The 57671-nt window shown below is 59.4% G+C and carries 50 protein-coding genes and 1 tRNA gene (1 of these 51 running past the window's edge); 32 read left to right on the top strand and 19 right to left on the bottom strand.

Going from position 1 to position 57671, the window contains the following annotated elements; translation table 11 throughout:
• The 5 genes in view from RIB87_RS09015 to RIB87_RS08995 are tightly spaced (at most 45 nt apart) and all read left to right on the top strand, a layout consistent with a single transcriptional unit that may run on beyond the window.
• Positions 1-507, top strand: the end of a protein-coding gene (locus RIB87_RS09015; RefSeq protein ID WP_350145738.1) for an acyl-CoA dehydrogenase family protein. The gene continues 642 nt to the left of window position 1, outside the view; the window shows 507 of its 1149 coding nt (coding positions 643-1149); the start codon falls outside the window, past its left edge; it ends in the stop codon at positions 505-507.
• Positions 508-512: 5 nt separating this feature from the next.
• The gene (locus RIB87_RS09010; RefSeq protein ID WP_350145736.1) at positions 513-1103 is read left to right on the top strand and encodes a uracil-DNA glycosylase family protein; all 591 of its coding nucleotides are present in this window, start codon (positions 513-515) and stop codon (positions 1101-1103) included.
• Positions 1104-1106: 3 nt separating this feature from the next.
• Complete coding sequence (locus RIB87_RS09005) at positions 1107-2072, top strand: alpha/beta hydrolase (protein WP_350145734.1); 966 nt, start codon at positions 1107-1109, stop codon at positions 2070-2072.
• 45 nt (positions 2073-2117) lie between these two features.
• The gene (locus RIB87_RS09000) at positions 2118-3800 is read left to right on the top strand and encodes an ArnT family glycosyltransferase (protein WP_350145732.1); all 1683 of its coding nucleotides are present in this window, start codon (positions 2118-2120) and stop codon (positions 3798-3800) included.
• Between the two features lie 24 nt (positions 3801-3824).
• Positions 3825-4448, top strand: a complete 624-nt coding sequence (locus RIB87_RS08995; RefSeq protein WP_350145730.1) for a DUF937 domain-containing protein — start codon at positions 3825-3827, stop codon at positions 4446-4448.
• Between the two features lie 83 nt (positions 4449-4531).
• Here the strand turns inward: RIB87_RS08995 and RIB87_RS08990 are convergent.
• The 3 genes from RIB87_RS08990 to RIB87_RS08980 form a co-directional block, all read right to left on the bottom strand.
• Positions 4532-4606: transfer RNA gene (locus tag RIB87_RS08990), tRNA-Val, on the bottom strand.
• Between the two features lie 69 nt (positions 4607-4675).
• Positions 4676-5353 (bottom strand): phosphoglycolate phosphatase, encoded by a 678-nt coding sequence (gph, locus tag RIB87_RS08985; protein WP_350145728.1) that lies wholly within the window; start codon positions 5351-5353, stop codon positions 4676-4678.
• A 73-nt stretch (positions 5354-5426) separates the two neighbouring features.
• Entirely contained in the window at positions 5427-6554 is a 1128-nt protein-coding gene (locus tag RIB87_RS08980) for a M14 family metallopeptidase (RefSeq protein ID WP_350145726.1), read from the bottom strand.
• Between the two features lie 213 nt (positions 6555-6767).
• Between RIB87_RS08980 and RIB87_RS08975 the strand changes: the two genes are divergently transcribed.
• The 5 genes from RIB87_RS08975 to RIB87_RS15515 all read left to right on the top strand — a co-directional run bounded on the left by RIB87_RS08975 (position 6768) and on the right by RIB87_RS15515 (position 14043).
• Positions 6768-8249 carry an NAD-dependent succinate-semialdehyde dehydrogenase gene (locus RIB87_RS08975; RefSeq protein WP_350145724.1) on the top strand — a complete coding sequence of 494 codons (1482 nt, stop codon included), beginning with the start codon at positions 6768-6770 and terminating at the stop codon, positions 8247-8249.
• 14 nt (positions 8250-8263) lie between these two features.
• Complete coding sequence (rpiA, locus tag RIB87_RS08970; RefSeq protein WP_350146557.1) at positions 8264-8965, top strand: ribose-5-phosphate isomerase RpiA; 702 nt, start codon at positions 8264-8266, stop codon at positions 8963-8965.
• 79 nt (positions 8966-9044) lie between these two features.
• Positions 9045-10427 (top strand): glutathione-disulfide reductase, encoded by a 1383-nt coding sequence (gene gor, locus RIB87_RS08965; protein WP_350145722.1) that lies wholly within the window; start codon positions 9045-9047, stop codon positions 10425-10427.
• A 173-nt stretch (positions 10428-10600) separates the two neighbouring features.
• Positions 10601-11980, top strand: coding sequence for a class II 3-deoxy-7-phosphoheptulonate synthase (locus RIB87_RS08960; protein WP_350145720.1), 1380 nt, complete (start codon positions 10601-10603; stop codon positions 11978-11980).
• A gap of 68 nt (positions 11981-12048) precedes the next feature.
• A complete protein-coding gene (locus tag RIB87_RS15515; protein ID WP_502943232.1) occupies positions 12049-14043 on the top strand; it encodes an alpha/beta fold hydrolase in 1995 nt (664 codons plus the stop codon).
• Between the two features lie 62 nt (positions 14044-14105).
• On the opposite strand, the gene RIB87_RS08945 is transcribed toward RIB87_RS15515, so the two are convergent.
• Both RIB87_RS08945 and RIB87_RS08940 read right to left on the bottom strand, forming a co-directional pair.
• Positions 14106-15131, bottom strand: a complete 1026-nt coding sequence (locus tag RIB87_RS08945) for an NADP-dependent oxidoreductase (protein WP_350145718.1) — start codon at positions 15129-15131, stop codon at positions 14106-14108.
• An 82-nt stretch (positions 15132-15213) separates the two neighbouring features.
• Positions 15214-16230, bottom strand: coding sequence for an NADP-dependent oxidoreductase (locus RIB87_RS08940; RefSeq protein WP_350145716.1), 1017 nt, complete (start codon positions 16228-16230; stop codon positions 15214-15216).
• Positions 16231-16411: 181 nt separating this feature from the next.
• Here RIB87_RS08940 and RIB87_RS08935 point away from each other — a divergent pair, with 181 nt between their 5' ends.
• From RIB87_RS08935 to cimA, 5 genes are all read left to right on the top strand, one after another.
• Entirely contained in the window at positions 16412-17422 is a 1011-nt protein-coding gene (locus tag RIB87_RS08935) for a Gfo/Idh/MocA family protein (protein ID WP_350145714.1), read from the top strand.
• Between the two features lie 52 nt (positions 17423-17474).
• Complete coding sequence (locus tag RIB87_RS08930) at positions 17475-19136, top strand: NAD+ synthase (protein WP_350145712.1); 1662 nt, start codon at positions 17475-17477, stop codon at positions 19134-19136.
• Positions 19126-20457 (top strand): glutamate--tRNA ligase, encoded by a 1332-nt coding sequence (gene gltX / locus RIB87_RS08925; protein WP_350145710.1) that lies wholly within the window; start codon positions 19126-19128, stop codon positions 20455-20457. The genes RIB87_RS08930 and gltX overlap by 11 nt, the downstream gene beginning before the upstream one ends.
• 309 nt (positions 20458-20766) lie before the next feature.
• A complete protein-coding gene (gene cysS / locus RIB87_RS08920) occupies positions 20767-22143 on the top strand; it encodes a cysteine--tRNA ligase (RefSeq protein WP_350145708.1) in 1377 nt (458 codons plus the stop codon).
• A gap of 12 nt (positions 22144-22155) precedes the next feature.
• Positions 22156-23769, top strand: coding sequence for a citramalate synthase (gene cimA, locus RIB87_RS08915; RefSeq protein WP_350145706.1), 1614 nt, complete (start codon positions 22156-22158; stop codon positions 23767-23769).
• Positions 23770-23783: 14 nt separating this feature from the next.
• Here the strand turns inward: cimA and RIB87_RS08910 are convergent, their stop codons facing one another.
• Positions 23784-24182: a hypothetical protein gene (locus RIB87_RS08910; protein WP_350145704.1), complete on the bottom strand. Its 399-nt coding sequence runs from the start codon at positions 24180-24182 to the stop codon at positions 23784-23786.
• Positions 24183-24691: 509 nt separating this feature from the next.
• On the opposite strand from RIB87_RS08910, the gene rarD reads away from it, so the two are divergent.
• Complete coding sequence (gene rarD / locus RIB87_RS08905) at positions 24692-25567, top strand: EamA family transporter RarD (RefSeq protein ID WP_350145702.1); 876 nt, start codon at positions 24692-24694, stop codon at positions 25565-25567.
• On the opposite strand, the gene RIB87_RS08900 is transcribed toward rarD, so the two are convergent.
• A complete protein-coding gene (locus RIB87_RS08900) occupies positions 25564-26124 on the bottom strand; it encodes an LOG family protein (protein ID WP_350145700.1) in 561 nt (186 codons plus the stop codon). The two genes, rarD and RIB87_RS08900, sit on opposite strands and share 4 nt — an antisense overlap.
• 143 nt (positions 26125-26267) lie before the next feature.
• On the opposite strand from RIB87_RS08900, the gene RIB87_RS08895 reads away from it, so the two are divergent.
• The 5 genes from RIB87_RS08895 to RIB87_RS08875 all read left to right on the top strand — a co-directional run bounded on the left by RIB87_RS08895 (position 26268) and on the right by RIB87_RS08875 (position 31287).
• The gene (locus RIB87_RS08895) at positions 26268-27248 is read left to right on the top strand and encodes a LysM peptidoglycan-binding domain-containing protein (RefSeq protein ID WP_350145698.1); all 981 of its coding nucleotides are present in this window, start codon (positions 26268-26270) and stop codon (positions 27246-27248) included.
• Between the two features lie 125 nt (positions 27249-27373).
• Positions 27374-29272: an ABCB family ABC transporter ATP-binding protein/permease gene (locus RIB87_RS08890; protein ID WP_350145696.1), complete on the top strand. Its 1899-nt coding sequence runs from the start codon at positions 27374-27376 to the stop codon at positions 29270-29272.
• Between the two features lie 44 nt (positions 29273-29316).
• On the top strand, positions 29317-29718 hold the full coding sequence (locus RIB87_RS08885; RefSeq protein ID WP_350145694.1) for a GFA family protein: 402 nt from the start codon (positions 29317-29319) through the stop codon (positions 29716-29718).
• 37 nt (positions 29719-29755) lie between these two features.
• Positions 29756-30448 carry a phosphatidylserine decarboxylase gene (locus tag RIB87_RS08880; RefSeq protein ID WP_350145692.1) on the top strand — a complete coding sequence of 231 codons (693 nt, stop codon included), beginning with the start codon at positions 29756-29758 and terminating at the stop codon, positions 30446-30448.
• A 41-nt stretch (positions 30449-30489) separates the two neighbouring features.
• Positions 30490-31287 carry a CDP-alcohol phosphatidyltransferase family protein gene (locus RIB87_RS08875; RefSeq protein WP_350145690.1) on the top strand — a complete coding sequence of 266 codons (798 nt, stop codon included), beginning with the start codon at positions 30490-30492 and terminating at the stop codon, positions 31285-31287.
• A 23-nt stretch (positions 31288-31310) separates the two neighbouring features.
• Here the strand turns inward: RIB87_RS08875 and RIB87_RS08870 are convergent, their stop codons facing one another.
• The 5 genes from RIB87_RS08870 to RIB87_RS08850 form a co-directional block, all read right to left on the bottom strand.
• Positions 31311-34511 (bottom strand): efflux RND transporter permease subunit, encoded by a 3201-nt coding sequence (locus tag RIB87_RS08870; RefSeq protein WP_350145688.1) that lies wholly within the window; start codon positions 34509-34511, stop codon positions 31311-31313.
• Positions 34508-35617 carry an efflux RND transporter periplasmic adaptor subunit gene (locus tag RIB87_RS08865; protein WP_350145686.1) on the bottom strand — a complete coding sequence of 370 codons (1110 nt, stop codon included), beginning with the start codon at positions 35615-35617 and terminating at the stop codon, positions 34508-34510. The genes RIB87_RS08870 and RIB87_RS08865 overlap by 4 nt, the downstream gene beginning before the upstream one ends.
• A gap of 103 nt (positions 35618-35720) precedes the next feature.
• Positions 35721-36317: a PadR family transcriptional regulator gene (locus RIB87_RS08860; protein ID WP_350145684.1), complete on the bottom strand. Its 597-nt coding sequence runs from the start codon at positions 36315-36317 to the stop codon at positions 35721-35723.
• 190 nt (positions 36318-36507) lie between these two features.
• Positions 36508-37758, bottom strand: coding sequence for a hypothetical protein (locus RIB87_RS08855; protein WP_350145682.1), 1251 nt, complete (start codon positions 37756-37758; stop codon positions 36508-36510).
• A 100-nt stretch (positions 37759-37858) separates the two neighbouring features.
• Positions 37859-40210, bottom strand: coding sequence for an efflux RND transporter permease subunit (locus tag RIB87_RS08850; RefSeq protein ID WP_350145680.1), 2352 nt, complete (start codon positions 40208-40210; stop codon positions 37859-37861).
• Between the two features lie 223 nt (positions 40211-40433).
• On the opposite strand from RIB87_RS08850, the gene RIB87_RS08845 reads away from it, so the two are divergent.
• The 4 genes from RIB87_RS08845 to RIB87_RS08830 all read left to right on the top strand — a co-directional run bounded on the left by RIB87_RS08845 (position 40434) and on the right by RIB87_RS08830 (position 44555).
• On the top strand, positions 40434-40973 hold the full coding sequence (locus RIB87_RS08845) for a tellurite resistance TerB family protein (protein ID WP_350145678.1): 540 nt from the start codon (positions 40434-40436) through the stop codon (positions 40971-40973).
• A gap of 90 nt (positions 40974-41063) precedes the next feature.
• Entirely contained in the window at positions 41064-42242 is a 1179-nt protein-coding gene (locus RIB87_RS08840) for a saccharopine dehydrogenase family protein (RefSeq protein ID WP_350145676.1), read from the top strand.
• A 149-nt stretch (positions 42243-42391) separates the two neighbouring features.
• On the top strand, positions 42392-43633 hold the full coding sequence (locus RIB87_RS08835) for an acetyl-CoA C-acetyltransferase (RefSeq protein WP_350145674.1): 1242 nt from the start codon (positions 42392-42394) through the stop codon (positions 43631-43633).
• A gap of 67 nt (positions 43634-43700) precedes the next feature.
• Positions 43701-44555 (top strand): crotonase/enoyl-CoA hydratase family protein, encoded by an 855-nt coding sequence (locus RIB87_RS08830; RefSeq protein WP_350145672.1) that lies wholly within the window; start codon positions 43701-43703, stop codon positions 44553-44555.
• Positions 44556-44558: 3 nt separating this feature from the next.
• On the opposite strand, the gene RIB87_RS08825 is transcribed toward RIB87_RS08830, so the two are convergent.
• On the bottom strand, positions 44559-45299 hold the full coding sequence (locus tag RIB87_RS08825) for an enoyl-CoA hydratase/isomerase family protein (RefSeq protein ID WP_350145670.1): 741 nt from the start codon (positions 45297-45299) through the stop codon (positions 44559-44561).
• Positions 45300-45399: 100 nt separating this feature from the next.
• On the opposite strand from RIB87_RS08825, the gene RIB87_RS08820 reads away from it, so the two are divergent.
• Together RIB87_RS08820 and RIB87_RS15510 are read left to right on the top strand one after the other, a co-directional pair.
• Positions 45400-46293, top strand: coding sequence for a glycosyltransferase (locus RIB87_RS08820; RefSeq protein WP_350145668.1), 894 nt, complete (start codon positions 45400-45402; stop codon positions 46291-46293).
• Complete coding sequence (locus tag RIB87_RS15510; protein ID WP_502943231.1) at positions 46290-46892, top strand: CatB-related O-acetyltransferase; 603 nt, start codon at positions 46290-46292, stop codon at positions 46890-46892. Before RIB87_RS08820 ends, RIB87_RS15510 begins: the two co-directional genes overlap by 4 nt.
• Here RIB87_RS15510 and RIB87_RS08810 read toward each other — a convergent pair.
• The 3 genes from RIB87_RS08810 to RIB87_RS08800 are packed head-to-tail and all read right to left on the bottom strand — an operon-like array spanning position 46889 to position 50348.
• Positions 46889-47899 carry a glutathione S-transferase family protein gene (locus tag RIB87_RS08810; protein WP_350145666.1) on the bottom strand — a complete coding sequence of 337 codons (1011 nt, stop codon included), beginning with the start codon at positions 47897-47899 and terminating at the stop codon, positions 46889-46891. The genes RIB87_RS15510 and RIB87_RS08810 overlap by 4 nt on opposite strands.
• Before the next feature lie 32 nt (positions 47900-47931).
• Positions 47932-49656: a sulfatase family protein gene (locus tag RIB87_RS08805; RefSeq protein ID WP_350145664.1), complete on the bottom strand. Its 1725-nt coding sequence runs from the start codon at positions 49654-49656 to the stop codon at positions 47932-47934.
• Between the two features lie 50 nt (positions 49657-49706).
• The gene (locus tag RIB87_RS08800; RefSeq protein WP_350145662.1) at positions 49707-50348 is read right to left on the bottom strand and encodes a TetR/AcrR family transcriptional regulator; all 642 of its coding nucleotides are present in this window, start codon (positions 50346-50348) and stop codon (positions 49707-49709) included.
• Positions 50349-50433: 85 nt separating this feature from the next.
• Here RIB87_RS08800 and RIB87_RS08795 point away from each other — a divergent pair, with 85 nt between their 5' ends.
• From RIB87_RS08795 to RIB87_RS08780, 4 genes are all read left to right on the top strand, one after another.
• On the top strand, positions 50434-51360 hold the full coding sequence (locus RIB87_RS08795) for a 2,4,5-trihydroxytoluene oxygenase (RefSeq protein WP_350145660.1): 927 nt from the start codon (positions 50434-50436) through the stop codon (positions 51358-51360).
• 45 nt (positions 51361-51405) lie between these two features.
• Positions 51406-52272, top strand: coding sequence for a fumarylacetoacetate hydrolase family protein (locus tag RIB87_RS08790; RefSeq protein ID WP_350145658.1), 867 nt, complete (start codon positions 51406-51408; stop codon positions 52270-52272).
• 6 nt (positions 52273-52278) lie between these two features.
• Positions 52279-53796 carry a bifunctional 3-(3-hydroxy-phenyl)propionate/3-hydroxycinnamic acid hydroxylase gene (locus RIB87_RS08785; RefSeq protein WP_350145656.1) on the top strand — a complete coding sequence of 506 codons (1518 nt, stop codon included), beginning with the start codon at positions 52279-52281 and terminating at the stop codon, positions 53794-53796.
• A gap of 68 nt (positions 53797-53864) precedes the next feature.
• A complete protein-coding gene (locus RIB87_RS08780) occupies positions 53865-54281 on the top strand; it encodes a globin (protein ID WP_350145654.1) in 417 nt (138 codons plus the stop codon).
• Positions 54282-54285: 4 nt separating this feature from the next.
• Here the strand turns inward: RIB87_RS08780 and RIB87_RS08775 are convergent, their stop codons facing one another.
• From RIB87_RS08775 to RIB87_RS08765, 3 genes are read right to left on the bottom strand one after another with little or no spacing between them, the layout of a single operon-like run.
• Positions 54286-54687, bottom strand: coding sequence for a hypothetical protein (locus RIB87_RS08775; RefSeq protein WP_350145652.1), 402 nt, complete (start codon positions 54685-54687; stop codon positions 54286-54288).
• 37 nt (positions 54688-54724) lie between these two features.
• A complete protein-coding gene (locus RIB87_RS08770) occupies positions 54725-55351 on the bottom strand; it encodes a TIGR02466 family protein (protein WP_350145650.1) in 627 nt (208 codons plus the stop codon).
• Positions 55348-56208, bottom strand: coding sequence for an alpha/beta fold hydrolase (locus tag RIB87_RS08765; RefSeq protein ID WP_350145648.1), 861 nt, complete (start codon positions 56206-56208; stop codon positions 55348-55350). Before RIB87_RS08765 ends, RIB87_RS08770 begins: the two co-directional genes overlap by 4 nt.
• 122 nt (positions 56209-56330) lie before the next feature.
• Between RIB87_RS08765 and RIB87_RS08760 the strand changes: the two genes are divergently transcribed.
• Positions 56331-57446 carry a TIGR03032 family protein gene (locus RIB87_RS08760; protein ID WP_350145646.1) on the top strand — a complete coding sequence of 372 codons (1116 nt, stop codon included), beginning with the start codon at positions 56331-56333 and terminating at the stop codon, positions 57444-57446.
• Positions 57447-57671: the final 225 nt, after the last annotated feature.

The raw sequence follows: 57671 nt of genomic DNA, 5'->3' as shown, positions 1-57671 counted from the left end.
GACAATGTGCGCGTGCCCGCCCGCTTGCGTCTGGGCGAGGAAGGCATGGGTTTCATCAACGCCATGAAGATTCTTGAGCGCGGCCGCCTGCATATTTCAGCGGTCTGCGTGGGTGTATCCGAACGGCTGATTGCCGACAGCGTGGCTTATGCGGCAGAGCGCAAGCAGTTTGGACAGCCCATTGGCGAATTCCAGCTTGTTCAGGGCATGTTGGCCGACTGCAAGACCGAAAGCTACGCTGGGCGCTGCATGGTACTGGATGCGGCCCGCAGGCGTGACGCGGGAGAAGACATCGGGACGGAAGCCTCCTGCAGCAAATATTTCTGCTCCGAGATGGTGGGTCGCGTGGCCGACAAGGCAGTGCAGATATTTGGTGGTGCCGGATACATCACCGACTACGGCATTGAGCGGCTCTACCGGGACGTGCGCATTTTCCGGCTCTACGAAGGCACCAGCCAGATCCAGCAGATCGTCATCGCCCGTGCCATGTTGCGCGACGTTGCCTGAGGCTGATGCGCCAGCCATACGCCCTGCCGGCCTTGCTGGGCGATATCCGCGCCTGCACCGCCTGCGCGGATGATCTGCCCCATGCACCGCGTCCTGTTGTACGGGCCAGTGCGAGGGCACGCATTTGTGTGGTGGGGCAGGCACCGGGCAATCGCGTGCATAAGACAGGCATCCCGTTCAACGACCCGTCAGGTGATCGGTTGCGTGACTGGATGGGTGTGGATCGCGATACGTTTTACGACGAAAGCCGTATTGCCATTATTCCGATGGGCTTTTGCTTTCCCGGCCTTGATGCCAAGGGAAGTGACAAACCGCCGCTCAAGCGGTGTGCACACCTGTGGCGCGCCCGGCTGTTTTCCATGCTCGAGCAGGTTGAGTTTACACTTGTGATCGGCACCTATGCTCAGGCCTGGCATCTGGGTGACCAACGCAAAAAGACGGTGACAGACACGGTGGCCGCGTGGCGGGAGTATCTGCCCCGTACAATTCCCCTGCCGCATCCTTCGTGGCGCAACACGGGGTGGCTTCGGAAAAACCCCTGGTTTGAAGCCGACGTGCTGCCGGTGGTGCGCAGCGAAATTGCGGCCAGGCTATAGCAAATGTCGAAATACATTTTTTTTGTCTGTCTTTTGTTTGTGAGCGCCTGTGCGCCGCGCTTTGAAATGCCCGGTGCTGCCATTGCTCCGCCCGCGCTTTACACAGACCACCTGCGGGCAAGTGATGGCACGAAGATCGCGGTACGTGCTTTTGAAGCCGAAGACCCGCAGGCGATCATCGTCGCCGCTCACGGCTTCAATGACTACAGCAATGCTTTTTCACTGGCAGGCCCATGGTTTGCGCAGCGCGGCATCAGCCTTGTGGCACTGGATCAACGCGGCTTTGGTGAAACCCCGACCCGGGGCCGATGGGCGGGCACACCAGCTATGGCGGATGATGTGGCAGCACTCGTGCGTGCCGTCCATGCCCGCGCACCCGACACGCCGGTCTATCTGCTGGGCGTGAGCATGGGTGGTGCCGTGGCAACAGTGTCGGCGGCAGATAACCCCCTGCCGATTGCGGGTCTCATTCTGTCTGGCCCTGCATTTTGGGGCTGGTCGCAGATGAACCCGCTGTATCGCGGCACCCTGTGGGTCGCCGCCCATACAGTGCCCTGGTACACGCTGAGGGGTGAGGGGCTGGGCCTTTGGCCCTCCGACAATGTCGAGATGTTGCGCGCCCTGAGCCGCGACCCGCTGATGATCCGCCAGACACGTATCGACGTCCTGTATGGGCTGGTTACGCTGATGGATGACGCGTTTGCCGCAGCACCACGCATCACCACACCAACGTTGGTGTTGTTCGGTGACCGCGATGAGATTGTGCCCATCGCACCCGTGGAAGCGGTAGTGGAAAAACTTGGCGGCACTGCGCGTCTCGTGCGCTACGAAGACGGCTGGCATATGCTGCTGCGCGATCTGGCGCGGGAGCAGGTGTATGCTGATATTGCCGCGTGGATAACAGACCCTGAGGGCGAGCTTCCCTCAGCAGCAAAGGTCGGGCAAGAGGTAGCGCCGACGCCCGAATAAGGGCATTAAGACCCCTGCTGTCCACCCCAGATGAGCCGCGCGCCCATGCCCTTTTTTGCCATCGCTGAAAAACGCCCTGTCACAGTGCTGTTGCTGCTGTGTCTGGCACTCTATCTGCCCGGCTTGTTCACTCTGCCGGTGCTTGATCGTGATGAAGCCCGTTTTGCCCAGGCCACCGTGCAGATGCACGAAACCGGCGACTATATGGTGCCGCATTTTCAGGAAGACCTGCGCGCCAAAAAACCCGTCGCCATATACTGGATGCAGGCTCTCACCACCGGCACGGCCAGCGCGCTTGGCGCGGACACAGCAAGTGGACATCCCGGCATATGGGCCTTCCGCATTCCGTCCGTGATCGCTGCCATAGTGGTGGTGCTGCTGACATGGCGGCTCGCGTCAGCGTTCTATGGCCACCGTGCCGGGTTGATTGCAGGCGCGCTGATCGCCACAGCCGTCGTGCTGGTCGCCGAAGCCAACATTGCCAAAACCGATGCCGCTCTTGCCGCCAGTATCATGGCCGCACAACTGGCGCTGGCGCGGGTGTGGCTGGCACGTGATCCCCGGCGGCTGGTTCCCGGTATCGGCAATGCGCTGTTGTTCTGGGCCGCCATGGCCATCGGCATTTTGCTCAAAGGCCCGATTGCCCCCATGGTGAGCGGGCTGACCGCGCTGATGCTCATCGTTTTCAGCCGAGACATCAAATGGCTGTTTGCATTGCGGCCTGTGCGCGGCTTTGCACTGCTGCTGGTGCTCACCCTGCCCTGGGCAATCAGCGTATGGATCACCACCGGCGGTGCTTTCTTTGGCGAGGCAGTGGGGGGAGACTTCCTGCCCAAGCTCGCAGGCGGACAGGAAAGCCACGGCGCGCCCTTTGGGTATTACCTGGCACTGCTCACCCTGACATTCTTTCCGGTCAACATGCTGCTGTTGCCCGCCATCGCCAAAGCGTGGGGCGACAGGCACAGCAATGCCGTGATGTTTCTGGCTGCGTGGATCATTCCCAACTGGCTGGTGTTTGAAATCGTCCCAACCAAGCTGCCGCATTACGTGCTGCCGGTATATCCCGCCCTTGCCATTCTGGTTGCGGCTTTCATTGCGGCTGCATTCGTTGATCCTGCACGCCTCAGGTCGCGATTGGCACGGGTCAACATCGCAGTCTGGGCGGTGCTGGCAACGCTGCTGGCAGCCGCCATCGTTGCGCTGCCGGTGCTGTTGCCCGAAGGCATGGGGCAGGAGCCCGGGCCATGGCCGGTGGTGGGTGCCGGCATTTTTGCAGCGCTCGCTGTGCAGGCCATATTTCTGGCCTGGCGCGCACGGCCTGCCGGCATGGTGGTGGCGCTGGCGGTCACCGGCATTGCGTTTTCCGTTGCCCTGCTTGAGTTTGCCCGCCCCCGCGTCGAACCGTTGTGGGTGGCTGAGCGCGTTGCCGCCACTCTGGATGCACAAAGCCTGCTGGGTGAGCGGGTTGTCTCCGCCGGGTTCTCTGAACCAAGCCTCGTATTTGCGCTTGGCACGGAAACGCTCCTGACAAACGGCCCGACGGCTGCAGCGGAACTTGCAGCGGGCAATGCAACACTGGCCCTCGTTGAGGACCGTGAAGCGGCAGCCTTTGCCGCAACCGCTCGGTCCCTTGGCCTTGAAACTATGCCTGTCGGCGAAGTCACCGGGCTTAACTATTCGCGCGGCGATGTAGTTGCGATTATCATTCACCGGCGCGTAAGCCCGTAAACACACACCTGACGGAGACACCCCATGGACCTGGTAAACATGCTGATGGACGCACAGGGCGGCAAGTCCGTTGATGCACTGGCGCAGCAGTTCGGCCTCGACAAGGGTCAGGCGCTGGGTGCGCTGGGCGCGCTCGTACCCGCTGTTACCGGCGGAATGCAGCGCAACGCCAAACAGGGTGGTCTTAATTCGCTTCTGTCCGCGTTGGCGCAGGGCGATCACGATAAATATCTGGACGACCCCGCCCAGGTTGCAACTCCACAGGCCGCGCAGGTCGGCAACAAGATATTGGGTCACGCCCTTGGATCGAAGGATGTAAGCCGCGCTGTTGCCCAACGCGCGTCAGCTCAAACAGGCCTCGATAATGATGTGCTGAAAAAGATGCTGCCTGTGGTGGCCACCATGGTGATGGGCGCGCTGAGCAAAAAAGCCGGCGGCGGCACCGCCTATACGGGCAGCGGCGCATCATCAGGCGGTGGTGGTCTCGGCGATGTCGTCAGCGGCGTGCTCGGCAGCGTGCTTGGCGGCAACAACAAAGGCGCCCGCTCCGCAGGCAACTCAGCCGCCGACCTGCTCACCTCCGCCCTCGACCAGGACGGCGACGGCTCCATGATCGACGACGTGCTGGGCAGCCTGTTCAAGCGTTAGCACGCCTATCATGTTGGGAATCCCAAAGCTGAGGCCGCAGCCCGTGGAGGCATCGACAAAGCGAATTACCGTGAGTGGAAAAATGGTGGGCGCGGCTGGGATTGAACCAGCGACCCCTGCGGTGTGAACACAGTGCTCTCCCACTGAGCTACGCGCCCGCCGGTGCTGCATCTGCAACAGGGCAATGCAGCCGGGGAGCCGCGTTCTAGGTTTGCCGCGCGGCAAAGTCAAGCAGACGGCACAATGCCGTCAAGCGCTTCCAGAAACTCGTTGTAATGATCTATCACGACGTCTGCGCCCATCTCGCGCGGCGGAACGTGTGTGTAGCCAAACGACACCGCGATGGCGGGCATGGCGGCATTTCTGGCAGCGTCAATATCGAAAGGGCTGTCGCCAACCATCACGGTGCGGGCAGGGTCGCCTCCCAGGCGCCGCACCGCTTCAAACAGTGGTTCCGGGTCCGGCTTCTTCACGGGCAGCGTGTCGCCCCCGATCAGCACCGTGAAGAACCGTGACAGGTCCAGAAGCTCAAGTACCTTGAGCGACAAGTCTTCCACCTTGTTGGTAACAACGCCCAGCTTTACGCCGCGCGCCTGAAGTGTTTCGAGCACCGGCACCAGGCCGTCGAATATCTTCGTATGGTCGGCCAGATGATTGCCGTAATAATCCAGAAACTCGCGGAACACCTGCTCAAGCAACGCCTCGCTGGCAGGTGCGCCGGTTGCTTCAAAACCGCGCTCCATGATTTTACGCGCACCGCCGCCCACCATCTCGCGCACGCGCTCATGGGGCACACGGGCACGGCCATGGCGGGCCAAAACCACATTCATGGTTTCCGTCAGGTCCAGCGCTGTGTCAGCAAGCGTGCCGTCCAGATCAAACAGGACAGTGAGGGGTGTAGTCATGCCGCGAGTGCCTTGTGAGTGGGTGCGCATTGCGCGTGTGCCATGGGGCAGCCCTGCGTGCAAGTAAGAGCCATCAGCTTTCGTGCGCCCATGCGGCGGCTCCGGCCAGCGTTTTGTCCAGAACATCAATCGCGCCCGCGGCCACCCGACGTTCCCAGTCGGCGCGACGCGGCGCATAGGTGTCACGGATTTCCATCAGGTAGCCCGGCGCTTCGGGCGCATCCAGCCCGCCGACAAACCGCAGCCAGCGTTCGAGCATGGGAATGCGCATGATATAGCGGGCTTCCGAACGCGCCCGCGCGGAGCAAAACTCAACCACCGCCCCGGCCACATCAGCCTGGCCTTCCAGCATTTTTTCAAGACCCCAGAAAACAATGCCGCTGCGGGTCGGGCGTTGCGAGCCCCATTGTTTTTCAACGGTTTGCGCGGCCAGCGCATCTTCTCCCCACCACTGGGCTGCACGTGTGCGCGACACACTTTCCTCGTCACTGAAACACAGGAAAATGGTTTCGCCGTTGCCCACCGGACCTGAGTGAAAATCCACATAGGCCACGCGGCGGGCGGTTGCCAGTCGCTCTCTCACCACCTTTTGAAGCTCGCGCGTGGACCACGCCAGTGATGTGCCACCAAAGTGGTAGCCATCCGGGTGAGTGTATTGCCCGCGGCTGATGGCATCTTCCAGTGCCCATTGCCCGTGTCTCTCCACAAACCGTCCGCCTGCCATGAGCATTTTTTCCACGGATGCACGCGACATGTCCGGGGGACACAGGTGCGGATGGATTTCCGCATAGAGCGGGTTTTGCGGGTGCGGTTGTGTGTGGTCCAGCCAGTTGCGGTTGATGTCGATATTGTCTTCCGTGCCCCGCAATCCGTGCGCGAAGCCCCACGGGTTGACCCCATGCACAAACAGCATCGACACCCCGTCAGGCAGCGATCCACCCGCGTGATGCTGCAGCCATGCCACCTGCGCGCCCGACCCGGCAAAGCCCTCAGCGCCGTGAACACCGCTGAGACACACAACGACCGTATGCGCATCGTCAGGCCCCAGAAGTGCCAGATCAATAGCGAGTGATTCGCCCGTTGGGCCGGGCAGGGGATGCGAAATTGCCGTGAGGTGCCCGCCCGCAGCCTGCGCTGTGCGCGAAAACAGCTCACGCGCCTGCGCATAGGTGCTGGCAAAAGGGGAGGGTGGCGAGGGCAAGGGAGCGGCCTTATTAAGCAGCGCATATGAAATGCAGATGCCGATCAGTATCAACTACCCGGCACTTTAGCGCCATGCTGCTGCAAAATGCTGCTGCGACATGCAGGCAAATACCGCCGCTCACCCTTTGCACCGGCCCCGGCAGCCGCTAGAACGCATGACTACGTAAGCGGCACTCCTTTGACAGGACGTGTGGGCGGGGAGAACCAGGGCATGAGCGCAGCACCGGCAGGACTGAACGACGACACTTTGTTTCGTGAGGATGCGTACATTGATGGCCAGTGGGTGCGCCATGAAGCCGGCGCAACGACCGAGGTCACCAACCCCGCCACAGGCGAGGTAATCGCGAAGGTCGCATCACTTGGCCGCGCCGAGGCCACCCGCTCGGTGGAAGCTGCCGAGGCGGCTTTTAAGACCTGGTCCAAACGCCCTGCCAAACAACGCGCGCAAATCATCCGCCGATGGTTTGACCTGATGACGCAGCACGAAGATGACCTGGCCCGACTGCTGACGCTGGAGCAGGGCAAACCACTGCCCGAAGCACTGGCAGAAATCCGCTATGGTGCCGCCTTCACCGAGTTTTATGGCGAAGAAGCCAAGCGCGTGTATGGCGACACGGTGCCCGCACATTTCACTGATCGGCGCATTGTTGTCAGCAAACAGCCCATTGGCGTGGTCGCTGCCATCACCCCGTGGAACTTTCCCAACGCAATGATTTTGCGCAAGGTCGCCCCGGCACTGGCCGCAGGCTGCACCGTGGTGTGCAAGCCCGCCCCGCAAACCCCTTTGTCCGCGCTTGCCCTGTGCGAACTGGCAGAGCGCGCAGGCCTTCCCGCCGGGTGCTTCAACGTTGTGACCGGCAATGAGGTTGAGATTGGCGGCGTTTATACGTCGCATGATGCGGTAAGGGTGGTGACATTCACCGGGTCAACCGCTGTGGGAAAGCTGCTGATGGAGCAAAGCGCACGCACCGTCAAAAAAACCAGCATGGAGCTTGGCGGCAACGCCCCGTTCATTGTGTTTGACGACGCTGACATTGACCGCGCGGTGCAGGGGGCCATTGCCTCCAAGTATCGCAACACCGGACAGACCTGCGTATGTACCAACCGCATTCTTGTGCAAAACTCCGTGTACGCCGTATTTACACAGAAGCTCTCGGCAGCCGTTTCAAAGCTCAAGGTGGGCAACGGCCTTGAGGATGGCATGGAACAAGGCCCGCTGATCGACAAGGCAGCGCTGGAAAAAGTCGAAGCTCATGTGGCGGATGCACTGGCGAAGGGCGCAAAACTTGGCACCGGCGGCAACCGCCATGCGCTGGGCGGCACGTTTTATGAGCCGACGGTGCTGATAGATGCCGAACCCACCATGCGCATAGCGCAGGAGGAAACGTTTGGCCCCGTCGCGCCGGTGTTCCGCTTCCGCACCGAAGAAGAAGCCATCGCCATGGCGAACGACACAAAATACGGGCTGGCAGCTTATGTTTACACGCGCGATGTGGGGCGCTGCTGGCGGGTCGGGGAAGCGCTGGATTTTGGCATTGTCGGCCTCAACGAGGCGCTGCTGTCAGTTGAAGTGGCACCGTTTGGCGGTGTGAAGGAAAGCGGCGTCGGTCGCGAAGGCGGCAAATGGGGCATCGAGGAGTTTCTGGAGCCCAAATACATGACCTTTGGCGGTCTTGATGGGGGTACAGCCTGATGAGCGACACCAACCTGACAGCAGACGAACAAAAGCGCGTGGCCGCGGAGGCTGCCCTTGAGCATGTAAAGCCTGGCATGAAGCTGGGACTGGGCACCGGCTCGACGGCGGCGCATTTTGTCAAGGCGCTGGGCGCAAAGGCGCGGCGCGAGGCGCTGGACTTTTTGTGTGTGCCAACATCACAAGCAACGGGCGCACTCGCCAAAGAGGTGGGGCTGACCGTGACCAGTCTCGACGAAGTGCCGCATCTCGACCTTACCATTGACGGAGCCGACGAGATCGGCCCGCATCTCAATCTCATAAAAGGCGGCGGAGGCGCGCTGTTGCGTGAAAAAATCGTCGCGTTTGCATCAAGGCAAATGATCGTTATTGCTGACGAAAGCAAGGTCGTGCCGCATCTGGGCAATTTTCCGCTTCCCGTCGAGGTGGTGCCGTTTGGTGCGCGGGCAACCGGCGACCGCATTCTTGAAGCAGGCAAGCTATACGGCTGCGAGGGAGCGTTGTCGCTGCGTACGGACGAATATGACGAGCCGTTCCTCACCGACAGCAACAATCTGATTTTCGACTGGGCACTGGGCGAAATCCCCGACCCGGACGGGTTGGGCACCTATGTGTCTCGGCTGCCCGGCGTTGTGGAGCACGGTCTTTTTTTGGGCCTTGCCCATGCAGCAATTATCGGCAGGGCCGATGGCACAATCGAAACGCTGAAACGCTAGCAATCAAGCGCTTGTGAGTTGCGGTAGGGTGGGCACGTCCCATCTGTTCTGCGTCACGGGAAAAAGAAGGGCCTGACAGATGGCTGACTATGATTATGACCTTTTCACCATCGGTGCCGGGTCGGGCGGTGTACGCGCCTCACGCATGGCGGCCTCTCACGGGGCCAAAGTGGCGGTGGCGGAAGAATACCGCGTTGGCGGTACCTGCGTCATTCGCGGCTGCGTCCCCAAGAAGCTGTTTGTTTATGCCAGCCATGTGCATGAAGAAATCGAAGATGCTGCAGGCTTTGGCTGGACGGTGGAAGGCGCAAGGTTCGACTGGAAAACGCTGATTGCCAACAAGGACCAGGAAATTGATCGCCTCAACGGCATCTATATCCGCAACCTTGCAGGCTCCGGCGTGGAGATCATCGAAGACCGCGCCATCATCAAGGACAAACACACGATCCATCTGGTGAACCAAAACCGCGACGTGACCGCGAAATACATCCTCATCGCCACCGGCGCGACGCCCAATGTGCACGAAGTGCCCGGCCACGAACACGCGATCACCTCCAACGAAGCGTTCCACCTGGAAGAACTGCCAAAACGCATCGTGGTGGCGGGGGGTGGCTACATCTCCGTCGAGTTCGCCGGTATTTTCAACGGACTGGGTGTGGAAACCACGCTGCTCTATCGCGGTGAGGAGATCCTGCGCGGCTTTGACGACGATTTGCGGACCACGCTGCACACTGAAATGGAAAAGAAGGGTGTACGGATCATCACCGGAAAGGTGTTTGACCGTATCGACAAGTCCGGCGATGAATTGCACGCCACGCTCAGCGACGGGTCCGTGCTGGAAACAGATGCCATCATGTTCGCCATTGGCCGCAATCCCAACTCGCAGGGGCTGGGGCTGGAGACTGTGGGCGTCGAGGTTCTGCCCAACGGCGCGATCGCGGTGGATGCCTATTCCAAAACCAGTATCGACAACATCTACGCGGTGGGTGATGTCACCAACCGTGCCAACCTGACGCCGGTTGCCATCCGCGAGGGGGCCGCGTTCGCTGAAACCGTTTTCAACAACAATCCTGTTGCCGTCGATCACTCAATCATTCCAACGGCGGTGTTCTCATCTCCTGAGATCGGCACCGTGGGTATTTCCGAGGCCGAAGCACGCAAGGCGTTTGGCCGGGTGGATATTTATAAATCCACCTTCCGCGCCATGAAGCACACGCTGTCAGGGCGCGATGAAAAGACCATGATGAAAATCATCGTGCACCCGCAGACAGACCGCGTACTGGGCGTTCATATGATCGGCCCCGCGTCCGGCGAAATCATCCAGGCCGTGGGCATTGCCGTGCAGATGGGAGCCACAAAAGCGCAGTTTGACGCCACTGTGGCGGTGCATCCCACAGCCGCGGAAGAGCTGGTGACCATGAAAACGCCCGAACCGCAGCCCGACGCAATCGCGGCGGATTAACCACTTCGTGTCCTGCCGCCCAACGTCCGCAGCGGCAGGGGGTGGAATCAACAGCGCTGCGCGCGTATATATCGCCCGTCTCCGGGTCATTTCGAGCGGTTTGCAGCCTTCCGGCATTTTGGCTGGCGGCTGCTGCAAACAGCATCCCGGCAGCACCAAATGCGAGTGATGACATGAGTGATACCTGGAAGCCCAATTCCTGGCGGTTAAAACCCGCCAAACACATTCCCGAATACCCGGATGCTGAAAAGCTCGCGGACGTTGAAAAGACTCTTGCCGGCTACCCGCCGCTGGTCTTTGCAGGCGAAGCGCGCGCGCTGAAAGCCGACCTTGCAGACGTTGCCGAGGGCCGTGCTTTTTTGCTGCAGGGCGGCGACTGTGCTGAGAGCTTCGCCGAGTTTCACCCGGATAATATCCGAGATACGTTCCGTGTCCTGTTGCAGATGGCGGTCGTGCTTACCTTCGCGGCAGGTTCGCCGGTTGTGAAAGTGGGCCGCATTGCCGGCCAGTTCGCCAAGCCGCGTTCCGCTGCCACTGAAACCCAGGGCGATGTCACGTTGCCCAGTTACTTTGGCGACAACATCAACGGGATCGAGTTTGATGCAGCCGTGCGCAATCCTGATCCGGCGCGCCAGGTGCAGGCCTATTCGCAGGCAGCTTCAACGCTCAACCTGCTGCGCGCGTTCGCGCAGGGCGGCTATGCTGACCTCAACTTCGTGCATCGCTGGAACATGGGATTCGTCGCTGACAGCCCCCAGGGCCACCGCTACGAGGAACTGGCCACGCGCATCTCCGAGACGCTGGACTTCATGAAGGCCTGCGGTATTGACGCTGATTCAACCCCGCAGTTGCAGCAGACGGATTTTTACACCAGCCATGAAGCACTGCTGCTTGGTTACGAGCAGGCGATGACCCGTGTCGATTCAACGACCGGCGACTGGTACGACACATCCGCCCACATGCTGTGGATCGGCGACCGCACCCGCCACCCTGACGAGGCCCACGTGGAGTTCATGCGCGGCATCAAGAACCCCATCGCCATGAAGTGCGGCCCCTCGCTGGAGCCGGACGAACTGGTGCGCCTGTGTGATGCGCTGAACCCGGACAATGAGCCTGGCCGCCTGACACTTATCGCGCGTTTTGGCTCTGAAAAAGTCGGCGACGGCCTGCCGCCGCTCATTCGTGCCATCGAGCGTGAGGGCAAAAAAGTTGTGTGGTCGTGCGACCCGATGCATGGCAACACCATCAAGGCTGCCAACGGCTACAAGACCCGCCCTGTGGATCGTATCCTCAAGGAAGTGCAGGACTTTATGGCCGTGCACCGCGCCGAAGGCACCCACGCAGGCGGTGTCCATTTTGAAATGACCGGCTCCGACGTGACCGAATGTCTGGGCGGTGCCATCGAAGTAACCGAGGAAAGCCTGTCGGACCGCTACCATACCCATTGCGATCCGCGTCTCAACGCCAACCAGGCGCTTGAACTGGCCTTCCTCATTGCCGAGGGTCTGAAAGCCGAACGTCAGGAGCGCGAACGCGCTATTGCCGCGGGCTGACAACCGCACATAAAGTCATAGCCCGCTCCCTTTACCGCCGTTACCATGGCGGCAACAGGGGAGCGCGCGTGTCCGTATTTTCGCACATAACAAAAACAGCATCCTGTCTGACTGTCGCTGTCGGCATGTTCTTGTCAGCTTCTGCGTACGCGCAGGAGCCGGGAAGCGCCGCACCGTCGTCGGCCTTCCGCGTAGCGCCCTGCGTGGATGTCATCGGTTACGGATTTGACCGCGCGTCATGCGGCTTTCTGGATGTGCAGGAAACCCCACAGGGCCGTGGTTTGTCACTGCCGGTGTCCATCATTGCGCCGCTCTCACCGGCATCTGAGCTAAAAGCCCCGGTGATCTTTGCTCATGGCGGGCCGGGCGGGCAGATTGTCAAATCAACCCGCCAGTTAGCCCAACACCCCATGGGCCGCGATCGCGCCATTATCCTGTTCGACCAGCGCGCGTCGGGCCGTGCCCTCCCCGATGATTGCCCGGACGCAGGGCGAGAGTATCTCGCGATGCTGGCTGAGGATCTGTCGCCTGAGCAGGCCACCTTGGCGCAGGCCGCCATCGAAGGCGCATGTCGTGACGACATCATTGCGCAGGGCGCTGACCTCAATGGCTATGGCACCCGCCGCACGGTGGCCGACATGGAAACCCTGCGCGAAGCGCTGGGCATTGATCAGTGGAACGTAATGGGTGTGTCCTATGGAACCACCGTGGCGCTGGACTATGTTCGCCAACACCCTGACCGCACCCGCGCCCTCGTGCTGGACAGTCTCTACCCGCCGTCATTCCCGCCCGGCGGTGACACAGCCACCCGCTCCTACGCGCGCGCACTTGAGCAGCTTTATACAGATTGCCGCCGCGATGTTGCCTGCCGTCGCGCATTTCCCGGCCTTGAGACCTCTCATCTGGCAACACTCATCGCGCTGGGGCGCGAGCCGCTGGTGCTGCCGGCAGACACAGGCCTTATTGCGTCCGGCGAATTCGTGATGAACCCGCAGGACTTCACAAACGTCATCCACCAGATGCTGTATGCCGATGAAACCATTTCGCTGGTGCCCGTGGTGATTGACCTGGCCGCCCGCAAAAACGCCAATGCCCTTGCAAACCTGATTGATGTGATGGGACCACGTGCGCTGGACCTGGATTTCACCGCCCGGCTGTCCGTCGAATGCCGCGAACGCTGGCTGACGCCGGGCCGGACCCTGCGCGATACGAACCGGCTGGAGCGCTTTTTACGCCGAACCATGACGGTGTTTGATACCGAAGACCTGCTGTGCCCGGACTGGGCCCCGCAGTTTGAAGACGCCGGTTTCAACGACCCGGTGTCATCGCCGGTGCCCGCGCTGTTTTATTCAGGCGCCAACGACCCCATCACGCCGCCTGAAAATACTGTTTCGAGTTTTCGACTGTTTCCCAACGCGCAATACGTTCATGCATTGCATACGGGCCACGGCGTGGATCGCGCCCATGGCTGCATTCAAGACATAACAGCGGCATTTCTGGACAATCCGCGTGAATTGGTGCGCGACGGCTGCGTGGCTTCCATTGCACCTATCGCTTTTGTTACTGATGTGGCGCTGTCGCGTGGTGTGCTGCCTTACGCAACGAATGTGCTGCAAACCCGAAGTCTGCTCACGATTGCAACGCTGGGTCTGGGCGTGCTTGCGATGTTCGTGGGCCTGGTCTGGACGCTTACCAGCCTTGCCCGCCGTCGCCACAGCCGCCTGCCGTCTGCGGCTGCTTTTGGCAGTGCCGCACTGCTGGGCGCGGGCGCTGTAACGCTTATGGTATTCGTCGCGGTTCTGACACTGGCAATTGCTGATGTCGCAGCCGGGATGACACCTGCCATTCTGGCGTTGGGCCTTCCACAGGCGCATGGCTGGCTGCTGATGCTGCCGCTGACAGCTGTTGCGCTGTGCGGTGCGGGCCTGTTGGCACTGGTGCTTGCAGTGGCGCGCGGCGGACCAAACACCCGCGCCAACATACCGCTTTTCACGTTGGCATCAGGCTGTGCACTGGCGCTGGGCACTGTGTGGATGCTCGGCTTCTTCGCGCCAGTCGCATAAAAACGCCACCCCGCGGGATACGCACGGGGTGGCGCTTGTAACGTCATGAAAAGCTGGCGACCCTAGACGGCGCTGTCCGGCCCGACCTTCACCAGCATCTTGCCCATGTTGCCGCCGGTAAACAGATTGAGAAATGCGTTGGGCGCACGCTCAATACCGTCTTCCACCGTTTCTTCCCATTTGATCTTGCCCTCACCAATCCACTTCGACATGTCGCGGATAAAGTCCGGCAGCAGATCAAAATGGTTGGACACTATGAAGCCCTGCATCTTCAGGCTCTTGCCTACCATGTAAATGAGGTTGCTTGGCCCCGGTGCAGGCTCGGTGTCGTTGTACTGGGAAATCATGCCGCACATGGCCAGCCGACCCATGGGACGCATGTTTTCAAGGGCGGCCGTCAGGTGCTCGCCACCGACATTTTCAAAATACACGTCAACCCCCTTGGGTGCTGCCTTGCGCACAGCTTCCGTCAGGTCGCCACAGGTTTTGTAGTTGATGGCCTTGTCGATGCCAGCGGTCTCTTCCAGCCATTTGCACTTGTCGTCAGAGCCAGCCGTGCCCACCACGAAGCAGCCTTTGGCCTTGGCTATCTGACAAACGATGGACCCCACCGCACCCGATGCGGCAGAGACGAAAACCGTCTCGCCATCCTTGAGTTCACCAACCCGCAGCAGCCCCGCATAAGCGGTCATGCCCGGCATCCCCAGCGTGCCCAGATACGCCTGAATGGGCGCAGCTTTTGCGTCCACCTTCTGCACGGTGTCGCCGCCTGCTACAAAATACTCCCGCCAGCCCAGCATTGACTGTACATAGTCGCCCACGGCTACCTTGTCGGAGTTGGAAGCAATCACCTGACCGATGGCACCGCCTTCAAGCGGCTTGCCGATCTGGAACGGCGGCACGTAGCTTTCGCGGTCATACATCCGGCCGCGCATATAAGGATCCACGGACATCCATATGTTGCGCACCAGCACTTCGCCGTCGCCGGGCGCTGCAATCTGTGCTTCGCCGACTTCAAAATCCTCGAGTTTCGGCATCCCCACCGGGCGCCTCGCCAGGCGGATTTCCTTCGATACGACATTAGACATATTCGTCTCCCTTGGTTGCTTTTGAGTTGTTTTAGCTGTTCATCCGTTTACGGAATTGCTTTGGCGGCGTCAGCCCCGTAGCTCAGTTTGTGCGGTCAGCAACGTGCACCATGCGCTTGCCCACATTGTCGCCGTTCAAAAGGCCCACGAGTGCTGCGGGCGCGCTTTCGATACCTTCGGTAATGTCCTCAGCCACCTTGATTTTGCCTTGCGCGACCATACCGGCCAGTTCGGCCTCGGCCTGCGGCGACTGGTCGAAAAAGTCCATCACAATAAAGCCTTCAACTTTCAGGCGTTTGGTGACAATCAGCCCCGGCACGCCGCGCGGCCCGTGGCTGGGCGTATCCGTGTCATACTGCGAAACAGCGCCGCAACACACGATGCGACCGTGTGTGTTCATGCGAAACAGCACGCCTTCAAAAACGTCACCGCCGACATTGTCGAAAAACACATCCACTCCGTCAGGCGCCTCGCGCTTGACGGCTTTCATCACATTTTCGTCGCGGTAGTTGATGGCGGCATCAAAGCCAAGGTCATTGACCAGCCATGCGCATTTGTCGGCCGAGCCTGCAATGCCCACCACCCGCGCCCCTGCCGCCTTGGCCAATTGCCCGACAACAGACCCCACAGCGCCCGCCGCCGCCGACACCACCACGGTTTCACCCGCCTTGGGCTTGCCGATGTGCAGCAGGCCGAAATACGCTGTCTTGCCGGTGATGCCGAGGATCGACAGCAGATGCGTCAGCGGCCCGCGCGGCGTGCGTTTCTCAAGCAGCTTTCCGGGCAGTGCCGCGTACTCACACCAGCCAGTGTCCGCTTCCACAATGTCGCCGACGGCGAAAGCTGGATCGTTGGACGCAACGACTTCACCAATCGCTCCACCGGCCATCCTGGTGCCCGGCAGCACCTGCTCACGATAGGTGCGGCCCTGCATCCAGGCGCGGTTGGCCGCATCAATCGAAATATACAGCACGCGTATCAGCACCTCGCCGTCGCCCGGTGTCGGCACCGGCACCGTGCGCGGCGCAAAGTCTGCGACATCGAGTTTGCCCTCAGGCGTTTTGGCAAGAGTGATTTCGCGCATCTGGTCTGCGGGCATTGTCGGTCTCCGGATCGGGAATGCGTGTGAGCGGGCAAGCTAGCACGGGCAGGGCGGGAGATGGCAACCGCCTGCGATACCCAAGGCAGTGCTTGGCCTTTGCGCCCATATCGCCTAGCTTCGCGCGCATTCTGGCACGTCTGCTGCCTTCCGTTTTGATCCGGAGCTTTGATCCCGCTTTATGGCTTATACCCGCCCCAAACTGTCCCGCGTGCGCACTGGTGTTATCGGTGCGGGCTATTTTGGCCGTCTGCATGTAAGCAAATACGCAACCGTGCCCGGCTCTGATCTGGCGGGTGTTTACGACCTGAACCCTGAGCGCGCCAAACACGTAGCGGATGAGTTCTCCTGCGCGGTGATGAGTGCGCCGGAAGATTTTTTCGGGCAGGTGGACGCGGTGTCCATCGTTGCCCCCGCAACCCGGCACTTTGAACTCGCAAAACTGTTTTTGGAGCAGGGCATTCATGTGCTCATTGAAAAGCCGATTGCGACCACGCTTGAAGATGCCGACACGCTGATAAAGCTGGCGCGCGACAAGCGTGCGGTCATTCAGGTGGGCCATCAGGAGCGCTATGTGTTTTCGCGGTTTGACCTGCCCACGCTCGTGTCAGACCCATGCGAAATTATCTGCCGCAGGGCAGGGCCGTTTACCGGCCGCAATGTGGATGTGAGCGCGATCCTCGATCTGATGATCCACGACATTGATATTTCACACCAGATTTTGCGCTATCAGCCACAAACGGTTGAGGCCACAGGCCGTGCCGTGCATGGCGACCTTGCGGACGAAGTAGACGCCGTCGTCACCACAAAGGATGGCCGCACCGTGCGCGTGTTTGCCAGTCGCGTTGGTGACAAGCTGGAACGCTCCGTGCGCATCATTTGTGATGACCGCGAGATCATGATTGATTTTGCCAACCGGCAATTCGAGCTGACCGAGAAGAACGCCGACGGTGTTCGCCGTGTCATGGACCCTGAAGAGGTTGACGGCCTGCCGGTGATCGACGAACTGGTGGCGCAGGATCCGCTGGCCGAAGAAATCGGTGGCTTCGTCAATGCGGTTGCCACCGGCGCGCGGCCACGCGTATCCGGCGAGGACGCCCGCCGTGCACTGGCCACGGCGTTGGCCATTGAGGCCGCCGTCGGCCCGCTGACCCGCGAAGATCGCCCGCTGACCCGCGAAGATCGGGTGTGAGGCAGCGGGGTAATGCTTGGCAAATCAACGGCACAGCGCTAGGTCTCTTGCCATGACGGATCGTCTCAAAATCAGCCTCGCGCAGCTCAACCCGATTGTCGGCCATGTGGAAGGCAATATTGCCCGCGCCCGTGACGCCCGCGCAGCCGCAGCACGCGATGGCGCAGACCTGATCGTGTTCACGGAACTCTATGTGTCCGGCTACCCGCCCGAAGACCTGGTGCTTAAACCTGCCTTCCAGAAGGCCGCGCGCGAGGTACTGGACGCATTTGCCGCCGACACCAGCGACGGCGGCCCCGCTGTGCTTATCGGCGTGCCATTGAGTGAAGGCGGCTTGCTCTACAACTCGGTGGCGCTGCTGGACGGCGGCAAGGTCGCGGAAATCCGCCACAAGCAGATGTTGCCGAATTATGGCGTGTTCGACGAAATGCGCGTGTTCGCCTCCGGTCCCGACCCCAAACCGATCATGTTCAGGGGCGTGTCGCTGGGCGTGCCGGTATGTGAGGACATCTGGCACGAACACGTGGTGGCAGGCCTTGCAGCGCAGGGCGCTGAACTGCTGATCGTCCCCAACGGCTCTCCCTTCGAAGCGACCAAGCACGGTGCGCGCATGAGCCATGTGCGTGCGCGCGTCGGTGAAACGGGCCTGCCTCTGATCTACGTCAATCAGGTGGGCGGTCAGGACGAACTTGTGTTCGACGGTGCATCCTTCGTGGTCAACGCCGACGTGACGGTGCCGCTCAACATGCCAGCCTTTGCCGACGCACAGGTGACCACCCACTGGACCCGCAACGACGGCGGTTGGACATGCGCCGTCGGCGATCGCTCGCCGGACCCCGACGGGCTGGAAGCCATCTACATGGCCTGCGTGCTGGGCCTGCGCGATTACGTAACCAAAAACCGTTTCCCCGGCGTGGTGCTGGGCCTGTCCGGCGGCATTGACAGCGCCATCTGCGCGGCCATGGCGGCCGATGCTCTGGGTCCGGACAAAGTGCGCTGCGTGATGCTGCCGTCAAAGTACACCAGCCAGGAAAGCCTTGATGATGCGCAAGAGTGCGCAAAACTCATTGGCACCCGCCTTGATACTGTTTCCATTGGTGACAGTGTGGAAGCGATTGAAACAGCGCTTGCCCCGCTGTTTGAGGGTCAAAAGCCCGACATCACCGAAGAAAACATCCAAAGCCGCGCCCGTGGTCTGTTGCTCATGGCGCTGTCAAACAAGTTCGGCGACATGGTGGTCACCACCGGCAACAAGTCTGAAATGTCGGTCGGCTACGCGACCCTGTATGGCGACATGAACGGCGGCTTCAACCCCATCAAGGACTTGTACAAGATGCAGGTATTTGCGCTGTGCGAGTGGCGCAACCAGCATTTTCCCGCAGGCGCGCGTGGCCCTGAGGGCCGCGTCATCCCGCAGCGGATCATTTCCAAACCGCCGTCCGCCGAATTGCGCGAGGACCAGAAGGACGAAGATTCGCTGCCGCCCTATCCGGTACTTGACGATATTCTGGAGGGCCTCATTGAACATGAGCGCAGCGCCGACGAACTGGTCGCGCGCGGCCATGACCCTGCCGTCGTAAAGCGCATCGAGCATCTGCTCTACATCGCCGAATACAAGCGTCGCCAGTCCGCGCCGGGCGTCAAGATCGGCCTCAAGAACTTTGGCCGCGACCGGCGTTACCCCATCACCAACGGGTTCCGCGATGCCCGCTAGCGTCAAGACGCGGTTTGCCCCCAGCCCCACCGGCACCCTGCATGTGGGCAACATGCGCCCGGCGCTGCTCAACTGGCTGTATGCCCGCAAGATGGGCGGCGAGATCATTTTGCGGTTCGACGACACCGACACGGCGCGCTCCACCCGCGCCTATGCGGATGCGATCGCTGATGATCTGGCCTGGGCGGGGCTTACATTTGATGGCACGTTTCGTCAGTCAGACCGTATCGCCATTTACACCGCTGCCGCCGAGACGCTCAAACACAAGGGTCTGCTGTACCCGTGCTACGAAACCCCCGCCGAACTGGAGCGCCGCCGCAAGCGCCAGATGGCGCGCGGCAAACCGCCGGTCTATGACCGTGCAGCGCTGGACCTGACCGACGCTGAGCGCGCAGCCCTTGACGCTGAAGGTCGCACGCCGCACTGGCGGTTCAAACTGTCAGGCACAACCGTAAGCTGGAACGATCTGGCGCGCGGGCCGCAATCCATCGAGACCGGCTCGGTATCCGACCCCGTGCTGATCCGTGAGGACGGCACGTTCACTTACATGCTGCCGTCCGCCGCCGATGATGCCGACATGGGCATAACCCATGTGCTGCGCGGCGAAGACCATGTCACCAACACCGCCGCGCAGATTGAGTTGTTGCAGGCGATGGGCGCATCGCCGCCCGCCTTCGCGCATTTTCCGCTGCTGGTGGCACCCGGCGGTGCCAAGCTTTCGAAGCGGGAAGGCGGAGCGAGCGTTGCAGAGGTGCGCGCCGCCGGACTGGAGCCCGAAGCGCTGACCAGCTATCTGGCCCATCTGGGCACGTCCGATGACATTGCGCCCGCAAGCCTTGATGAACTGGTGGGGGGCTTTGAGTTTTCAAAGTTCGGGCGCGCCCCCGCACATTACGATATAGCCGAACTTGCACGCCTCAACGCAGATTGGCTGCATGGCGCTGCGTTTGAACATGTACACGGACGTTTGTCCGCAGACGTGAGCGAAACCCTGTGGCTGGCCATTCGCGGCAACCTTGAAAAGCTGTCGGATGCAGGTCTTTGGGCACAGGTTGTGTCCGGCGAGATTACGCCTGTAATCGAAGACGCGGCTTTCGCGGCTACGGCGGCCCGGTTGCTTCCTGACGGCCCTCTTGATGAGACCACATGGAAAATCTGGACTGATGCCGTGAAGGCTGAGACAGGCGCCAAAGGCAAGGCCCTGTTCATGCCCCTGCGTCTGGCATTGACGGGCCTCGACCACGGCCCGGAACTCAAAGCCCTGCTGCCGCTGATTGGCCGCGACAAGGTGTTGGCCCGGCTGGAAGGCCGCACCGCCTGATCCCGCATCTCCGGGCCAGACCCGGAGCCTACTCGCGTGCGCTGCGGTGTATGGGGCTGCGAGTGGACCCCGGCTCAGGTCCGGGGTGACGGCGTGGGTGCAGTTGGTAAACCTCAAAGCCAGCTCGCGGGTTGATTTTTTCATCGGCTGGCCCCAAAGTCCGGGCCATGACCAACGCCGCCACCATCAGGTGCATTTGCACCATCATTATTAGCTAGTGCACAACGCTGGCTCGCGGCCGTTCGTCAATTTCCTGACTATCAGACAAGACGTAAGCCACGGGGCCAGCAGGCCTTGAAGGACTTCGCCATGCGTTCCGGCGCGACACTGACACTCTACGACACAGCCGCCCGCAAAAAGCGTGCGTTTGAGCCCATTGATGCAGCCAATGTGCGGCTGTATGCGTGCGGGCCCACGGTCTATGACTTTGCCCATATCGGCAACGGTCGCACCGGCGTGACGTTTGACCTGGTGTTTCGGGTGCTGCGCTATGTCTATGGCGCAGACCATGTGACCTATGTGCGCAACATCACCGACATTGAAGACAAGATCATGGCCCGCGCCGTGCGCGAAGGCGTGAACATCCGTGAACTGACGGACAAGACGGCTGCCGTCTATCAGGCCGATATGCACGGCCTTGGCAGCCTCACGCCTACCCATGAGCCGCGCGCCACAGACTACATTCCCGGCATGATCGGGATGATTTCAACGCTCATCAGCAAGGGACACGCCTATGAGGCTGAGGGCCATGTGCTGTTTGACGTGTCGTCTGATGCAAACTACGGCAGCCTTTCAGGCCGCACGCTGGATGACATGATTGCCGGTGCCCGCGTGGAAGTGGCCCCTTACAAGCGCAACCCCACAGACTTTGTGCTGTGGAAACCCAGCACCGACGATATGCCCGGCTGGGAGAGCCCGTGGGGCAATGGCCGACCCGGCTGGCACATTGAGTGCTCCGTCATGGGCGAGGCGTTGCTGGGTGAGACATTTGATATTCACGGCGGCGGCATAGACCTGGCTTTTCCTCACCACGAAAACGAAGTGGCGCAATCCACCTGCGCCCACAATGGCGCGACGCTGGCCAATTACTGGATGCATGGCGGCTTTTTGCAGGTGGACGGCGAAAAAATGTCAAAGTCGCTGGGCAATTTCCTGGTGATAAACGACCTGCTGAAAGACTGGCCGGGCGAAGCCCTGCGCCTGCATCTGTTCATGACGCATTATCGCCAGCCGCTGAACTGGACGGCAGACGGCGTGCGTGAGGCCAAAGCCATTCTGGATCGCTGGTATGCCTCTACTGCCGATGTGGGCGAAGTAACGGCTGATGACGTGCCGCAAAGCGTCGCAGCGTGCCTGCTCGAAGATCTCAATACACCGCAGGCGCTGGCCTCACTGCATAAGCTGTGCGGCGACAGCCAGAAGGGTGACGCACAGGCTGCCCGCGCGCTCAAGGCCTCCGGTCAGCTTGTGGGCTTGTTTGGTCAGTCTGCGGATGAGTGGGCAGCGTGGCGCCCTGCATCATCCAGCATTGATGACACTCAGGTTGAAGGGCTCATCACGGCGCGCAATGCGGCGCGCAAGGATAAAAACTTTGCCGAAGCAGACCGCATCCGCGATGAACTGGCATCAATGGGTATCGAGATAAAAGACAGCCCGCAGGGCACCACCTGGTCGGTTGCGACGTAGGGGACAGGAAAAATGAGCACCAAAAAAGAGCGCCTCTACCTTTTCGATACGACGTTGCGTGATGGCGCGCAAACGCAGGGCGTTGATTTCGGCGTCGAGGACAAAGTTCGCATCGCACAAACACTGGACAGGCTGGGCGTGGACTATGTGGAAGGCGGCTGGCCCGGTGCCAACCCGACCGACACGGCGTTCTTCAGCGAAAAACGCGGCCTCACATCAGCCCGCATGACGGCGTTCGGCATGACCAAGCGCGTGGGCCGCTCGGCTGACAATGATCCCGGTCTTGCAGCGCTGTTTGATGCTGAGTCCGATGCTGTGTGCCTCGTCGCCAAAACCTGGGACCACCAGGTGACGCTGGCGCTTGGGTGTACGCTGGACGAAAATCTCGAAGCGATCCGCGACAGTGTGCAGGCGATTGCCCGGCACAACCGCGAACCGATGATCGACTGCGAACATTTTTTTGACGGCTACAAGGCCAACCCGGACTACGCCCTTGCCTGCGCGAAGGAAGCGCTGTCGGCAGGCGCGCGCTGGGTCGTGCTGTGTGACACAAACGGCGGCTCGCTGCCCCACGAGGTGGAGGAAATCACCCGCGCGGTTGCTGCTGTCATTCCTGGCGACAATCTTGGCATCCACGCTCACAACGACACTGAAAATGCCGTGGCCAACACGCTTGCGGCTATTCGCGGTGGCGTGCGCCAGATACAGGGCACGCTCAACGGGCTGGGTGAGCGCTGTGGCAATGCCAATATGGTGTCGCTGCTACCAACGCTGCTGCTCAAACCGGCCTACGCCGACAGATTTGAAACCGGCGTAACCGTTGAGCAGCTTGGCCAGCTCACCCATGTAAGCCGCCTGCTGGATGAAATCCTCAACCGCACACCCAACCGGCATCAGCCTTACGTAGGCGCGTCGGCCTTTGCGCACAAAGGCGGGCTGCATGTGTCTGCCGTGCAAAAAGACCCGGCCACCTACGAGCATGTGCCGCCGGAAGCTGTCGGCAACAAGCGCCGCATTCTGGTGTCGGATCAGGCCGGCCGCTCCAATGTGCTGGCACAGCTTGAAAGCGCGGGCATTGAGGTGGATGCAGAAGACCCGCGCATCAAGCGGCTGGTGGACGAAGTAAAGGAACGCGAGTTTCTGGGCTATGCCTACGATGGTGCCGAAGCCTCGTTTGAGCTTCTGGCCCGCCGCGCGCTTGGCAACGTGCCGCATTATTTTGACGTGCAGGGGTTCAGGGTGTTGGTGGAGCGCCGCCACAACGCCATTGGCGAACTCGTGACGGTGTCGGAAGCCACCGTCAAAGTCAGCGTCGATGGCGTCAGCATCATGAGCGCGGGGGAGGGCAACGGCCCCGTTAACGCGCTGGATCACGCGCTGCGCAAAGACCTTGGCAAATACTCAAGCTGGCTTGAAGATTTGCGGCTGGCCGACTTCAAGGTTCGTATTCTGACGAGCGGCACCGAAGCCGTCACCCGCGTGATGATTGAAAGTGTGGACAAGGCGGGTGCGCGCTGGTCCACCGTCGGCGTGTCGCCCAATATAGTGGATGCATCGTTTCAGGCACTGATGGATTCCATCACCTACAAGCTGCTGCGCGATGGTGCGCCTGCCGGTCAGACATAAGCACGCCCGGCTTTCTAGCGCGGGCGATGCTGCGTGCCTTCACCAGCGGTGATGAAAACCGCCGTCGCGCTGCCGTCCACGTCGGCTGTGTGCCACACACCCGGCGCGTTGATGATGTAGTCACCTGCCGCCAGCGCAACCGTAGTGCGACTGCCGTCTGGTGCCTCCTGATGCAGCGTCATCGCACCGTGGGTACACAGCACGACCTCCGCCCCACTCGGATGCATCTCCCACATGTCCCAGGGCTGCGTGAAGGTGTACATGCTCACCAGCCGCCCTTCGGCACCGTCGTTTCCATGCCGCCTTGTATAGGCGTCATACCAATCCATATCGCCGGTCATTTCCGGTTGCACCAACGCCGTCGCCCCAAGGCCCAGATGCAAAGGGTACTGCTCAAGGTTTTTAGCCGTCATGGTGTTCCTCCCAGGGGTCGCGGTCTTTGACACATCCTGCATTTTCGAGCGGCGGCCATTCGCCATTGCGGATAGCCACCAAAGCTGCCTCATGACAAAGGACGCGGTAACTGCCGTCAAGCGTCCAGGAGGCTGATGCTCACCTTCCTGAGTGAACACCCCTAAGATCGCCCTGGATCCCGCGATCAAGTCGCGGGACGGCAAGGGGGTGGTGTGTAGCCTGTATGACCTGTTCGACCACGCCCGAAATGCCGTCCGCATCGCGGCTCCATAGTTCCATACCCTTCCTGCGCCATAACTGCCTCCCCGCGACTTGATCGCGGGGCCCAGGGGCTGTACGCGACAAACCAGCAGGCCGATCAGGATTTCCCGATCAAGTGGTCGGAAAGCAAGAAGGGTGGCGGGGTGCATTGCAAGTATGCGCCTCGCCTGTCCGGTGTGCAGGTGCCATACATCGGTCATCATGTGAGATGGTCAGCACACTGTCGGGCAAGAACAGGAGCCACACTTTGACCGCGCCAACCGCAACATCCCGTGGGGTTGTTCTCGCCGCGAGCGCCTATGTGCTGTGGGGGTTCCTGCCGCTGTTTTACCGCGAACTGGACCATGTGCCGGTGTTGGCGATCCTCACCCATCGCGGGCTGTGGGCGCTGGTGTTTGTGGCACTGCTCGTCACCCTCATGGGGCGGTGGCCACATGTGCTGGTTGCTGTGCGCACGCCCCGCAGCCTGCTCATTTTGTCCGTAACCGGACTGTTGATCGCCAGCAACTGGGGTGGCTTCATTTTTGCCGTGACCAATGATCTGGTGCTCGGTGCCAGCCTTGGCTACTTCATCAATCCGCTGATGAGCGTGGCGCTGGGCGTGGTGCTGCTGGGCGAGCGCCTCAACACAGCACAACGCATCGCCATTGCACTGGCCGCGTTCGGCGTGCTCAACGAGATCATTCTTATTGGCGACGTGCCGTGGATAGCGCTTTTTCTGGCCAGCACCTTTGCCGCATATGGCTATCTGCGCAAAACCGTCGGTGTTGAAAGCCTCGACGGGTTGTTTGTTGAAATGGCCGTGCTGTCGCCGCTGATGGTCGGTTATCTGGTTTGGAGTGGTGGCGTGACACTCGGCTTCGCCCACACGGACCTTCTCACCATTGGCCTGCTGCTGCTGACCGGGCCTTTCACGGCCATACCGCTGTTGCTGTTTGCCGCAGGCGCACGCCGCATAACTCTGGCGGCTGTCGGCATTCTTCAGTTTCTGGCACCTAGCATCATGTTTCTGCTCGCCGTCTTTGTGTTTGACGAACCATTCGGCCTCGCCAATGCGCTGACCTTCGTCGGCATCTGGCTTGGTCTGGCTGTATTTGCGTGGGATGCATTGCGCGCGCGCTAGTCCATCTGCGCTTCGAGCGCGGCAGGTATCTCATCCACAGCGCGAACAATGCAGTACATCTTCTCAAGTGCTCCATGGGAAAAGCCCGCCGCCACAATATGCGTGAGCAGGTCACCAAGCGGCGTCCAGTATCCGTCCGTATCCAGAATAATAATCGGTTTGGCGTGGCGGCCAAGCTGCTTCCACGTCAGAATGTCTACGAACTCAGCGATAGTGCCGATACCACCGGGCAGAACCACAAACGCATCCGCCCGCTCCGCCATCATCTGCATCCGGTCGTGCAGGGTCTCGGTTTGTATGTGTGGGCACGCAGGCGCGTCGCGCATCACATCAGGCGTTTCAAGAAAGCCGGGGATGATGGCCTCAACCTCGCCATCGGCATCTGCCGCTGCACGAGCCAGCACCCCCATCAGGCCGATGCCGCCACCGCCGTAAACAAGTTTGATCTGTGATCTGGCCAGCCATTCGCCAAGCGATCGGGCGGCATGGGTGTAGGCAGCACTGTTTCCTGCTGCACTGCCAGAAAAAACCGTTATAACGCGGATATTACCGTTCATGTTTCGCTGTTCGTGTGCGCTGCAACAAATGAGCCGCTGGTGGTTCACAATTAACGCAGTTTGCACGTAAAAGCAGACGACGTCGCGCAGATGCCTTATTTTTAGGCTACGCAAGATCAGGTGCGTTCAGGGAGAAAAGCCAAATGTCGCGAGGCATTGCCATCATCGGCGGCGTGGTCGCCGCTGTAGCTGTATTACTGCTGGTGTGGTTTTTCCTGTTTTCCGGCGATACCGATGAGCCGGTGGTCGCCGACGATGCTGCCGTTTCTGGCGAAGACAACGTCCAGGCAGCCCCGGACCCTGCGGTTGCAGAGCCGCAGGTGCCCAGCTTCGACATCGTCCGTGTCGAGCGCGACGGCCAGACCGTCGCCGCAGGTCGCGCAGAACCTGGTGCCATCATCCGCCTGATTGATAATGGCGAGACCATCGCCGAAGCTGTTGCCGACAGCCGCGGCGAATGGGTGATTGTGCTGGATGAGCCGCTTGGCGTCGGCGACCGCCAGTTGCGCCTTGAGGCCGAGTTGCCCGACGGCACGCTACTCAACTCAAAGCAGGTCGTCTCTATTTCCGTGCCCGAAGACCCCAAGGCCGAGGCCCTTGTTGTGCTTCAGGGTGGTCCTGATACGGCCAGCCGCGTGCTGCAGGGCACCGGCGTGGTGGCTGACGGCGGCGCGCTGACCCTTGATACGGTGGACTATGGCGAAGGCGGCACGGTCATTTTCTCAGGCCGCGCGCCACAAAACGCCGATGTGCGCATTTATGTGGACAACGTGCCCGCAGGCGACGCCATGGCCGATGAAAAAGGCCGCTGGACGGTGACCGCCATGATTCCCATCGCCCCCGGCGTGCACGAGCTTCGGGTGGACCAGCTTGATGCTCAGGGCCTTGTGCTGGCCCGTCTTGAGGCCCCGTTTGAACGCGCCACAGCAGAAGACGTCGCCATGGTGCTGCGCGACGGCAAGGTGGTAATCCAGCCCGGCAACAATCTGTGGAAAATCGCCCAGCGGCTGTATGGCTCCGGCTACCAGTACACGGTGATTTATCAGGCCAACCGCGACCAGATTCGCGACCCCAACCTGATCTATCCCGGTCAGGTGTTTGAAGCACCCGGCAACCTGCGTTAGTCCTTCCCACCTTGTTTCCCGGCCACATGCGGCTATGTATCTGAGGGGAAACCGCAGACGTGGTGCGGTTTTTGGTGCATAAGGGCATTGACCCGCACCCCTGTTGCCTCCGGGAGTCTCCCCAAATGTCGCCACGCTTTGGCGTATCCAACGGCCAGCAATCAACGCTTGATGTGCCGCGCGCCGGTGCCAGAGAAGCCGTGCGCGATCTGCTGCCGTTCCTGTGGCCCAAGGGTCGGCCTGATCTTCGCCTGCGCGTGGTTATCGCCATGGTGGCGCTGGTGTTGGCCAAGGGCGTGACGGTCTCGATGCCCTTTCTCTACAAACTTGCGGTAGACGCGCTCGATAAGAATAACGCCGCTGAAATTGTCATAGGGACGGTCATCACGCTGATTGTCGCCTATGGTGTCGCCCGTATCCTGATGATTGGTCTGGCCCAACTGCGCGACGGGCTGTTTGCCCGCGTCGGCCAGAATGCCGTGCGCGCGGTCGCCTTGCGCACATTTCGCCACCTGCACGCCCTGTCGCTGCGGTTTCACCTCAGCAGGCGGACCGGCGGCCTCAGCCGGGTAATCGAGCGCGGCGTCAAGGCGATCGAGTTTCTGCTGCGCTTCACGCTGTTCAACATTGGCCCCACCATTCTGGAATTGCTGCTGGTCGCGGGCATCCTGTGGTGGACCTTCAACATCTGGTTTGCGGTCGTCACGCTGGTGACCGTGGGCGGTTATATCTGGTTCACGTTCAAGGTCACCGAGTGGCGCATCGGCTTCATTCGTTCCATGAACCACTCAGACGAGCGCGCCCACACCAAGGCCGTGGACAGCCTGCTCAATTTTGAGACAGTCAAGTATTTCGGCAACGAAACCCACGAGGCAGACCGGTTCGACAAGTCAATGGCGCGCTATGAAGACGCTGCTGTGCGCTCAACCAAATCGTTGTCCTGGCTCAACGCCGGGCAGGCCGCCATCTTCGCCGTAGGCCTGTCGGCGCTGATGAGCATGGCGGCCTATGGCGTGGCGGCGGGCACCATGACCATTGGCGACTTTGTGCTGGTCAATACCATGCTGATCCAGCTCTACCAGCCGCTGAACCTGCTGGGCTTCGTCTATCGCGAAATCAAGCAGGCACTGGTGGACATGGAGACCATGTTTGCGCTGCTGGGCGTTGGTGCCGAGGTAAAGGACACGCAGGAGGCCCGACCGCTGGCCCAGCGCGGCGGAGAAATCCGGTTTGAAAACGTCGATTTTTCCTATGATCCCGCGCGCCAGATCCTCAAGGGTGTTGATTTTACCGTGCCAGCCGGGCGGATGGTAGCCATCGTTGGCCCGTCCGGCGCGGGCAAATCCACCATCTCGCGTCTGCTGTTCAGGTTTTACGATGTCACCAGCGGTCGCATCCTGATTGATGGTCAGGACGTGCGTGACGTAACGCAGGCAAGCGTGCGCGCTGCCATCGGCATCGTTCCGCAGGACACTGTGCTGTTCAACGACAGCATTCGCTACAATATCCGCTATGGTCGGCCGGATGCGACCGACGAGGAGGTGGAAGAAGCGGCGCGCATGGCGCAGATCCACGACTTTGTGTCGCGGCTTCCCGATGGCTATGACAGCCAGGTAGGCGAACGCGGCCTCAAATTGTCGGGCGGCGAAAAGCAGCGCGTGGCGATTGCCCGTACCCTGCTGAAGAACCCGCCGATCCTGCTGCTGGATGAAGCCACGTCAGCGCTGGACACCCACACCGAAAAAGAAATCCAGGCATCGCTCTCCATTGTCTCCCGCGACCGCACCAGCCTGGTTATTGCTCATCGGCTCTCAACGGTGGTGGACGCCGACGAGATTATCGTGCTGGACCATGGTCGCATCCGCGAGCGCGGCACCCATGCGGACCTTTTGGCCAGGAACGGTGCCTATGCCGCCATGTGGCAGCGCCAGCAGGAAGCCCAGCGCGCCGAAGAGATTTTGCATGTGGTCGCGGAATCCGATGAAACCGATCCGCTGCCACCCGAACTCGTACCCGCAAAATAGGCTCACCGTGATAGGTTGATGTTTGCCGACGCGCGGAGAACGATGTGAAAGAAGCAAGATGCCAATGCGGAAGGGTGACCGCCACTGTAACGGGTGAGCCTGTAGGTGTGGTGGTCTGCCACTGCCTGGATTGCCAACGCAGGTCAGGATCAGTGTTTGGCATTGGCGCATATTATCCCGCGCAAAACGTGCAGATTTCAGGGCCGACAACCCACTTCACACGACCGACTGACATTGGAAACACTTTCCATGAGGATTTTTGCCCGGTCTGCGGTACCACCCTGTATTGGTCGTCTGACAAAAACCCCGGCATGATCGGAATTGCCGTCGGCGCATTTGGTGATCCGCACTTTGCAGCGCCGGCGCGGTCTGTGTGGGAACAGTCCTGCCATGATTGGCTCGCATTGCCGACTAATATTGAACACTTCGAGAAGGGCAGGGCGTAATATCTGCTCCTTGTTTTGAAAGGACCATTGAGACCCGATGCGTGAGTTGTTGTCGTTCATTCCTCCGATGCACCCCGAAGGTCGCCGTTTTGTGGTGATTTTTGCAGCGGTGGCGCTTGTGCTGTTCTTCATTTGGCAGCCGCTGGGGTGGCTTGGCGTGATCGCAACCGTTTGGTGTGCGTGGTTCTTCCGCGACCCAGAACGGGTGACGCCTGAGCGCCCGGGTCTCATCATTGCACCGGCGGACGGTGTGGTGAACATGATTACTCAGGCCGCGCCACCGCCTGAACTGGGGCTTGGCGAAACACCACTGACGCGCATCAGTATTTTTATGAATGTGTTCAACGTGCATATCGTCCGCTCGCCCGTCGAGGGGGCCGCTGTGCGTACCTCGCATCGCCCAGGCAAGTTCTTCAATGCATCGCTGGAAAAGGCATCTGAGGAAAACGAGCGCTACTCGATCTTAATGCGGACAGGTGGCAGCCACGACTACGCCGTGGTGCTGGTGGCGGGCCTAGTGGCGCGGCGTATTTTGCCGTTCATCACCCAGGGTGCGCATCTTGAACCCGGAGACCGGCTGGGCCTTATCCGATTTGGCAGTCGTGTGGATGTCTATCTGCCTGCGGGTCTTGAGCCGCTGGTAAGCGTTGGCCAGACAAGCGTCGGGGGAGAAACCGTGCTGGCAGACCACCGCGCCCATGATGACCACCGGCCAGGGCGGCGCTCCTGATGACTATGCCGCCGCCAATCGAAAAGGATGGCCGAAGCCGCATGAAGCGGGCCGGTGAACGGCTGCGGCCACCACCCCTGCGCAACCTTCTGCCCAACATTTTGACGGTGCTGGGGCTGTGTGCCGGGCTCACTGCCATCCGCTTCGGGCTGGAAGGCCGCTTTGAGTTTGCCGTCTATGCCATTTTGGTGGCAGCGCTTCTTGACGCACTGGATGGGCGTGTTGCGCGGATGATGCAGGGGCAGTCGAAGTTTGGCGCGGAGCTGGATTCACTGGCTGATTTTTTTAATTTCGGCGTCGCGCCTGTGCTCATTTTGTACACCTGGAGCCTGGATGCTCTGGGTGGTCTTGGCTGGGTCGCGGTGCTTGGCTATGCGGTTGCCTGCGCACTGCGGCTTGCCCGTTTCAACGTGACGGCAGACGACCCCGACCGGCCGTCATGGGCATCTTCATTTTTCATCGGCGTTCCCGCGCCCGCCGGGGCCGGGCTGGTGATGCTGCCACTCTATATGGACTTCGCCAACGTCACGACGTTTAACACCTGGCCGTCGCTGGTCGCGATACATATAGCCGTGGTGGCTTTCCTGATGGTCAGCAGCCTGCCGACATTTTCAGGAAAGCGTCTGCGGTTGTCCGCACGCCGCGACAGGGCCCTGCCGGTTTTGCTGGGCGTGGCCCTTACGGCCGCACTTGCCATCAGTTACCCGTGGGCCGTGCTGATTGCTATTGCACTGCTGTATGTGGCGACGCTGCCGCTTTCGTTCTGGCGGCATCGTGTGCTGTTGAGACGCACACAGCATGTGCGCGCGGCACGGGACCGCGATCTGGGCGGAGACTGACCGGCGAAGATTGATCGGGCCTTCTACTCAGCCGCGCCGTAACGACCCCGCTCGCGGGCCGGTTCGCGGCCAAGCCGCATCATCACCCAGTCACGCCACCCACCGGCACTTTCGCGCAGCACCACGGGTGCGGCCAGCATCACCGGCGTCACCACCAATGTCAGCAGTGTGGCAAAGCTCAGGCCGGAAATGATCGCAGTTGAAAGCTGAACCCACCACACAGCCACAGGTCCGCCATATGTGACTGACCGGTCAAAGAACCCCACATTGATTTGCGTCGCCATAGGCAAGAGGCCGCAAATGGTGGTGATGGTGGTAAGCAGCACCGGGCGCAGACGCTGGCCTGCCGTGCGCAACACGGCTTCAATCGGGTCCATGCCACGTGCCAGCAGGCTCTGGAAGGTATCAATCAGAACAATGTTGTTGTTCACCACAATACCCGCCAGCGCCACGATGCCGGTGCCGGTCATGATGACCGAAAATGTCTGGCCGGTAATGACCATGCCCAGCAACACGCCCATGGTGGACATGATGACCGCCGAAAGTGTCAGCACCGAATGGTAGAACGAGTTGAACTGCGTCAGCAGGATGATGAACATCAAGAACAATGCCGCGATCATGGCATTGCCCAGAAACGCCGCTGACTCGGCCTGGTTTTCGTCGGCGCCGCGGAACCGCACATTGACCCGCGGGTCAATGTTGGCGTCATTTTCTATCCATGACTTGAGTTCGGTGACTTTCGTGTCGGCCAGCACGCCTTCAACAGTGTTGGCCTTCACGTCCATCACCTGAATGCCGTCGATCCGGGTGATCTCGTTCACCTGCTTGGCAGGCTCACGGGTCACGAAATTCGACAACGGCACCAGTCCGTTGGGCGTGCGCAGCCGCAACTGGTCGAGCTGGTCTATGGAACGGTCCGCAACGGGGAAGCGCGCACGGATGTCCACTTCATCGTCGGCATCATTGGGCCGGTATGTGCCTACAAGTATGCCGTTTGTGACCATCTGCACCATGGCGCCAACCGCAGACACATCAGCCCCGAAGCGTCCGGCCTGTTCGCGGTCGATTTTCAATACCCACTCAATGCCAGGCAGCGGCAAGCTGTCTTCAATGTCGATGAGGTCATCCACATTGTTTTCCAGATGATCACGCACCCGCTGGGTTTCTGCCCTCAGAAGGGCCGCATCATTGGACGAAAGCTGTATCTGCACATCCTTGCCCGTTGGGGGTCCGTCCTCGCGTTTGCGCACTTCAACATGAAGACCGGGAATGTTTTTTGTCTTCTGCCGGATTTCTTCAAGAATAATGGCGCCCGGACGGCGCTGCTCATACGGCGCCAGTTCAATGGAAATGCGCCCGATCATGTCCGCCGGTGCATCGCCGCCCTGTCCGGGGCCGCCCTGGCCCGGGCCTGTTTGTGAAAACGCCGACTCGACCCCTTCAACGGCCAATACGATGCGCTCCACCTCGACAACGAGATCGCGCATTTCGGTGGCTGACAGGTTGCCGCGTGCACTCACCAGAATGGCGGCCTGTTCGGGCTCGGTCTCAACAAAGAACTCAACGCCGTTGTTGAACGCCCCATACAGGAAGAAGATGCTCACAAGCACCCCGAGTGCTGCCAGCATGACCGTGACAGGCCTCCGGATCAGCTTGTCAAGCATCCGCACATAGATGCCGGTCATGCCTTCGAGCGCCCGCACGTCGCCGGATTCAGCGCCTGACAACATGCGCAAGGTGGCCTGATTGACCGCTTCCGCCTTGCCGAAAATCGACCCAAGAACCGGCAGGAAGATGAGCGCCGTCACCAGTGAAGCAATGAGCACAAATATCAGCGTCATCGGCAGATAGGACATGAACTGGCCGGATACACCCGGCCACAGCAACATCGGCAGGAACGCTGCCAGCGTTGTGGCGGTGGACGAAATGATCGGCCAGAACATGCGCGACGACGCGGCCATGTAAGCCTCGGCACGGTCCACCCCTTCCGACATTTTCCGGTCGGCGTATTCCACAATCACAATAGCCCCATCCACCAACATGCCGACCGCCAGCAGCAGCCCGAACATCACCATCATGTTGAGCGTGAGCCCGGACAGAGCCAGCAGGAAGAAGCCAATGAGGAAAGAGGTGGGAATGGCAATGCCGACCAAAATTGCCGAGCGCATACCAAGTGCTGCCACCACCACAATCATCACCAGACTGATTGCGGTAATGATCGAGGCTTCAAGCGAGTTGATTGAACGGAAAATCCACGAGGACTGGTCCTGCGTGAACGTAATGTTGATGTCGTCCGGCCAGCCTGCCGTCTCAGCAGCAACGACCGCCCGCACGGCATTGTTGGTGTGAATAATGTTGGTGCCGAGGCGCTTCGTGACTTCAATCACAATGGCAGAGCCACCGTTGAAGCGCGCAAAGTTGTCAGCGTCCTTGAACGTACGCCTAATCTCGGCAATGTCGTCCAGCGTCACAACACCCTCACCGGATGATTTGACGGCAAGGCTCATCACATCCTCGCGACTTTCAAACAGGCCGGGCACTTTGACGTTGAAGCGGCCCTGGCCGGTGTCCAGCGCACCGGCGGCCACAAGCTGGTTGTTGAGCGAAACAGCATTGATGAGTTCACGCTGCGACACGTCGTAGGATTCAAGTTTCACCGGGTCGATAATGACCTCAAGAAGCTCCTCGCGATCGCCCACCAGTTTTGCCTCAAGCACCGTTGGCACACTTTCGATGGCGTCCTGCAGCCGGCGCGCATGAGTGAGCAGGGTGCGTTCAGGCACCTCGCCGGAAATTGCTACCGCGAGCACCGGAAACAGGCTGGTGTTGAACTCTGTCACAACCGGCTCTTCAGCTTCGGCCGGTATTTCAGCACGTGCCAGATCAACGCGCTCCCGCACATCCTGCAGAGCGTCGTCCTTGTCGAAATCAACATCGAACTCAAGAATGATCCCGGCCATGCCCTGGGTGGCAAAGGCCGTTATTTCCTTGAGACCCTCAAGGGTGCGCAGCTCGGTCTCCATCGGCTTGACCAGCAGCCGTTCACCGTCTTCGGGGGAAATGCCTGGGTAGGGCAGGGTCACGAAGAAAAACGGAATGGGGATATCCGGGTCAGCTTCCTTGGGAATGGCCACATAGGACGTGATGCCGGCAAGGATCAGCAGCACCATGGTTGTGAGCACGGTGCGGGTGCGGCTGACGGAGGCTGCGACAAGCGGGTTCATGAGGCGGCACTTTCATTTTCAAACGTCACGTCCACCTTCTGGCCGTCGCGCACAAACTCCTGACCAACCGTGATGACGGTCGCCTTTTGCGGCAGCCCGCCAACCCACACGCCGTCATTGCCGTCGTCCAGGATGGTAACGGGAACGAACATCGCGGTGTTGTCGTCGTTCACCATTCGTACGCCGATGCTGCCGTCATCGTTCAGCACGAGGAACGCGGGTGACATGAGATGCGCCGTCACAGCTTCCGCCGCCACGATGATTTCAGCGGTAATGCCCGCGCGCAGGCCCGCATCCTTGTTGGGTACAGCAAGCTCAACCCGAAACGTGCGGGTGTCAGAGTCTGCAGTTTTGGCGATGAACCGCACAACACCCTCAATGGTCTCGCCGGTAATTAACCGTGCCTTGCCGACACTACCCATGGACAGTTTTGAGACATCACGCTCCGACACCTGCCCAACAATCAAAATGGGATCCAGATCCACCACTGTGGCGCACGACTGGCCAACTGAGAGGAAGTCTCCAATTTCCACAAAGCGATTATCGACGATCCCATCGAAGGGCGCGGAAATCTGCGTGTGGCTCAACTCGACTTCCATCTGCTTCACCTGCGCCACGGCGGCGTCATATCCCGCCTTGTCAGCGGCAGCCTGTGTCTCGGAGCGGTGCCCTTTGGCTGCGAGTTTGCGTGACGCGTCATATTGCAGCCAGCGCTGCTGACGCAGGGCCTGCGCTTCCGCCAGCATGGCCCCGCGGGCATTGACTGAAAGCCCGCACAGCAGATCGCCCTGTGACACGTATTCACCCTTCTCAACGGGCAGATCGGTCACTGTGCCGGACGTCTCCGCGCGCACATCAACCGCCCGCACCGGCTCGGTCCGGCCCCGCACGACAATGTCGCGCTTCACGGGCCGCGCCTCAAATACGCGTGCACGCACGGATTGTGCAGCCTCGCTCAGGGCGGTTTCAGCCGACCCTTGTTCAAGCGCCGCCATTTCAGCGCGCTCTTCGGCATCTGAATTGGAGTTGAGCTGACCCGACAGAATCCAGAACCCCAGACCAAGGGCAATCACGGCTGCCCAGACATAGCTACGTTTGATGGTCATATGGTGTTAGTCCTGGAATATCTGCCCGTCGTGGCGCGGCTTGAAAATAAGGTGTTGAGGTAGGCTCTAAATGCAGCGGCTGGAAGCCTCATATCTGTCGCACTCATGAGGCTGTTTCCTTATGTGGCGCTGCGGCAACGGCATCATTCTGCCTGGCTGCGGGTAACGCCGCCGCTGCATCCTCTCCGGCGGAGGCTTCAATCAGGTGTCGGTTGCGTTCCAGAAAATCAATATGCGCCTTGCACATGGCAATGCCGTATCGACACACGAAAGCCGCCCCTGCGCTGTCATTAGGTGTTTGCGTCGCTTCCAACTCGCGCAGGCCCTGCCGGGAGTGGTCAATCTGTGCGTCAATCAGCGCCGCAACCCGCGAGCGGGGCAAACGGTCTGCGAACATCATCACGAACGAGAAGTCTGACTTTATCTTGTCTGGCGCAATCGCCTGATTGATGGCCAGGTCAAGCGCGGCCCAGCCGTTTGCTGTCAGCGAATAGACCTTCTTGTCCGGACGTTTTTCCTGCGGCTCTGTGCGGCAGGCAAGCAGACCGTCATCGGTCATTCGGGTAAGCGCTGGATAGATCGAACCAAAGCTCGCATCCATGAAATGGCGCGATGGACCCTGCTCAAACTCTTTCTTGATTTCGTAGCCCGACGCATCGCCAAAGGCGAGCAATCCAAGGCACATCGTGCGAACATCCATTGCGGACCCACTCTCAAACCATGTTTTACGCAGCGTCACGCTTGTTTTTGTGCATGACGGCGTGCAGAAGCGGTATATAGGTCTGATATATACTGATCTGCAAGGGGTGGTACGCACACCACCCCCATCTGGATTGCATAGCCAGGCAGTTTCTGGACGGCTTTTTTAAGTAGGTTGGGCAGCGAAAACGCTATGCCGGACCACTCAGGCTTCTGATTGTCCGCAGCGCAGTATGAAACCGCACAATGCTTAGTTGGCCGGTTTTGAGGGCGGCAATCCTGGCCTGCCAGATGGTGCCTTCACTCATCAGGGCATCCACGCCTTCGGGCGGCAGAGGATCGGTGGCAAGACTTTCCATCAATCTGCGCCAGTCGGCTTCGACCTGCGCCACATAAGATTTGGTCAGGTTGGCAGTGCCCTTGAGTTCAAGGCGTGCATCACTCAGGTGGCGCTTGTAGTCATCGATAGTCCACACGAGCGGCGGCATAGGCTCTGTGGCACGCCATGACTTTACGGCATCCATTTCGTGCCCATGTTCCAGAAGCACAAAATCGTTGAACACAAACTGCCCGCCACCTTGCAGGGCATGGCTTGCAGCCTTGAGCACCTTCTGGCGCGATGGGGCAAAGCACATGTTTTCGCGTGCAAAAAAGCGTCGAAAAACCTTGCTGCCGAAGTCCGGCGTATGTTCGTCAAAAATGTTAAGTGTGATTGCGTCGCGTTGCGGTACGCCAGCCTGCAGCCATGTGCTGCCTTCAGGTTCAAAACATGTGACAGATGCGAGCGTTTCTGACGCCAGCGCGACCGCCGGGCCGCTGGCCCCTGCGGAAAAAATCGCCGCCTTGTCGCCAATCTGCGTGTCGCACAACCTGGCCATCGCGCAAATGACATCTGGCCCGCCGGGCAAGCCAAACCCCTCCCCCCACACACGCGTCCTGACACGGGCGGTCCAGTCCGGATCAGGGTCGATCGTGCCGCTATGCAAAATGCCGGCAGCGCCGGGCATATTCTCGTCCCGTTTGTTCTTGTCCTGGTGGCCGGTTCCAGTCTTTGCAGCCCTGCTGCCCGTTGGCGGCGATTTTTTCACCGTGGCAATGGGTGTCCCGTCCCACCATGCCCGAAACCGCTCCGGAAACGGAATATACCCGTCATCCGGAGTGAGTCGCGTTTTGGAGGGTGTGGGAGCTGATCTTGAAGCGCGTCCTGGCTTTGCTGAATGGCTCTTCGCCCCCCCCTTACCTTTTGCCGCCCACTTACCCTTTGCCGCCCACTTACCCTTTGCAATGTGTGTATCCAGAACTTTGGCCAGCGAGTCCGGCAGTTTTCGCATCTTGCTGAACCGCTCGATGGCGGATGCCGACATATCATCGAGTGCAAGCTGAAACTCCTTCGGCGCCATGGCGTCGAGTTCTTTCTTGCTCTTGGTGATGATATCGCTCACACCCGCTCCGCCCGTTCTGGCACTGTGTCAGCGGGGCAGGGTAGGTCAAACCGGTTAAATTACAACTAATGCGTGTGTAAGATACACCACATGGGTGTGCTCAGGCTTGCTGCGCCCGTAAGTGTTTGGGCGGCGCAATTCTCTCGAGCACAGCCGCAAAGGCAGGCAATCCGATGATGGCCGCGACCATGTTCATCAGGAACATGAAGGCAAGCAGCGCACCCATGTCGGCCTGAAACTTGAGCGGCGACAAAATCCAGGTGGCTACACCCACAGCCAGCATGATGGCGGTATAGACCACCGCCATACCGGTTGAGTGCAGCGCGCCCTCGTAGGCCTCTGCAATGCCAAGACCTTCCTTCTGGTAATATTTGATCTGGCTGTAGAGATAGAACGCGTAGTCCACCCCGATGCCCGTGCCCAGTACCAAAACCGGCAGCGTGGTCACCTTGAGCCCGATCCCCAGCATCACCATGAATACATAGCCAAGGAACATGGCCAGCAGCAGCGGCATACAGCAGCAGATGACCGCGCGCCAGTCCGCGTAGGCAAGAAACACAAGTATGATAATGGTGGCAAAAACATAGAGGATAAGCGGCGCTTCGCTTTCCTCAATCACCTCGTTGGTCGCGGCAATAATGCCGACACCCCCCATGCCCAAACGGATATTGACGTCCGGATTTGGATTGATTTCTTCATAGGCCTCGATAGCCGCCACAACCTTTTTGATCGACGTTGCCTTGTGGTCTTCCATATAGGCAATCACCGGCAGAATGGTGCAGGCGTCGTTCAACAATCCGGTCGTTTTGGGGACTGCCGATGTGGCGCCAATGAGCTGCGACGGCGTAGGCGGCAGTTCGCGCCACTTGAGATTGCCTTCAGCGCCGATGGACTGGAAATAGCGCGCCGCAAATGGCAGCGAATCCACCGATACAACACTTGGCACACTCTTCATGTAGAGCGAAAAGCGGTCCACATAGTTCATGATATCCGGGTCAATACATCCGTCTTGCGGGGTTTCCAGAATGATGATCAGCACATCGGTCGGAACGCTGAGCGCAGTCGCAATATAGGCCGTATCCAGGTTGTATTTTGAATCAGCCCGCAGCTCAGAGGCACCAGGCGTGAGATCGCCCACATGCCGTTCGCGGCTGACCAGATACGCTGCTGCCAGCGATACAAACACCAGCCCCACAACAATCACCGCCGGACGGGGGCGCGCCACTTTTGCAATGATGCTCATCACACGCTCGCGTTGCCCGCGCGCGCGAATGAACAGCCGAACCTGCTTCTCATCCCGTGGAATGTAAGACGCAATCAACGGCAGCATCACTAGGTTGGTGATGATCTTCAACGCGACGCCAATGGTGGCGATAATGGCGATGTCGCGCACCACGCCAACAGGAATGAGGTAGAGCGTCACAAAGCCGACAAGGTCTGTCACCAGCGCCATGGAGCCGGGCACAAGCAGCCGCCGGAACGTAGCCCGCGCCGCCGACATGCCGTCCTGACCCTTGGATATCTGCGTCGCAATCAGGTTGACCTGCTGCATCCCGTGACTGACGCCAATGGCATAGACCAGGAACGGCACCAGAATGGCAAGCGGATCAAGCGCGTAGCCGATCATGGCCAGCACACCAAACTGCCAGACCACCGACACCAGCGATGACCCGATAGCCAAGGCAGACAGTGTAAACGACCGGACATACATAAAGACAGCGATGCCGGTGAGCAAAAATGCGAGGCCGAAAAAGGCAACCGCGATGACGGCGCCTGCAGCGATGTCACCGATGAACTTCGGAAACCCGATGATCATCACGTCCGTCTGGTCATCTGAGAATGGCGCACGGATTTTCTGTTCCATGATGTCGGCAACTTCGAGCGCCAGATTGGCCGTGCTCGAAATGTCTCCATCACCAGCGCCGGCCTCCTGCAATTGCAGCAAAATGATTGACGCCGTTTCGTCCAGCGCTACCAGATCTCCATAAAGGTCACTGGTCAGAATACGTTCGCGTATCCGGTCCACGTCTGCTTGCGTAATGCTGTCGGCTGTGACGTCGCCGGGGATTACGTCGAGAAGGTCAAATCCTTCCTCGCGGATTTCCAGTATCTGCGTGTTCGGGGTCCACAGCGATATCAGCCGCGCCCGGTCAACGCCGGGCAGATAGCGTGCTTCTTCGGTGATGGCATACAGGCGTTTGAAATATTCGACATTCCACATGTCGCCGGTTTTGCTGCGCAGACCGATGATAACCAGGTTCGCGCCGGGCAGGTCTTTTTGATACTCGAAATAGGTCTGGATATAGGGATGTTCGAGGGGAACCTGCTTGAGAAAACCGGCTTCCATTTTGAGGCCGGTTGCAAAATAGCCGGTGATGACTGTCGCAATGGCCATGGCAATGAGAACCGTGCCGCGCCACCGAAAAATGGTGTCTTCAAAGACCTGAATCATGTGCCCCTCCCCCCGAGGGTGATCGCCGACGCCTTGTTGAGCAGCGTCTTGCCATCGAATTGTCGCGCAGGCGACAAGAGAATCCACCCGCTCTTCAGTTAAAAAGCATGGCAGTGTTGCCGCACGCGCGCAACGCTCCACAGGGGCGTAAAAAATCAACGCTTTACGCAGCGGCGCGGACCACTATCCTGCCAACCAACAAGATGTGCTGGGGAGGCACCCGATGATCAAATCACTTTTTGCGCGCAGAAATAAGGGTGACGAGGACGCTAAGCCGGTTGCCGGCTTTTTTGCGAAAGTAGCAGATGCCAGAAAAGCCGGGCAGCTTGTTGACGGCGAAATGGATGGTGTTGACCGCACCAAAGTGGCCGCGGCCGTCTTGATGGTGGAAGTGGCGCGTCTGGATACGGACTATTCCGACCAGGAAACAGATCGTATCTGCGCCATCATGCAGCGCGAGTTTGGCATGTCGCTTGAGCAGGCAAGCAGCCTTCTCGACACCGCCGAGACGCGCCATGAAGAAGCCTACACAAACTGGCTGTTCACAAAAACGATCAAAGAAAAGGCGGGTCTTGAGGAGCGTGCCAAGGTGATGGAACACCTGTGGGACATTGCCTATGCCGATGGCGAACTGCACGACCTTGAAGCTGACCTGCTGCTGCGCATCGGCCAGGCCATGGGGCTGCCGGAAAACGAGCGCATCATGGCGCTGGAGCGGGTATTCGCCAAACGCGTACCCGAACTTCTGGCGGCGCAGGCCTGACACCCACGAAATACCGAACATCCTTCACGCCATGGCTGCGCTTGAGCTGCGGCGGTGTACTGACATTTATCGATGAGGAACGCACACCCAATGGGAAAAAACAGAGAGTTTGACGTCGTTGTCTATGGTGCCACGGGCTTTACCGGTCGGTTGGTCGCGGAATATCTGAATGCGCAATATGGCGTTGGCGGCGACTTGAAATGGGCCATGGCCGGACGCAGCGACAAGAAACTTGCGCAGGTGCGCGACGAAATGGGCATCTCCAAAGACGTGCCGTTTGTTGTGGCGGATGCCTCCGACCCCGCGTCCCTGAAAGCGATGGCGGAGCGCACGTCTGTGGTGCTGACAACGGTTGGCCCTTATCAGATGTATGGCAGTGACGTTGTGGCGGCCTGCGCTGAAGCAGGCACAGACTATGTCGACCTGTGCGGTGAAACACCGTGGATGCGCTGGGTGATTGATACCCACAGCGCAACGGCGGAAAAAACCGGTGCCCGCATCGTGCTGTCGTGCGGCTTCGACTCAATCCCGTTCGACCTCGGTGTCTTCTTCCTGCAGGACGAAGCCAAAAAGAAGTTTGGTTCAACAGTGCCGCGCGTCAAAACCCGTGTGCGCGCCATGAAAGGCACGTTCTCCGGCGGTACGGTTGCCAGTTTTCGGTCAACCATGGCGGAAGCAGGCAAGAACCCGGACGTCATCAAGATCCTGCAGGACCATTTTGCCCTTACACCGGGCTTCTCTGGCCCCCCACAGCCTGAAGGCAACAAGCCGGAATACGACGAGGGCCTGGGCATGTGGCTGGCTCCTTTCGTGATGGCCCCCATCAACACCCGCAACGTCCATCGCTCCAACGCGTTGCTTGGCCATGCCTACGGCAAAGACTTTGTATATGACGAAATGATGCTGGCAGGCCCCGGCGAGCAGGGGGAGGCGATTGCAAAAATGATTGCAGGCGACACATCCCTGATGAGCGACGATGCGCCCAAGCCCGGCGAAGGCCCGTCCAAAAAAGAGCGCGAAGAGGGCATGTATGACGTGCTCATCATCGGCGAATCCGGTGACGGTAAAACCATCAAGGTTGGTGTCACCGGCGACCGTGACCCGGGCTATGGCTCAACGTCCAAGATCATTGCGGAAGCTGCTGTGTGTCTGGCCAAAGACGATGTGGTGGAAGGGGGCGGCATCTATACGTCCGCACCTGCCATGGGCCTCACGCTGGTCAACCGTCTGGTTGCCAATGCAGGGCTGACGTTCAAGGTCGAAGGCTGACAAGCATAGTTGCCCTTTGCAAAAGCAAGGCTGACGCAACGTTTTTCAAATATCAAAACGCCGGGACTCGCATCCCGGCGTTTCGTCTATTAAATCAGGTACATAAACTATTCAGCGAAACCCAGAACAACAAACATGAGGATGAGGAAATGAGCGAAGCATGGATCATTGACGCCTGCCGTACACCGCGCGGCATCGGCAAGGCAGGCAAGGGCGCCCTTTGGGAACTGCACCCCCAGCATCTGGGCTCAACTGTGCTCAAGGCAATTGCCGAGCGCAACAGCCTCAAGACCGAAGAAGTGGACGACATCATCTGGGGCACGTCCTCCCAGCGCGGCAAGCAGGCCGGCGACCTTGGCCGCATGGCAGCGCTGGACGCAGGCTATGACGTGCGCTCGTCAGGCATGACGCTCGATCGTTTTTGTGGCTCCGGCATCACCACCGTCAACATTGCGGCCGCCAACATCATGTCCGGCATGGAAGACCTCGTGATTGCCGGTGGCACAGAGATGATGTCGCTCGCAGGCCAGCCCGGCCACGAGCAGACACAGCCATTCCTCGACAGTGGCAACGAGCACCTGCGCGACATGCATCCCCAGCCCCATCAGGGCGTATGTGCGGATGCTATCGCCACCCTTGAAGGCATTACCCGTGAGGCCGTTGACGATCTGGCGCTTGTCAGCCAGCAGCGTGCTGACAATGCCATCAAGAATGGTCACTTCGACAAGGCACTGGTGCCGGTCTATCACCTTGATGGCAAGCTGGCGCTCGACAAGGAAGAGTTCCCGCGTCCCCAGACAACCCGTGAAGGCCTTGCCGGATTGAAGGCGTCATTCGCAGCGATTGCCGATTTTGCCCTCGATGAGAAAGGCACGACATTCCGCAAGCTGGTGCAGCAGGTGTATCCTGACCTCGACATCAACCACATCCACCATGCCGGCAACTCATCTGGTGTTGTGGACGGTGCAGCTGCCGTGCTTCTGGCATCGCCTGACTATGCCAAAAAGAATGGCATGAAGCCGCGTGCCCGCGTGGTAGCCATGGCCAATATGGGCGACAGCCCCACCCTGATGCTCAACGCGCCTGTGCCCGCTGCCAAAAAAGTGCTGCAGAAGGCAGGCATGAAGCTTGAAGACATCGACCTGTTCGAAATCAACGAAGCGTTTGCGGTTGTGGCTGAAAAGTTCATCCGCGATCTCAACCTTGATCGCGACAAGGTCAACGTCAATGGCGGTGCCATGGCACTGGGGCATCCGATCGGGGCTACCGGTTCCATCCTCATCGGCACGATGGTTGATGAGCTTGAACGTCAGGACAAGAAGTTTGGTCTTGTCACCATGTGTGCGGCGGGTGGCATGGCCCCTGCCATCATCATCGAGCGCATGAACTAGAACACGCTGACCACCGGCGGCAGCCAAAAACTGCCGCCGGTGTTTTTTCAAAGGCCGGGAGAGAAAAATGAGCGACCGTATTTCCGTATCCATCGAAGACGGTGTGGCTGACGTTCGCCTGACCCGTGCCGACAAAATGAATGCGCTCGACGACGCCATGTTCGAGGCGCTCATCAGTACCGGCGAAGCGCTAGCCGCCAACCCTGACGTGCGCTGTGTTGTCATTTCTGGCGAAGGTCGGGCATTTTGTGCCGGGCTCGACATGGGCAACTTCGGCAAGATGGCGCAAGCCAAGCCGCAGGATGCATCTCCCGCCAAGGGCGGCGGTCGCCTTGAGCAACGCACCCACGGCATGTCAAATCGTCCGCAATATGCAGTGCGCGTCTGGCGCGAAATGCCGGTGCCGGTAATTGCCGCCGTCCACGGCGTTGCATTTGGCGGGGGCTTCCAGGTTATTCTGGGCGCCGACATGCGCTACATCGCGCCGGACACCAAACTGTCCATCATGGAAATCCGCTGGGGCCTGGTGCCGGACATGGCGGGCACACAAATCATGCGGCATCTGGCGCGCGAGGATATTGTCCGGGAACTGACATATACCGGCCGCGTGTTCTCAGGTGAAGAAGCGCTGGAGTACGGCTTTGCAACCCGCGTGGAAACAGACCCGCTGGCCGCAGCCCTGGCTACCGCCCGCGACATTGCCTCCAAAAGCCCATCAGCCATCGAAGCCTCCAAGCGTCTGCTGAGTGCGGCGCTGTATGCGGGCGAAGAAGACGGCCTGGTGCTTGAATCTGTCGAGCAGGACCACCTGATCGGCAGCGCCAACCAGATTGAAGCGGTCATGTCACAGCTTGAAAAGCGCGATGCCAGCTTTGCACCAGCCCGCACGGGTGACGCGCCCAAGCTCAGTAAAGTCAGCTAGCTGCTACTTCTTGCCAAAGCCTGCAATACGGTCGCGCATGTCCGGCCCAACGCCCTGCGACTTATATATCTCGTGGGCCAGACCGGAAGTCAGGTCGAGGCCGTCCGTGTCGAGCAGCAGTTTCTTGAGCGCGCGCAGCGAGAACCATGAGTTTTCCAGCATGGTTTTCGTGAACGCATTTACGGCATCATAAAAGCCGTCATCCGCGTAGCAGGCATTTGCAAGCCCCATGACTTCGGCCTGCCGACCAGAGTAGGTCTGCGCGGTCAGCATCATTTCGGCAGCTTTGGTCTTGCCAACCCGTCGCGGCAGGCGCTGGCTCATGCCCCATACCGGCGTCAGCGCCCACTTTGCATGGGTGTCTGCAAACTTTGCATTCTCACTTGCCAGAATAATATCGCCCGCCAGCGCCAGTTCGAGCGCGCCCGTATAGCAATGACTGTGTACGGCGCTGATGACGGGCTGAGGCAGGTTCGCCAGCCGCTCAATCACAAGCGGCTGAAAGTTGGGGCGGGGCAGTTTTTCACCAGCCGCGATATCGCCGAGATCATGCCCGGCAGAAAAACACCGCCCGGCCCCGCGCACCACCACGCAGCCAACACCATCTGTATCTGTTTCAATGGATGCTATGTGCGCATCCAGCTCTTCAAACACCGGCACGTTGAGCGCGTTCAACTTGTCCGGCCGATTGATGGTCAGCGTCGTCACGCCATCCCTGTCGTCACGCAACACGAGATCACCCATTGTCATCTCCCTCTTCTCATCCCGATTAGAACTTCGGTTGTGCCTACTTAGCCCTTAAGCTATCCCAAGCTCCACTTAAGTTGGCCCATTTGGACGCAGTATGCATACACGACTGACAGTCGTAACCGTCACCCATAATGGCGGGTTGGTTATCGGTGGTTTGCTTGACAGCTTACCGGCGCAGATACCGCTTGTGGTTGTGGATAATGCATCAACGGACAACACCCTCGATATTATTGCGTCCAAACGACCTAACGCCACGGTTCTGCGCAACGAGATAGGACAGGGCTATGGCCGTGGCGCGAGCAGGGGACTAAATGCGGTAGAAACTGAGTTTGCATTACTCGCAAACCCGGATTCGGTGTTGAGCGAGGATGCGATTAAAGCCCTCCTCGCGGCGGCAGATACATACCCAGATGCTGCAATGTTTGGACCGGTACACAAAACGGGCGACGGGCGTATTGAGCCCAGCCACGATGTTGAGTTGTGGCGCAGGCATCTGTTCGGCAAACGTGATGGCGAGGTATCACCCGACGGTGATATCTGTGTTGAGTTTGTTTCTGGCGCCGTCAATCTTGTGCGCATGGATGTGATGCGCAAAGTCGGCTTTTACGATCCTGAAGTGTTCCTTTATTTTGAGGATGACGACATGTGTATGCGCATTCGTCGCGCCGGATACAGTGTCGTGGTTGTAGCGCAGAGTGTCGTCGTGCATCTCAACTCAGGCTCAGTGCGCCCCAACGCTTCTTACTATTGGGAAAAGTTCTGGCATATTGCCTGGTCTCGCATTCATATTGAGCGCAAGTATCGGGGGCAGGCAGCTGCGATGCGGCTGGCCGCAGTGGATACGCTGCGCTACGGCGTTAAGGCAGTCGCAAATGCTATCGTGTTTCGCGGGTTTCAGGCACGCAGGGATGCCGCGCGGTGCGCAGGTACATGGGCAGCATTGTGGGGTGTGCGCGCCATTCCCCCCGAAGCAGAGGGGCACCTATGAGCTTCATAAAAAAACTTCGCCAAAAAGTCCGTAAGCTGACAACGTCGGAACCAAAGCTTGGCCCTGAAATATCAATCGGACGCCATACTTATGGATTGTCGCGGCGTATGGTCGCCGGCGCTTCGATGGAAGCCCCTCTTACAGTGGGGGCGTTTTGTTCCATAGGCCCGGATGTTCTGTTTTTCTCAAAGGCTGATCACCCGATCACTCTGCCCAGCACATATCCCTTCAAGACACTGATATGGGATGCGCATAAGCCAAATCAGGACGCCATCACCAAAGGCGGCATCACAATAGGAAGCGATGTGTGGATTGGCGCCCGAGCGATCATCATGTCCGGCATCCGTATTGGCGATGGCGCGATCATAGCCGCAGGTGCTGTTGTTACCAAAAACGTCGAGCCATACGCAATTGTAGGCGGGAATCCGGCGCGGGAAATCCGCAAGCGGTTCGAGGCGGCACAGGTATCCGCCCTACTGCGCCTGAAGTGGTGGGAGTGGAGCGATCACGAGCTGGAAGAACTCCGGGAGGCTTTCTATGGACCTGTACATGCGTTCATTGATGCGGCGACAGCCCTGAAGCAGCGAACACCAAGCTAGCTAAAAAGAGCTCGCGCCACTTTTGTGTCATTGGCAATCGCGACCTTCAGGTCTGCTTCGGCCTTCTCGACAATCGGGTGACGTTTGTCGGTGATGGCTTCCTGCCAGCTTGGCCGCGCCTGCAAGGCATCGAAGTAGGCGAGGACAGGTGCAAGTGTTTTGTCTTCTGCAAAATGCGCCAGCCACCCCGTTTCGCTGATGCGCAGCAACATGCATGACCAGGTAACGTCCGCCAACGTGTACTGCCCGCCCATGATCCAGGGGCCGCCGGTATCCCGAAGGTGGGCCGACAGCCGCTCAAGGTGTGCCCGCATATGATCACGACTTTGGTGCATTACCTGTTGCAGAGGTTTTTGGCCAAGCATCGTGCGCAACCCAAACAGACGCGACGCTGTAAAAAAGGCGGGTCGTCTCTTGTCGGGGTGAAACAGAAAGCCCACCAGTATGCGCCGCAGCGGTATGTAGCGAATTGCGGTCACAAAAATCGGCAGTGTCAGACCAGGAATGCAGCTTCCCGGCCTGGTCGCCATGCTTGCCATCGGGTCGTCGCTGCTGATGACACCGCCCGCCACCCATTCTTCCATACGGGCACGGGCTTCCAGATCAGCAGGCACCAGAGATGGCCGGTCTGCGGAAGCATGTTCTGCCACATAGGTAAGCACACCATCAGACTCATAGATCGGATGCCCGTTATGCACCAGAGTAGGCACCAGCCCTGACGGGTTGATTTTCAGATAGCGGGCGCTGATCGTCTCGTATCTTCCGGTCTCAATCAGATCAATCTGATGATACGTGTACGGCACACCGCATTCCGCCAGCACAAGCCGCACCTTGCGCGAACAATGCGAAAAAGCATTTGCATATAGCTCGAACTCGGCACTGTGCGGCAGTAAGATATCACGCTGCAAACCGCCTGATACCGGGTGCGTGCGGCGCCTCGCTTTCTCAATGAGAAACCAGATGAGCACAGCGCCCGCGAGGGCAAAAATGATCCATGGATATGACATGCCCATATTTCCTTATGCCAGAATGACGAGCGTCACGCCGCCCAGATGGAGGAGGGGCCGGGAAGGAATGAGCCGTCATCGGTACCTAACTCCGCCAGTGTCAGTGCATTCAGTTGCGTGTTCATCTGGTCGATAAGTGCGCGGTGGTCAGACTGGCTCGCGGCCATGTTGATCTTTTCCATCGGATCACTCAGCGTGTCGTACAGTTCGACATCGTTGCGCGCATACAGGTCATGCAGCGTTGTAGGTATGTGGTGTTCATAAGGCGAGAAGTACCGCGCAAACTTGTAACGGCCTGTAGTGATGCCGCGCATGTGTCCGCGATTGCGAAACCCGCCCAGGAACTCGCGTACATTCATGCTGCCGATCTTTGCAAACGGTCCGTGTGCGTTTTGAACGGCTGCAAAATTGCGGATGCTTTTTTCCGACATGTGAATGAGACTCGTCCATTGCATCAACGCGGCCTCACGTGGTCCTGCATCAACGCCAGTCGTATTTGCAGTGAGTGCTCCCGACAGGTCGTGCCCTTTGAGCAACGGATATGCCTCGCGCCTAATGCTCTCATCAATGCCAGCAAATGCCAGCAGCGTTGGAACAACATCCAGCTGTGAAGCCAACGCCAAAGTTTCGCGTCCGCCGGGAACGTCGGGATGGCGTACAAAAAACGGTATGTTCTGATTTTCGCGGTAGATGTTACCGCCTTTTTCGCGCAGCCCATGCACGCCCGCCATTTCCCCGTGGTCAGACAGAAAAACAACAACCGTGTCTTTGTCTTGCCCCGTGTCTTCAAGTGCGTCCAGCACGGTACCCAGATTGCGGTCCAGGTCAGCGAGACAGTTGAAGTAGTAATTGTTATATTCAGTCCAAAGGTCGCGGCGTTCCAGCGGAATGTCGCCGAGCGCGAGCCGCATGACTTTCTGCATCTCGCGGTGCGCTGCGGGCTTGCCTTCAAGCGTTGCGTCGCCAAATGTTTCCGGCAGTTCAACCTGCCAGTTTTTGGAATAGTGTGGATCTTCGGGCGCCGGCAGAATGACATCGGGAAACTGGTTGAGGCGGCTTTTCTCCTGATGTTCGCTGGTCTTGTAAAACATGATGTCGTGCGGGTTGACGAAGTTGACCGCAGCAAACCATGGCTTGTCACCATTCTTCTGTGTGCTGATGAACTTAGCCGCGCTCACCGCAGAAAGTGGGTCATACTTCCATCCATGTTGTGCCCCGTCGCGCTCGCGGTCCTGGTCTGTGTGCTCGAAACCAAAGCCGCCAAAGGTTTTGGCAATGGTCTCGCGCCCAACCGCTTCATCGACTTCAAAGTGACTGAGGTGCCACTTTCCGAAATAACCTGTGGTGTAACCTGCGTCCTGCATCATGGTGCCAAGGGTGGGGATGTCTTTGCGAAAGCCGCGCGCATAGGGCAGGGGCGTGTTTTCCCAGATACCGTTTTCCTGTGGGTGCAAACCCGAATAGATGACACCACGCGCAAGCGAGCAAAGATTGGAGACTGTGCTGGCATTGCGAAATACCGTACTTTGCGCCATCAGCCGGTCGTGGTGGGGCAGGGCAACCTGTGAGGGGATCAGGTGGCGCGCGCGCTCCTGATCTGTCAGCACCAGCAATATGTTGGGCCGCCGTCCACCTGGGCTGGTGAGGTTTGCGCGCGGGCGCTCAGCGCTGCCAGGTGCCACCGCGCGATAAACGCCGTAAGCAGCCGCAATAGCCCCGGCTCCGACAAGTGCCGTCCGGCGTGAAATATTTTTCATGATGTCGTCTCCCCAAAAGGCCATTTTGTTGGCCTCCACTTGTGTCGCTATTAGTTCTGTCGGCCTGCGATCAACCCCGCGACCATCTGGGCGTGGTCATTCACAAAGTCGTCCGACATCGGATCAATGCCGAACAGTTTCTTGCATTCGTGCTCTACCGAAAAAACAAACGCACCCGCGCCGACCATCAGGTAGTAGCCATGCGCATCCACCTCGATGCCAAAAATCTCGCGGGCTTCTGCCAGCGTTTTGCTGACATGGGTGTCGACGATGTAGTCCATCCGCCAGGAGGCCATTTTACCCTCCTGCACCATCAGCCGGTTGAGTTGCGGCACTTCGGCGCTGAAACGAACGAAGGTTGCAACAAATGGCTGTAGGCGCTCATCCAGCGGAAGGTCTTTGATGACTTCAAATGTGCGGGCGTTGCGGTCGGCCAGCCGTGTGAACACCCGGTCGACAACTTGCCGCCAGAAAGCTTCCTTGGTGTCAAAGTGATAGGCCACCAGTCCGCGCTGCACTCCCGCGGTCGATTCAATGGTGCGCACCGAAACACCTTCAAAGCCAAGTGATGAAAAAAGCTCGATGCCTGCATCGAGCAGCAACTCGCGCGTTTCTTCCGCACGTTTCTGCGGCGCGCGCTTCGTTGCAGCCTGTCTCGTGCGGGTGGTGCGGCGCGTAACGGAGGTGGACAAACGCATGGCTCCCAAAAAACTTGTTGCATAACATAAATAGCATCTCTAATTTCGTCAGACAACAAGTTTATGAAAGGTTGCTCACATGGGTATCCGCGTTGCAGACATTGCCTACGTTCGGTTCCACGCCCCCGACCTTGACCAGATGGAAGCCTTCCTGACGGATTTTGGCCTCGTGCGCTCACACAGAACGGATGATGCGCTGTATATGCGCGGGGCAGGCGACGAGCCGTTTATTCACGTGACCCACAAAGGCGATGCAGGTTTTGCGGGCATTGCCTTTCTTGCCCAAAGCGTTGCCGACCTTGAGGTGCTCGCCACAATGCCGGGCGCAAGCGCAATCGAGGACATTGACGAGCCCGGCGGCGGAAAGCGGGTTCGATTCACCGACCCCAACGGTCACAAGGTGGAAGTGGTGGCAGGGCGCGATAGCGTTGGCGCACTTGCGTTACGCCGCGCCACACCGTCCAACTCATTCGACGCACGCCCGCGCATCGGCGCGCCACTGCGCTCGGGTGACGGGCCGGCACAGGTTATGCGGTTGGGCCATTGCGTGCTGAATGTCGTGGATTTTGCCGCCAGCGAAGCCTGGTACAAAGAGCGCTTCGGGCTTGTAACGTCAGATGAGATCGCCATCGACGACACAACATCCATCGGCGCGTTCATGCGCTGTGATCTGGGTGCAACCCATGTGGACCACCACACTCTTTTTCTTGTTGGCACAGGCGAGGCAGGCTTCAACCATGCAGCCTTCGAGGTGGCCAATATCGATGACCTGATGGCCGGAAACACCCACCTGCAAAGCAAGGGCTACACCCATGAATGGGGGGTAGGCCGCCACATCCTTGGCAGTCAGATATTCGATTATTGGCGCGACCCCTGGGGACACACTGTTGAGCACTGGACCGACGGCGACCTGTTCAACAACGAAACGCCACCCAACAAACAGGGTCTGGATACATTGCTTGGCGTCCAGTGGGGTCCACCACCACCGCCCACGCTTGGCAGCTAGCCCGCCCAACACCACAAATAAAAACGCAGAACAGGGACGCACACCATGAAGCTCGCAACCTTCACCCATGCCGGGTCAACACGTATCGGCATTGTCACCGACAACGGCATCATCGATCTGGCAGCCGCGAAGCCGGACCTGCCAACTGAAATGATTGCCTTTCTTGAAGCTGGTGATGCGGCGATGAAAGCTGCCCGTTCAGCGTCCGGGTCGCTCATTCCAACCGCCGACGTGATCCTTGAAGCGCCTGTCCTCAAGCCTGGCAAGGTGATGGCCATTGGCCTCAACTACGGCGACCACGTGGTTGAGTCTGGCCTCGAAACGCCGGAGCACCAGATCTGGTTCACCAAGGCACCGTCGAGCATTGTCGGTGACGGTGCCGATGTGCTGAAGCCCGCAGTATCAGACCTCATCGACTGGGAAGCGGAGCTGTGCATCATCATTGGCAAGCGTGCCCGCAACGTGCCCCGCGACCGGGCGCATGAGGTGATAGCCGGCTATTGCTGCGGCAACGATATTTCGGTGCGCGACTGGCAGCTTCGCACACCGCAATTCACACTCGGCAAGAGCTTTGACACTCATGGACCACTAGGTCCTTGGCTCACAACGGCTGATGAAGTAGGCGATCCGCACACGCTGGACATAAAATGCTTCGTCAACGGCGAACAGCGCCAGAGCTCCAACACCAAAAACCTCATCTTCGACTGCTTCGACCAGATTGAGGAACTGACAAAAGCGATGACGCTTGAGCCGGGAGACGTGATTTTCACCGGCACTCCCGGTGGTGTCGGCGGTGCCATGAAACCGATGCAGTTCCTTAAAGTCGGCGACACCGTTCGCGTCGAGATCAGCAAACTGGGTGCGCTGGAAAACACACTCGTGGCTGAAGATACAACGCCACAGATCGGCTGATGCGCCATGCATGATACGTACGATGTTGTCATTGTCGGCCTTGGTCCCGTTGGTGCCATGCTCGCGGGTCTGCTGGGTGGCAAGGGGCGCCGTATTCTTGTGGTCGAACGCGACACGCAGGTCTATCCAATGCCGCGCGCCGTCCACGTGGATCATGAAGTCATCCGGCTGCTGAGCCTTGTAAGAGCAGATGACGCGGTTATGAAAACCGCCAACGTCACCGTCAGCTATGACTTTGAAGCGGCAGACGGTGAGCTGCTGATGGGATTCCGTCCGCCTGATGCGCCTGCGCCGACGGGCTTCCCATGGAGCGTACTGTTTCATCAACCGACACTTGAAGTGGCTCTGCGCGAAAATCTTGCACGCCACCCGAATATAGAAGTCCGTCTTGGTACGGAGTTTGTGTCATATGACGACAGTATCGAAGGTAAGGTCAGTGTTGTCCTGCAGGGCAAACACGCAGGTACGGTAACAGCGGCATATATCGTGGGCTGTGATGGCGGGCGTTCGCCGGTCAGGCGTCAGGCCGGCATTGCCCTTGATGACCTTGATTTCAACGAGCCTTGGGCCGTGGTTGACACGCTGCTGCCGGAGGGATGGGAAGTATTGCACGAGGCCAGCCGCCAGATTTGTGATCCGGCCCGGCCCGTCACGTCAATTCCCACAGGTCATGGCCGCCACCGATGGGAGTTCATGCTTCTGCCCGGTGAGACAGCCGACGACATTCTGGCACCAGATACCCTGTCAGCACTCATCGCCGCACAGTTGCCGCCGAGCCTCACGCGCGATGACATCGAAATCGAGAGAAGCGCCGTCTATACGTTCCACGGCGTCTTTGCCCGTACCTGGCGCAAGGGCCGGGTGCTGCTTGCAGGCGACGCGGCACATCAGATGCCGCCCTTCATGGGGCAGGGCCTGTGCTCCGGCGTGCGCGATGCGGCCAACCTGGCATGGAAGCTCGACGCAGTTTTGCAGGACACCGCACCCGAGGCCCTGCTGGATACCGTCCAGCCCGAACGCGAACCACAAATAAGGTTCATTACCGAAACGGCCATCGGCATGGGTCGTGTTGTATGCACGCAGGACGTTGAAGCAGCAACGGTGCGTGACGCCGACATGTGCGCAACACCCCTTGCACAACGTACCGGCACAACGCCGGGCCTGCCGCCACAATCCACCGGTATCATGGCAGAAGATGCGCGGGCAGGCGTTGCCGGTTTCCCGTTTGCAAGAGATGTGCAGCTTGATCTGCTGAGCGGCTATGCGCCGGTACTGCTTTTGGCGCAGTCACCAAACGACCAGCACGCCGCACAATGGCAGACGCTGGTTCCAGGTCTTCTTATTGCCAGCCTGTCAGGCAGCGAAGCAATCAAGGACAACAACGGACATATCCGCCAGCAGATTGGAAAGGCCGAAGCCATTCTGGTGCGCCCGGACCGTATCGTTTTTGGAGTTGGAAACCCCGCTCGTCTTGTTGGAGAGTTCGCCGACTATGTGAGCTGTACCAGGTCCCAATCCGTTTGATTTCAGGGCGGCGCATCGCTGGTCATGCTATCGTTCTGCCAGGACAAAAGCATAAAGCGGAGGTGAGCATGGCTGATGCAGACATCATTCTGGCAACACTCGACGAGGTTACCGGTCGCATAGGCGATCCTACGCCGCAGGTCTATGAACGCCTGTTCGCAGAGCACCCGGACCTGGAGCCGCTGTTCTTCATGGATTCAGACGGAGGCGTCCGCGGCTCGATGCTGCAGCAGTGCTTTGAATGCATCATTGATGCAGTCGGCGACAAAACCCTGGCGAAAACAATCCTCACATCAGAGTGCGACCGTCATCAGGGCTATGACGTGCCTGCAGATACATTCTGGATGTTTTTCACAACCATACGCGACACCTTCCGCGATCTTCTGGGCACCGAGTGGTCAGCGTCAATGGAACGCGAATGGGAAGGGTTGCTGAGTGAACTGCGTGCCACCCGAACGCCGGAGCGCGCCACTCAGGCAGCGTGATCAACTAAGGTGACGCGCTTGACGGAGTGTTTGATTGCGGTGCTGGTGCAACGCTGGGTGCTGAAGGAGTATGGGGGGAGCTACCCGACGGCGCTGCGAACCGGGGCGGATGGAGGCCCAGTTCTGCATAGGTTGGTGCTGCGCTGCTGGTCATGCTGAAGCATTGCCCTGCTGCATCCGCAACAGCCTGACATAAAAACAGATCGTCAGAGCGCTTAATCCAGATTCCACCCTGCGGATTGGCGATGTAGCTCACGTTGTCCGCCTGCCTCTCAACCGCGGGCGGACGGAAGGCAAACACCACACCTGCCACTACAAAACACAAGACAATGGCCTGCGCTGTGGTGAGGTTGGCCCATGCGCGTAACACGGGATTGCTGGGCTCTGATGCTTTGCGGGGCGGCATGTTTTTCTCCGTTTACGGATAGTTAGTTAGCACAGTTTCAACGCTGAGTATTCGGCTTGGATTCAAAGGTCATGTTGAAGCTGATCGATATGCGGTCACGATTACTTTCGTTGCGCTGCACGCTATGTTGCAGCCAACCGGGAAACACCAGTAAATCGCCCTCCCGGCAGGTGTGCTCCAGCAACTGACCGGTGTAAGGAGACAGATCATCTGCGGGAAAAGGCGACATGACCCGTGCCGCTATCGGGTCAAACAACTCGATGTTTCCGCCATCTTTCGGCATATCCACATAATAGGCACCGGACAGGAATGATTGCGGGTGCACATGTGCGCGGTTGCTGTGCCCGTGACCATTGATGTTGATCCATAGCGACTGAAAGACGAGATTATGCCGTGTGAAATCAAAGCCTATTGATGTGGCACATCCCGCACTTGTTGTGCCGATGATTTTGCGTATTTGGGCCAGCCGGTCATCCGTGTGGAGATTGGTTTGTGAATGCCACCCGCCTTCGTTTGAGCGGCGTTCCGCACTCTCGGTGCGCAATTGGGGCAGTAACGCACGGATGTCTGCGTTGATCTGCTCGAAGCCGACAACACGACGCACCCAAAGGGGCGTGGCAAATATCTGCGTTGGCGTAAAATCATCAGTTTCCGACGCAGTCATGATGGCGCTCCCCAACATAACGGCAATGCCTGGTGTATTTGCGGTAACACGCTCTGCCAGCCGCTGTTGTGTGTTACGCCGGGCAGGCTCGTCGTGCGAATGCATGGACTATCTGGAGGCATGGCACGCAGATAGCTCTGCAGGATGCTTTCGGGCACGACCGTGTCATCCTCGCCGACCAAATGAAGCTGCGGCACCGTCGCAAGCTGAGCCGCAATGTCTTTGGGATTGAGCGAGCCGACAAGAGGCGAGACGCTGTGATGAGCTGTGAATGCGTCTGTATCCATCGGCGCTGCCAGCGTTGTGATGCCCGCCACATCTGCGCGCCTGACAGCAGCAAGAGCAGCCAGTACGCCGCCGCCGGAATAACCAACAAGATGAACGCTAAGGGCACCGGACTGCGCCTTCAGCGTTGATATGGCTTCATCAACTGCCGCCACCACATCGGCTGAAAAACGGGCATTTGTCCACAATGATACGTCGCAGTTGCGGCTGCTCGCGCCAACATACTGGCAGGGGCGCGCGAGATAGGCTTTGGGAACTCGCGGGTCTTTTTCCATCAGGCCTATGACCAACGGCGTTGCAGGTGTCGGGTCTGTGGAGGGCTGGCTGCGGGTGATCCATGCAAGCCCGTCACCTTCAATATAGATGGTCAGCATTGCGCCGCCGGAAATGCCAAAACCCTTTGGGACAAAGGCTGCAATGTCAAACATCCGTGTAGGGATGAGTATCTGCGTCAGCGCGCCGCTACCCGCGCTCAGTGCAGCAGCGCGGCGGGTTTCCAGGTCGGGGACTGCGCTGCACGCTACAAGCGCATAGACGAGCACGCTGAGGACTGCGGTTTTGAAAAAAGCCATTTCGTCACTTGACCGGTAAGCAGGTTATGCAGTCTTTGCGCTTGTTGCGCCTGAGGTAAAGTACAATCTTGGGTCGGCACACAGACCGTTGACACGCGCCCAGTTGCACGAAGGCGAACATGATGAGTGAGACGAAGCAGCCGACGCAAGACGCCGACACCCAGGAACAGCCCCAGCAGCCGAGCACCACAATCTCCTGCTCACGCGGGCTTTCAGACTGGTTGCGTCTCAATAATGTGAGTTTCGGACTGACCTCCTATCAGTCCGGCCGCCTTTACCTCGTCGGCCATCAGCAAGACGGCGCTGTGAGCTTTCACGAACGGATTTTCAACCGCGCCATGGGTGTTGCCGCCGACAGCCAGCGGATTTTCCTGGCGGATCTGTTTCAGATATGGCGGCTGGAGAACATTCTTGGCCCCGGCCAGATGATTGACCAGTTCGACGCCAACTATGTACCGCGCAATGCCCAGACCACCGGCGATCTTGATGCCCATGAACTTGGTATCGACAAGGACGGGCGCGTCATATTCGTCAACACCAAGTACTCGTGCCTCGCCACGCCCAGCGTCACGCACAGCTTCAAGCCCGTGTGGAAGCCGCCGTTCATTTCGCGTCTGGCACCGGAAGACCGCTGCCATCTCAATGGTCTTGCGATGCATGAAGGCGCCGCGAAATATGTAACGGCGGTCTGCAAGAGCGACATCATCAATGGCTGGCGCGACCGTCGCGCTGAGGGCGGTTGCATAATCGATGTGGCCAGCAACGAGTTTGTGACGCAGAAACTCTCCATGCCGCATTCCCCGCGTATGCATGATGGCAAGCTATGGGTGCTGAACTCCGGCCATGGCGAACTGTGCACGGTGGATGAGGCCACAGGCGCGCTGACGACCGTCGCCTTCCTGCCCGGTTTCCTGCGTGGGCTGGCGTTTCACGGACGCTTTGCGTTTGTCGGCCTGTCGCTGCCGCGCGACGGCAGCTTTTCGGGGCTTGCGCTTGATGCAGCACTTGAGAAACGCGATGCAGATCCCTGGTGCGGGGTGCTGATTGTCGATACGCAATCCAGCGACATTGTTGAGTGGATCCGCTTTGAAGGCGAAATCCGAGAGCTGTTTGATGTGTTCGTCCTGCCCGGCGTCAAAACGCCGATGGCATTGGGCATGATGGACCCATTGATCCGCACGATGATTACCATCGAGGATTGGGATGAGTCTGACCGGCCCCAGGGTGCCGGAAATTAACCTTTTGGGTGATTATCTGCCCAACCAAGCGACAAAAAAGCCCATATTTCCGATATTTTTGGCCCCACTCATACTTTCGGGTGATTGCACTCCCTTAACCTTCTGATCTACGGTCCGGGGCGGGGATCAGTCACGGGGAATGCCTGATACGTGCAGCAGACGAGGTGCCGAATGTCGGCACCGGGCTAGGGGACGCCGAATGGCACGTAAAACGCACAAGAACTC

This window comes from Pyruvatibacter sp. (assembly GCF_040219635.1).
Taxonomy (GTDB): Bacteria; Pseudomonadota; Alphaproteobacteria; order CGMCC-115125; family CGMCC-115125; genus Pyruvatibacter.
Note: the sequence above shows the minus strand (reverse complement) of the source record. Positions and strands in the feature narration are given on the sequence as shown.

Excerpts from the sequence above, each read along its gene's own strand:
- RIB87_RS09000 (WP_350145732.1), top strand. The coding sequence starts at position 2,118 with ATGCCCTTTTTTGCCATCGCTGAAAAACGCCCTGTCACAGTGCTGTTG.
- RIB87_RS08890 (WP_350145696.1), top strand. The coding sequence starts at position 27,374 with ATGTCGCCACGCTTTGGCGTATCCAACGGCCAGCAATCAACGCTTGAT.
- RIB87_RS08830 (WP_350145672.1), top strand. The coding sequence starts at position 43,701 with ATGAGCGACCGTATTTCCGTATCCATCGAAGACGGTGTGGCTGACGTT.
- RIB87_RS08835 (WP_350145674.1), top strand. The coding sequence starts at position 42,392 with ATGAGCGAAGCATGGATCATTGACGCCTGCCGTACACCGCGCGGCATC.
- cysS (WP_350145708.1), top strand. The coding sequence starts at position 20,767 with ATGCGTTCCGGCGCGACACTGACACTCTACGACACAGCCGCCCGCAAA.
- RIB87_RS08945 (WP_350145718.1), bottom strand. The coding sequence starts at position 15,131 with ATGTCTAATGTCGTATCGAAGGAAATCCGCCTGGCGAGGCGCCCGGTG.
- RIB87_RS08865 (WP_350145686.1), bottom strand. The coding sequence starts at position 35,617 with ATGACCATCAAACGTAGCTATGTCTGGGCAGCCGTGATTGCCCTTGGT.
- RIB87_RS08910 (WP_350145704.1), bottom strand. The coding sequence starts at position 24,182 with ATGACGGCTAAAAACCTTGAGCAGTACCCTTTGCATCTGGGCCTTGGG.
- RIB87_RS08850 (WP_350145680.1), bottom strand. The coding sequence starts at position 40,210 with ATGATTCAGGTCTTTGAAGACACCATTTTTCGGTGGCGCGGCACGGTT.
- RIB87_RS08895 (WP_350145698.1), top strand. The coding sequence starts at position 26,268 with ATGTCGCGAGGCATTGCCATCATCGGCGGCGTGGTCGCCGCTGTAGCT.
- cimA (WP_350145706.1), top strand. The coding sequence starts at position 22,156 with ATGAGCACCAAAAAAGAGCGCCTCTACCTTTTCGATACGACGTTGCGT.
- RIB87_RS08935 (WP_350145714.1), top strand. The coding sequence starts at position 16,412 with ATGGCTTATACCCGCCCCAAACTGTCCCGCGTGCGCACTGGTGTTATC.
- RIB87_RS08820 (WP_350145668.1), top strand. The coding sequence starts at position 45,400 with ATGCATACACGACTGACAGTCGTAACCGTCACCCATAATGGCGGGTTG.
- RIB87_RS08805 (WP_350145664.1), bottom strand. The coding sequence starts at position 49,656 with ATGAAAAATATTTCACGCCGGACGGCACTTGTCGGAGCCGGGGCTATT.
- RIB87_RS08840 (WP_350145676.1), top strand. The coding sequence starts at position 41,064 with ATGGGAAAAAACAGAGAGTTTGACGTCGTTGTCTATGGTGCCACGGGC.
- RIB87_RS08825 (WP_350145670.1), bottom strand. The coding sequence starts at position 45,299 with ATGGGTGATCTCGTGTTGCGTGACGACAGGGATGGCGTGACGACGCTG.
- RIB87_RS08785 (WP_350145656.1), top strand. The coding sequence starts at position 52,279 with ATGCATGATACGTACGATGTTGTCATTGTCGGCCTTGGTCCCGTTGGT.
- RIB87_RS08860 (WP_350145684.1), bottom strand. The coding sequence starts at position 36,317 with ATGGATGTTCGCACGATGTGCCTTGGATTGCTCGCCTTTGGCGATGCG.
- RIB87_RS08875 (WP_350145690.1), top strand. The coding sequence starts at position 30,490 with ATGAAGCGGGCCGGTGAACGGCTGCGGCCACCACCCCTGCGCAACCTT.
- RIB87_RS08995 (WP_350145730.1), top strand. The coding sequence starts at position 3,825 with ATGGACCTGGTAAACATGCTGATGGACGCACAGGGCGGCAAGTCCGTT.
- RIB87_RS08760 (WP_350145646.1), top strand. The coding sequence starts at position 56,331 with ATGAGTGAGACGAAGCAGCCGACGCAAGACGCCGACACCCAGGAACAG.
- RIB87_RS08930 (WP_350145712.1), top strand. The coding sequence starts at position 17,475 with ATGACGGATCGTCTCAAAATCAGCCTCGCGCAGCTCAACCCGATTGTC.
- RIB87_RS09005 (WP_350145734.1), top strand. The coding sequence starts at position 1,107 with ATGTCGAAATACATTTTTTTTGTCTGTCTTTTGTTTGTGAGCGCCTGT.
- RIB87_RS08795 (WP_350145660.1), top strand. The coding sequence starts at position 50,434 with ATGGGTATCCGCGTTGCAGACATTGCCTACGTTCGGTTCCACGCCCCC.
- RIB87_RS08880 (WP_350145692.1), top strand. The coding sequence starts at position 29,756 with ATGCGTGAGTTGTTGTCGTTCATTCCTCCGATGCACCCCGAAGGTCGC.
- RIB87_RS08775 (WP_350145652.1), bottom strand. The coding sequence starts at position 54,687 with ATGCCGCCCCGCAAAGCATCAGAGCCCAGCAATCCCGTGTTACGCGCA.
- RIB87_RS08960 (WP_350145720.1), top strand. The coding sequence starts at position 10,601 with ATGAGTGATACCTGGAAGCCCAATTCCTGGCGGTTAAAACCCGCCAAA.
- RIB87_RS08780 (WP_350145654.1), top strand. The coding sequence starts at position 53,865 with ATGGCTGATGCAGACATCATTCTGGCAACACTCGACGAGGTTACCGGT.
- RIB87_RS08975 (WP_350145724.1), top strand. The coding sequence starts at position 6,768 with ATGAGCGCAGCACCGGCAGGACTGAACGACGACACTTTGTTTCGTGAG.
- gltX (WP_350145710.1), top strand. The coding sequence starts at position 19,126 with ATGCCCGCTAGCGTCAAGACGCGGTTTGCCCCCAGCCCCACCGGCACC.
- RIB87_RS09010 (WP_350145736.1), top strand. The coding sequence starts at position 513 with ATGCGCCAGCCATACGCCCTGCCGGCCTTGCTGGGCGATATCCGCGCC.
- RIB87_RS08870 (WP_350145688.1), bottom strand. The coding sequence starts at position 34,511 with ATGAACCCGCTTGTCGCAGCCTCCGTCAGCCGCACCCGCACCGTGCTC.
- RIB87_RS08940 (WP_350145716.1), bottom strand. The coding sequence starts at position 16,230 with ATGCCCGCAGACCAGATGCGCGAAATCACTCTTGCCAAAACGCCTGAG.
- RIB87_RS08900 (WP_350145700.1), bottom strand. The coding sequence starts at position 26,124 with ATGAACGGTAATATCCGCGTTATAACGGTTTTTTCTGGCAGTGCAGCA.
- RIB87_RS08770 (WP_350145650.1), bottom strand. The coding sequence starts at position 55,351 with ATGACTGCGTCGGAAACTGATGATTTTACGCCAACGCAGATATTTGCC.
- gph (WP_350145728.1), bottom strand. The coding sequence starts at position 5,353 with ATGACTACACCCCTCACTGTCCTGTTTGATCTGGACGGCACGCTTGCT.
- RIB87_RS08790 (WP_350145658.1), top strand. The coding sequence starts at position 51,406 with ATGAAGCTCGCAACCTTCACCCATGCCGGGTCAACACGTATCGGCATT.
- RIB87_RS08845 (WP_350145678.1), top strand. The coding sequence starts at position 40,434 with ATGATCAAATCACTTTTTGCGCGCAGAAATAAGGGTGACGAGGACGCT.
- RIB87_RS15510 (WP_502943231.1), top strand. The coding sequence starts at position 46,290 with ATGAGCTTCATAAAAAAACTTCGCCAAAAAGTCCGTAAGCTGACAACG.
- RIB87_RS08765 (WP_350145648.1), bottom strand. The coding sequence starts at position 56,208 with ATGGCTTTTTTCAAAACCGCAGTCCTCAGCGTGCTCGTCTATGCGCTT.
- RIB87_RS08810 (WP_350145666.1), bottom strand. The coding sequence starts at position 47,899 with ATGTCATATCCATGGATCATTTTTGCCCTCGCGGGCGCTGTGCTCATC.
- gor (WP_350145722.1), top strand. The coding sequence starts at position 9,045 with ATGGCTGACTATGATTATGACCTTTTCACCATCGGTGCCGGGTCGGGC.